Source organism: Agrobacterium genomosp. 13 str. CFBP 6927 (genome assembly GCA_900012615.1).
Taxonomy (GTDB): Bacteria; Pseudomonadota; Alphaproteobacteria; order Rhizobiales; family Rhizobiaceae; genus Agrobacterium.
On the sequence record LT009757.1, the window covers coordinates 2,183,719 to 2,231,699 of the forward strand.

A 47,981-nucleotide genomic window follows, 5' to 3' on the forward strand; every position below is an offset into this window, starting at 1 on the left:
CAACGCTAGCGATATGCGGAGAGCTTGCCCCCTCATCCCGCTGCCGCGGACTTCTCCCCCTTGGGGAGAAGAAGCAAGCAGCACCCGCTCGTCCCAATAGGGCTAGACGCTCACTGGCTCAGCCGCTTTGTCGTCTCCCGCACGATCAGTTCGAAGCCGACATCCACCCTTGCACCCTCGGGAACAATGGCATCCTTCTCCGCCTCCAGTATCGACAGCAACAACTCGCCCGCCCTGCGGCCGATCATCTGGGCATCGACGCGGATCGTTGAAATCGCCGGGTAACATTGGCGGCCGATATCGAAATCGCCGAAACCGAGAATCGAGACCTGATCGGGCACATGAATGCCACGGCGATGACATTCCATCAGCGCGCCGACGGCGGAAATATCCGATACCGCGAAGATGGCCTCGACATCTGGGGCCTTGGCCAGCAGCGAGCCGAGGGTCTTTGCCCCGTGGTCATAGGAGACCGGGGCGCTGCCTTCACGGATGATGAGGTCATCGGCAATGCCGGCTTCGCGAAGTGCGGCACCAAAGCCGAGCAGGCGGCTTTCGCCGCGCCAGTCCTTCACATCGCCATCGGCCCTCGATCCGAGCGCGCCGATTCGCTTGAAGCCAAGCGATATCAGATGTTTGGCGGCGGTTCTTCCCACTTCGTAATTGGAAAAACCGACCGCGTGATCGATCGGGTGTTCCGGTACATCCCAGATTTCCACGATGGGAATACCGGCGCGCATCAAAACTTCGCTCGCCATCTTGGTATGCACCGTGCCAGCGACGACGATGGCATCGGGGCGGCGCTCCATCATGGTGCGGATGACGCGTTCTTCCTCCTGCAGATCGTACATGGTGTAACCGATCAGCAATTGATAGTCGGCGGCGCGCAGCGCATTGGCAAGCCCCTGCGCGCTATCGGCGAAGTTGGAGTTGGTGAGCGTCGGCAGGATGGCGGTGATGAAATTGGTGCGGCGGGAGGAAAGCGAACCGGCGATCCGGTCTGGCACATAGCCCAGCTTCTCGATGGCTTTCATCACCTTCTGACGTGTCTCTTCCGACACAAGGGCAGGATCGGCCAGTACCCGCGAAACGGTCATCTTGGAGACGCCCGCGAGTTTCGAGACATCGCTCATGGTTGCTTTTTTTGACGTGACTAACGCTGCGGCCAAGGGCGTGCGCTCCACCAAAGCATGTCTCCCTAAATTCGAACCGGTTCAGGACAAGACATACACGAAGATATCAAGGGAAAGCACGCCGTATGATTGCAGATCGATGCGGCGTGCACCGGATTTATGCGACGCGGCTATAGACCAGATGGTAAAAACGCCCGTCGCACATGCTCATCATCTCATCCGTCAGCACCCGACCTTCCAGCCTGACCGGCGAAACCAGCGCTTCCTCCACTGCTTCCATCGACGGATAGTCGATTTCCTGCACCATGATGATTGAGGCTGCGTCCGGATCGGTGCGCTCGGTACGCATCACCCGCACCGCCTGCGCATTCGGCATGCGTTTCCAGACCGGCAGCAATTTCTCCTCGACGATGCGGAAAAACTCCTCCTCCCGGCCGGGGTGAATCCTGCCTTCGAAAATTGCCGAGCGTGTGTACATGTTTCCTCCCGAATGATTGCCGACCGAAACAGTTCTGTAGATCGGACTTGCAATGATACCGATAACATGCATTATTGATCCTGCCAAGAACGTGAAACGGTGTCGAACAGAGGAAAATCGATAACCAGCCAAAAACATTGAATTTAATAGGAAATTCATCCGGTTTTGTGCTTTCGCGGTTTCTTGGGAGGAGTTTTTAGTCAATCGCGTTAAAATGTTATCGAGAACATTTTCCGGTTTGCGCAAGGCCGCTGTTCCATTTGGACAGCCACTATAAGGTTGGAGGAGAAACCATGAGCATTTCAAGATTTCTGAAGAACATGACCGTTGCCGTCGGTGTTGCAGCAGCAACGCTCGCCGCCACCACGTCCGCCCATGCCGTCTCGCTCAGCGAGATCACGGCGCGCGGCAAGGTCAAGATCGGTGTTCTGACCGGTGCGCCGCCGATGGGCATGGTGGATGAGAAGGGCAATCCTTCCGGTTACGACGTCGATGTCGCCAATCTCATCGGCTCTTATCTGTCGCTGCCGGTGGAGCTGGTACCGCTGACACCGCCCGCCCGCATTCCCGCACTTCAGACCGGCAAGGTCGATTTCCTTGTTGCGACGCTCGCGCCGACCGGTGAACGCGCCAAGACCGTGATGTTCACGCAGCCTTACAGCGCCTTCAACATGGACATCATCTCCGGCAAGGACCAGAAGTTCGAAAATCTCGACAGCCTCAAGGGCAAGCGCGTTTCGGTCAATCGCGGTTCCTCGCAGGAAACCGCGCTGCGCAAGGCCAATGTTGAAGGTCTCGAAATCGTCGTTTACGAAGACGATTCCACCAGCGCCCAGGCTTTGCTCGCCGGTCAGGTGGATGCCGTGGCACTGCCGTCCACGGTTGGCGAGGCGATCATCAAGCAGCGTCCGGAAGCCGGTCTGCAGGTTGGTTTCACCTTTTTCCAGCAGGGCAACTCCATGGCGACCAAGCTCGAGGACTTCGAGCTGCGCCAGTGGCTGAACACCTCCATCTACCTCATGAAGATGTCCGGCGATCTCGACCGCATCTCGGTCAAGTGGACCGGCCGTCCGCTGCCGCAATTGCCAAGCTTCTGATTGAGCCTTTCAACGCGCCCGCCGGGAAGACTTTCGGCGGGCCGGGAAATGTCAACGGAGTGACGCATGTCCTATACATTCCAATTCGGCGCACTCGCCCAGTATCAGAACGAGATTCTGAACGGCATATGGCTGACGATCAAGCTGTCTGTCCTGTCCATCGTGCTCGGCTGCGCTTTCGGCATTCTTTTGGCCTCGCTGCGGTCCATCAATGGCGGCATCGTCCGCATCATCGTGGACGGTTATGTGGAAGTCATCCGCAATACGCCGTTTCTCGTGCAGCTTTTCATCGTCTATTTCGGCCTGCCGGGCCTCGGCTTCAGGGTAGGGGCGGATACGGCGGCGCTGATCGGCATGACGATCAACCTCGCGGCCTATTCAACGGAAATCATCCGTGCCGGCATCGAGGCGGTGCACAAGTCGCAGATCGAGGCGGGGGAGGCGCTCGGCTTTACCAAGTATCAGATCTATCGCCACGTCATCATCGTGCCTGCCATCGCCAAGGTCTATCCCTCGCTGTGCAGCCAGTTCGTGCTGATGATGCTGGCATCGAGCATATGTTCGGCCATTTCCACCCATGAGCTTGCGGCGGCCGCAGCCTTCGTGGAATCGCAGACCTATCGCTCCTTCGAGGTCTATATCGTCGTCACGCTCATCTATCTTGCGCTGGCGCTCAGCCTGCGGCTCATCCTTGCCCTTGTCGGCATGTGGCTGTTCGGCCGCCGCGTTGCCCGCAAGACGATGACCGCCATGCCGGAGGTGCAGTCATGACTCTTCGAACTTTCGGCTGGAACGAGTTCGGCTTCCTGCTGACCGCCCTGCAATGGACCGTGCTTCTGACGATCATTGCCCTTATCGGCGGCGGCATCGTCGGCTTCTTCGTGGCGCTGGCCCGCACCTCGAATTTCAAGGCGCTGCGCATTGCCGCCGGCACCTATATCCAGGTGATCCAGGGCATTCCGGTGCTGATGATCCTGTTCCTGTCCTATTACGGCCTCAGCCTTGCCGGGCTGGAACTGCCGCCGCTCTTTGCGGCCGGCGCCTCGATGACGATTTATACATCGGGTTATCTCGCGGAAATCTGGCGCGGCTGCATCCAGGCGGTGCCGAAGCAGCAATGGGAAGCGTCGGAATCGCTGGCGCTGACCCGCGCCCAGCAATATCGCTACGTCATCCTGCCGCAGGCGATCCGCATTTCACTACCGCCGACCGTCGGTTTCGCCGTTCAGGTCGTCAAGAATACGTCCATCGCATCGATCATCGGTTTCGTCGAACTGGCGAGAGCGGGACAGCTCATCAACAATGCCACGTTCCAGCCGTTCCGCGTCTTCGTCGCCGTGGCCGTGCTTTATTTCATCGTCTGCTACCCGTTGTCCCAGCTGTCGCGTTGGCTGGAAAGGAGGCTTCATGCCGGAAGTAATCGTTGAAAACGTTCACAAGAGCTTTGGCGCTCTGGAAGTCCTCAAAGGCGTGTCGCTGACGGTTGGCCGTGGTGAAGTCTTCGCCCTCATCGGCCGCTCGGGTTCGGGCAAGAGCACGCTGCTGCGCTGCATGAACGGGCTGGAGAAGATCAATTCGGGCCGTATCGAAATCGCCGGTCATGCGATTGGCGAAGATGCCAAGGCGCTGCGCAAGCTGCGCACCGATGTCGGCATCGTGTTCCAGAGCTACAACCTTTTCCCGCATCTGACGGTCGGCGAAAACATCATGCTCGCGCCGCGCATCGTCAAGGATGTGGCGAAATCGGAAACCAAGGATATTGCCCGCGAAGTTCTGCAACTCGTCGGCCTGTCGGAGAAATTCGATTCCTATCCGGACCAGCTTTCCGGCGGCCAGCAGCAGCGCGTGGCGATTGCCCGCTCGCTCGCCATGCGGCCGAAGGTGATGCTGTTCGACGAGGTGACCTCGGCGCTCGACCCTGAATTGACTGAGGAAGTGCTGACCGTGATGGAAAACCTCGCCAAAGACGGCATGACCATGATCCTCGTGACCCATGAAATGGCCTTTGCGCGCCGCGTGGCGACCGAAACCATCTTCATGCACAGGGGCAAGATCTGGGAGCAGGGCCGTTCGTCCGAACTCTTCGCCAATCCGCAAACGCCGGAACTCCGGCAATTCGTCAAGGCCGATGTGAAGTAGTTCACCGGCGCAAAGGAAACTTCATGACCACTGAAATCGTGCAATTGTGCCCGCTCATCCCGGCACTGGAAGGCGAACTCGCCGAGCGCTTCACCGTGCATCGCCTGTTCGAGGCTGCTGACAAGGCGGCGTTCCTTGCTGATAAGGGTGCTTCAATCCGCGGCGTCGTCACCGGCGGCCATATCGGCCTGCCGGCGGATATCGGCGCCGCACTCCCCAATCTTGAAATTGTCGCCATCAACGGCGTCGGTTTCGACAAGGTGGATCTGACTGATGCCAAGCGACGCGGTTTTCGCGTCTCCAACACGCCTGACGTGCTGACGGCCGATGTTGCCGATCTGGCGCTCGGCCTCGTTCTGGCGCAGGCGCGCAAGCTGCCGCAGGCGGATCAGCATGTGCGCACGGGCCAATGGCTGAAGGGCGATATGGGGCTTTCCACCCGCGTCGCCGGCCGCCGTTACGGCATATTCGGCCTCGGCCGCATCGGCCAGGCAATCGCAAAGCGGCTCGAGGGTTTTGATGCGCGCATTTCCTACACCGCCAGAAACCGCCGCGATGTTGCCTATGATTATTATGACAGCATCGAGGCGCTGGCCGCCAATTGCGATGTGCTGATCATCGCCGCCGCCGCGACCGCCGAAACACGCCATATCGTCAATGCGGATGTGCTGAAGGCGCTCGGTCCCCAGGGTGTGCTCGTTAACGTGGCGCGTGGTTCGCTGGTGGATGAGAAGGCGCTGGTTGAGGCGCTTTCGAACGGCACGATCGGCGGCGCGGCGCTCGATGTCTTCGAAGACGAGCCGCGTGTGCCGGAAGCACTTTTCGCTTTTGATAATGTCACGCTCGCGCCGCATGTCGGCAGCGGCACGCACCAGACGCGGCGCGCCATGGCTGATCTCGTTCTTGCCAATCTTGACGCGCATTTCGCCGGCAAGGACCTGCCGACGCCGGTGGTGTGACGGCAGGGAATTCATGCCTCTGGTCTGACGGCGCGGCTCATGTCGCGCCGTTTTTCTTCCGGCGGTCGTCGGCTTGCGAGCGGGGCCGCAAAAGGCTGACCGTATTCCTCGTAATCTCCTCCCACCGTTCATATTTATATAATATGTATAATCCTACTATTCTGCTTCCTTATAAAGCGATGAGGCGGAGAGGTGCGTTCCAAAGGCCCGAAGACACCCGTGCAGAACCGGATGTCGCGAAAGAAGCGCGACGCGAGCCCTTCCGCTCCTTCTGAAACCGCCAGAATCGCCAATCCCTCCGACCGGCACACGCTTTTGGAAGCCATGATCGATCACGTGCCGGATTTCATCTATGCCAAGGATCTGGAGGGGCGTTTCCTTTTTGCCAACCGTGCGATCGTTACCGAGAATGGCTTCGACACCGTCGAAGAGCTGATCGGGCTGACCGATTCCGATATTCATGGCGATGCGGCGCGGCTTGCCGGCATTCCCGATACCGAGGCGCGGGTGATGCGCACTGGAGAGCCCGATCTCGGTTATGAGGAACGCGCCATGCGCGGCGATATCGACCGCTGGCTGATGATGTCGCGCGTGCCCTTAAAGGACAAGGCTGGCAAGATCATCGGCGTGGTTGGCGCTTCCCGCGATATAACCCAGAAAAAGGCCTCGGAAAGACTGCTTCAGGCGCAGGCGCGTATTCTCGAAATGATCGTTGCTGCGGCACGGATCGAGGATTTTCTTGAGGAATTCGTCAAGGCGATCGAAAATCTCGCCACCGGGCTGGCATGCGCGGTGCGGGTATTCGATGCGGCGGCGGGTGAGCCCTCCGTCTATGCCTCACCGGCGCTCGCGCCTCATGAAGACCTGACGGCACATATTTCCACCGTCGACGATCCCGGTGATCTCGACTGTCCGGCGGATCATATTGCTTTCAGTTTCGATATTCCCGCCAGCGAAGGCATGGCCCACGGTTTTGTGTGGTGCATGCTGGCCGCCCGCAAGCCGGATGCGGCCCTCGTGGAATTTATCGGTGCCGCTGCGCGCATGGCGGGTCTCGCAATCGACCGCAAGCGGGCGGCGGAACATATCGCCTTTCTGGCCGATCACGACATGCTGACCCGGCTGCCCAACCGGCGCTTTCTGGATACGAGACTGCCGGAAATATTGGCCGCGGCCGCAAAGGCAAACCGAAGGGTTGGCATCGGCTTTCTCGATCTCGATAATTTCAAGCAGATCAACGACACGCTCGGCCACAGTATTGGCGATGCTCTCTTGTCCAGAACCGCCGAGCGTATCGCGCGCAGCCTCAAGCGTAACGATCTTGTGCTGCGGGTGGGCGGCGATGAATTCGTCATCATTCTGGAAAAGCAGAAGGACGATTTCGAAAGCCGGCTACAGCGCATCCGGGCGACGGTGTCGCAACCGCTGCGCATCGGCAATTACGATATCAAGGTCACATGCAGCATCGGCATGGCGTTCTTCCCGGAGCATGGGGAAACCACGGCGGAAATCGTCGCGGCAGCTGATCTTGCCATGTATGAGGCCAAACATAATGGTCGCGATGGCATCGCCACCTTCACGCCGCGCATGGCGGATGATCTGCGCAAAAAATTCACCCGCATAGAGGAATTGCGCAAGGCGGTGGAGAGGGATGAGTTCGTCCTGCATTTCCAGCCGCAGGTCCATCTTCAAACCGGCCGCATCAGCGGTGTGGAGGCGCTGGTGCGCTGGCAGCATCCATCAGAAGGTTTGCTGGGACCTGCGGAATTCATCGGTCTTGCCGAAGAAACCGGCCTCATCGTGGAGTTGGGGGAAACCATTCTGAGAAAGGCCTGCCGGCAGGCGCAGGCATGGGCGGCTGCGGGCCTCTCGCCCGTGAAGATGGCGGTCAATATTTCGCCCAGGCAGTTCCAGAGCGGGCTTGTCGAGCAGATCAGATCGGCGCTGACGGAAACCGGCCTTGCACCATCCCTCCTGGAAATTGAAATCACCGAGACGCTCATCATTCAGGATGTGGAAACATCCGTCAGGATCATGCGCGCCATCAAGCAGATGGGTGTCAGCCTCGCGCTGGATGATTTCGGCATCGGTTATTCCTGCCTCGGCATGCTCAAGACCTTCCCCTTGTCCTGCATGAAGATTGACCGCTCGTTCCTCACCCACCTGCCGGAAAAAACCAAGGACAGCGCCATCGTCTCCATCATGATCCAGCTTGCCGGGTCTCTCGATATCGATGTCATTGCCGAAGGTGTGGAAACGGCTGAACAGGCAGCATTTCTGCGCACCGCCGGCTGTCCCTATGGGCAGGGTTATTATTTCAGTCGGCCGGTGCAGGCGGACGTGATCGGTGACATGCTGGGAAACATGACGAGGTTTCTCACCGGATTGTCCAGCGACCCGATATAGACTCTGCAAGGCGATCTTTGTCCTGACAGTGTTGAACTGATCCGGTGATGCTCATGCTGGTATCTGCCGCCTTGCGCCGTCTCCATTACGGCAAACTCCAACCGTCTGCGCACGGTTCTTTGCGAAGGCGATGTGCTTTCAGTCTTCCATTTTATATTGTCGTATTGTCATAAATTTTTTATATAATTCCACATTGTATAAGTAATAAATAATGTTATTTAGAATTAAATCAGAAAAACATTATAGTTTAAAATACTTATTTGTTGTAATTTTACTACGTAATTGGATTGCTTACTTTTATTGTATTTGGATTTTGCCGATTTGAATTGCGAGTCTTCGGTTGTTTCTGTCATTTGCTGAATCAGCGCAGGGAAGCGGGCGGCAGGGAAAGACCAGCCCTCAAATTTGCGCATTCGTTGAAAAATTTTTGACTGGAGATTAAAAAATGAACATCAAGAGCCTTCTTATCGGCTCCGCTGCCGCTCTCGCAGCAGTATCCGGCGCACAGGCCGCTGACGCTATCGTCGCTGCCGAGCCCGAGCCCATGGAATATGTTCGCGTCTGCGACGCTTTCGGTACCGGCTTCTTCTACATCCCCGGCACCGAAACCTGCCTGAAGTTCGGCGGTTACATCCGTTTCCAGACCAACTTCGGCCGCGACGCTTCCGGCACGTCTGACTGGGATTCATTCACCCGCGCCCAGTTCGAAGTTGACACCCGCACCGACACCGAGCTCGGTGCTCTGCGTGGTTTCATCGGCTTCCGTGGTAACGCTGACTCCGGCGTTGGCGGCTCGACCGTCGGTACGAGCGGCAACTTGGGCTCTGGCGTTTTCGTTGACCAGGCTTTCATCGAAATCGCCGGCCTGAAGGTCGGTAAGTTCTACAGCTGGTGGGACGATAGCCTTTCTGGCGAAACGGACGAAGTGGCTTCCAACGCTCTGTTCAACTCCATTCGTTACACCTACGACGCTGGTTCCTTCTGGGCAGGCGCTTCGGTTGACGAACTCGAAGGCATCAGCGTTCCAGGCTTTAACAAAGCTGACAATAATATCGGTGTTGCTCTCGGCGCTGGTGCAAAGTTCGACAGCGTAACCCTGCAGCTCATCGGCGGCTACGACACGGACCGCGAAAACGGCTCCGTCCGCCTGATCGCAACGGCTGGCATTGGTCCCGGCACTCTTGGCCTGTCCGGTGTTTGGGCCTCCGGCGCAAACGCTTATTACAACGTTTCCGAGTGGGCAGTTGCTGCGGAATACGCCATCAAGGCTACCGACAAGCTTAAGATCACCCCCGGTTTCCAGTACTACGGCAGCTACGGCCTCGTTTCCTGGGATGAGTTCTCCAACAACGACGCCTGGAAGGCTGGTCTGACTGTTGATTACAAGATCACGGACGGCCTCACCACGAAGCTCACCGCCAACTACCTCGACGTCGACAACAAGCCTGAGGCTTGGAGCGGCTTCGTTCGCCTGCAGCGTTCGTTCTAATACTGCACATAAGAAAAAAGCATAAACCTGGTTAGATGACTCAGATCCACCCCGTTTTCGAACGGGTGAGTGCTAGCTCCAGTCAAAGTTCCTGACATGAAGTCAGGTTTGCTCCCCGGACCCCTCCAGGCCGGGGAGTTTTTGTTGTCATGAGGGATTGCGCGCGGTTTTGTCGACAATGTCATTGCGGCCATCTGCAAGCGTGGATGCATTGCAGCGCTTGATGGCCTATTTTGCCAGATTACCGACCGAATGCCGGATCGGGCGGCAGGGGCGGGTGGACCGGTTCTTCGAAGGTCCGTAACAGCTTTCCCCAACCCGGATCATGCATATGCGCTTCCAGACCGGCGCGGGCGGCGAGGGCCAGTGCTTCTTCCTGCCCGAAGGAGATGGCCGCATCGACATCCGTCGTCAGAACGCGGCCGTTTTCCATCAGCATTCTTCCATCCACGAAGACGGTGTCGACGTCGCTTCCCAGCACCTGATGCACCAGCCGGTGCACAGGCATCCACATCGGCATCAGATGCGGTTTGCGCATGTCGATGATGGCGATATCGGCCTTTTTGCCGATTTCCAGCGAACCGATTTCATCCTCCATGCCGATGGCGTGGGCGGCGTCGATGGTGATCATTTCGAATATCTTGCCGGGTGGCAGCAGGTAACGATCGTGATTGTGCAGCAGGTGCTGCGTGAATTGCGCCATGCGGGCGGTCTGCAGCATGTCGAAGTGGCGGCTGGGTGCGGCGCCATCGGTGGTGATGGCGACGCGGATGCCCTTGGACATCATTTCCATGATCGGCGTCGCGCGGCCCGGCGGTGCATGGGTCACGCGTGTGCCGGTTTCCGCCAGAATGTCGATCTCGTCATGCGAGATGCCCCAGCAGTGCTGGAGGTGGATATCGGGGCCAAGCAGCGCATTTTCCTTGTCCTGAAAAGCCATGCGGATTTGTCCCGCAAATGCGTCCGAATGCAGCCGGACGCCCATTTTGCGGGCGGTCTCACGTATCCGGCGGGCCTGCAAGCGGTCATTATCCGTCAGCTTCACCGCCTGGTCGGGGCTTGAAGCGTTGGAGGGCTCAACCGAGGGGACGATGGTGAAGGGTGTCAGGAAGACGCTGATGCGTCCATCAGCCGTTCCGTTCAGAGCCTCGATTGTGGCTTCGCTGCCTTCGATCATCTCCTCGAAGCTGATGTTGCGGCGCTCCGGAGAGCCGCTTTCCCATCGGGTCACCGGGTGCGGCCAGGGCAGGCCGGAAGGTCCCACACAGATGATTTCGCGAATCCCGATCTCGTCATAGGCGCGGGCGTGGTTGATGGCAAAGACAGGGTCGTCGGCGCGTGGCATGGAGGTGATGATGCTGGCGCCGGTGGTGACACCGGCACGCAGCCGCTCGATGCCGGAGACAAGGCCGTCCGCATACCAATAGTCGCGCGTGACATAGTGGTAATAGGTCGGCGTCACCACCTTCATCCACATCGCATTGGTGTCGGCGGCAATGCTGCGGATCAAGGCGTGCCCGGCATGGCCATGGGCATCGATGAGGCCGGGAATGATCAGTTTTCCCCGACAATCTATCACCTGCTTGTCGGTGTGGCGTGGCGCCAGTTCCTCCGCCGTGCCGATGTCGACGATCCGGTCGTCCTTTATGGCAAGGCCGCAATCCTCGATGATGCGTCGCTCACGATCCACGGTCACCATCGTGCCGTGCAATAGCAGAAAATTCCCCATTTAGCCTTCCTCCCTTGTGTTCGCAGCTGGTATTCAGGATGCGTCGATTTTGGATACGATAATTGTCAACAATATTATTGACAATAAGGCTGAGCGAAACAATACTCCGCCTTGTCCGGCCGGTAGGTCAGCCGGCACTTCAACGATTTATAAAAAGGGGGGATCAAATGTCCCGAATGAGAAGTTTCGTCCTGGCCGCCCTGGCGGCGGCCGCCATTGCCGTTCCCGCAAGTGCTGAAACCCTGCGTTGGGCCGGCCGCGCCGACCTTTATTCGCTCGATCCATATTCGGTGCCGTCCACCTCCAATCTCGCCTTTCTCAATCATATCTATGAGGGGCTTGTCCGTTACGGACCCGACTTCAAGATCGAGCCGGCTCTTGCGACGGAATGGAAGCTTGTTGATGGAAAGACATGGCGTTTCACCCTGCGCAAGGGTGTGAAATTCCATGATGGCGCCGATTTCACCGCTGACGATGTCGTCGCGTCCTTCACGCGCGCCTCGGATGCCACTTCGCCGCTGCGCGGTAATATTCCGGTTTTTGCGGGCGTGAAGAAAGTCGATGACTATACCGTCGATCTCGACGTCAGCGCACCCACCTCGCTCTTCCTCAACGACATCACCAATATCTTCATCTTCAACGCCAAGTGGCTTAAGGATAACAATAGCGAGAAGCCGACCGATTTCGCCTCCAAGGTCGATGGCTATACGACGATGCACACCAACGGCACCGGGCCCTTCAAGCTTGAAAGCCGCGTGCCCGATAGCAAGACGGTTCTTGTCGCCAATGAAGCCTGGTGGGATCAGAAGAAACACAATCTCGATCGCATCGAATTCGTGCCGATCGCTTCTGCGGCCACCCGTGTCGCGGCTTTGCTTTCCGGCGAAATCGACCTGATCGATTCCGCACCGATCCAGGATTTGCCGCGGCTTGAATCCTCGCCCAATATTACGGTGAAGAAGCGCACCGAGTTGCGCACGCTGTTCATCGGCTTCAACCGCCGCGAAAAGCTGGAGGACGGCAAGCCGAACCCCTTTAATGATCTTCGTGTTCGCCAGGCATTCGAACTGTCGATCGATCGCGATCTCATCAACAAGAAGGTCATGCGCGGCCTTGCAAGGCCGTCCGGCTCGCTCATCGCGCCTGAAATTTCGGGTTATGCCAAGTCGCTTGACACCTTCCAGCCCGCCGATCCGGCACAGGCGCAGAAGCTTCTTGCCGATGCCGGCATGAAGAACCTCGCTTTCACCTATACCTGCATGAATGACGAGAGCATCAACGAGGAAGATATCTGCTCGGGTGTCGCCAACATGCTGAAGCGTGGCGGTTTCCAGCCGACAATCGATATAGCGCCGCGCTCTGTGCAGTCTCCGAAGCGTAATGGCGGCAAGGCGGATGTCTTCAACCTCAGCTGGGCGAACGAACCGACGCTCGATGCCTTCTCCTTCCTGTCGCAGATACTCTCCACCCGAAAGGGCGCAATGGGCGTCTCCAACTATGGCGGCTGGTCGAACCCCGAGATCGACAAGCTGGTGGACCAGGCAGCGCAGGAGCAGGACAATACCAAACGTCTTGCCCTTGAAGAGGCGGCCTTGAAGATCGCCAAGGACGAGGCGATGCTTGTGCCGCTGCACCAGCAGCCGATTGCATGGGCGATGCTTGGCAAGGTGAAGAGCGTCGATTTCCGCGCCGACAACAAGCCGCGCCACTGGCTGACGCAACTCGACAAATAATCCGGAACTCGAAAAGGCATTCGGCATATTGCTGAATGCCTTTTCGGCCCATCCGGGGCAGCTTTCGTATCGGGTCAAAAGCGATGCCGTCTGCATTCGCTGCGCCGGATATATGATCCGCTGCCGGCGTGATTGTCGACAATTCTACAGGCGTAAACGACCTGTGCCCCGTCTCTGGAAAAGAATGGTCGAACCTGGCTGGCATCATGTCCATGGGTTCGCATCCGAGAGGTAACAATGCTGGTTTTCATCATCAAGCGTATGGGAAATGCCATTCTGGTCATGCTTTCCGTCGCGCTTATTGCGTTTCTCATTTTCCGGCTTGCCGGAGATCCCGTCGAGCTGATGGTGGGGGAGCAGACCTCGCAGGAAGATCGCGCCGCTTTGCGTGAGCGGCTCGGCCTCAACGACAGTCTGCCCACGCAATATTTGCGGTTTGTCAAAGACGCGGCCCAGGGCAATTTCGGCGTTTCCTATCGCAACGGCCAGCAGGTGCTGCCGCTGATAGCCGAAAGGTTTCCGGCAACGCTGGAGCTTGTTCTGGTGGCGACGGTCCTTTCGCTCGTCGTTGGCCTGCCGCTTGGAGTGCTGACGGCGATCCGGCGTGGAAAGTGGTATACGGAGGGCCTGCAGTTCCTGTCGATTGTCGGCGTCTCGCTGCCAAGTTTCGTTGTCGGCATTCTGCTTATCCTCGTCTTTTCGGTTTCACTTGGCTGGGCGCCTGCCTTCGGCCGAGGCGACGTCGTGCAGCTTGGCTGGTGGTCCACGGGCCTGCTTACCTCGTCGGGGCGTTCGGCGCTCATTCTGCCTGCCATTGCGCTCTCGCTTTACCAGATCACGCTGGTCATGCGTCTGGTGCGCGCCGAAATGCTGGAGGTGCTGCGGTCCGATTTCGTCAAGTTCGCCCGTGCCCGCGGCATTCCCCGCTGGCGCATCTATTTCCGCCACGCGCTGCGCAACTGTCTGATGCCTGTCGTGACGCTGACGACGATGAATGTCGGTTCGCTCATCGCCTTTGCGCTCATCACCGAGACGGTGTTTCAGTGGCCGGGCATGGGCATGCTGTTCATACAGGCGGTGACATTTCTCGATATCCCCGTCATGGCGGCCTATCTCTGCATCATTTCCTTCATCTTCGTTGTCCTCAACACGTTCGTCGACATTGCCTATGCGGTGATCGATCCGCGTCTGCGCACCGCGCGCTAACCGAAGGGAGCCGGTTTCATGGCCACAGACCTTCCGCAAACGGCAAAACCTGCCCGCCCGTCGCTCATCAAGCGCATACGCAACAGCGATCTCTACTGGTCGTTCAGCCACAGCAGATCGGCCAAGATCAGCGCGCTGATCCTGGCGATCCTCATCCTTGCCGCCATTTTCGCGCCGCTGATCGCACCGCAGAACCCCTATGACGGCGCTTCGCTCGACATGTGGAAAGCCGAATTGCCGCCGGTGTGGCAGGAGGGTGGGGAATGGCCCTATCTGCTCGGCACGGATACGCAGGGACGCGATATGCTCTCCGCCATCCTTTACGGCACGCGCATATCCATCGTCATCGGTGTCGCCTCCGTGGCGCTGTCTCTGGTCATCGGCATGACCGCCGGTCTGGTTGCCGGTTATTTCGGCGGTTTTTCCGATAATCTCCTGATGCGCATCGGCGATATCACGCTCTCCATCCCGACAATTCTGGTGGCCATCCTCGTCTCCACGGTCGTCAGGCAGATGCTGCCGGACAGTCTTCGAGAGGTGGGCGCGTCCGCCGTGCTCATTCTCGCCATCGCGCTTTCCGCCTGGGTGCAATATGCGCGCACCGTGCGTGCGCAGGCGATTGTGGAGACCGGCAAGGATTATGTGCAGGCGGCCAAGCTCATCGGCGTTCCCGCGCGCCGCATCATGGCCAACCATATTCTGCCCAATACGCTGACGCCGATCATGGTTGCCGCCACGCTGAATTTCGGCATGGCGATCCTGACTGAGGCGACCCTGTCGTTCCTCGGCATCGGCATGCCGCCCAGCCAGCCGTCGCTCGGAACGCTGATCCGCATCGGCAACCAGTTCCTGTTTTCCGGCTCCTGGTGGATCGTATTGTTTCCCGTTTTCCAGCTCTGCCTGCTCGTCGTCACCGTCAACCTTCTGGGTGACTGGCTGCGCGATGCGCTCAATCCGAAACTGAGGTGAGTTCCATGCACGATCTTCTGCTCCGCAACATCAGGCCCATGGCCGGTGACACCTGCGACATCATGATAAGGCAGGGAAAGATTGCCGGTTTTGGAAAGTTCGAGGCCGAACCCGGCATGCCGGTCGAGGATGGCAACGGCGCAATCCTCGCGCCCGGCCTGATCGACGCCCACACCCATCTCGACAAGACGACCTGGGGCATGCCCTGGCATGAGAACAACCGTGCCGCAATCCTGCGCGGGCGGATCGATTTCGAACGCGAGAACCGCAGCCAGATCGGCATCGATCCGCACCGCCAGTCCATGCGCCATGCCATCGGTCTTGCCGCAAACGGCGGCACGCATATTCGCAGCCACGTGGATATCGATCCGACCCATGGCCTGAAGCTTGTCGAAGGCATATGGGAAACGCGCGAGAAGCTGAAAGGCATCATCGACATCGAGGTCGTTGCCTTCCCGCAGTCCGGCGTCATGGTCATGCCGGGCACGGTGGAACTGCTGGATGAGGCGCTGAAACAGGGCTGTGAAGTCCTCGGCGGCATCGATCCCTGCGGCATCGATCGCGATCCGAAGGGCCAGCTCGATATCCTCTTTGAACTCGCGGTCAGGCACGGCGTGCCCATCGACATTCATCTGCATGAGGCTGCCGATCTCGGCGCCTTCACCATGGAGCTGATTTTCGAGCGCATCCGCGCCAACGGCATGGAAGGCAAGGTCGCCATCAGCCACGCCTTTGCGCTCGGCATGAATGACTATCTCCGCGTCGGCAAGCTGATCGATGAGATCGCCAGACTCGATGTAGCGATCCTGACGACCGGCGCGCCCTCGGCAAATGTACCGTCGATCATGCGCCTGAAGGAAGCCGGTGTGCGTGTCGGCGGCGGTTGTGACGGCATTCGCGACACCTGGGGTCCCTGGGGCCAGCCGGATATGCTCGACCGCGCCAAGATCATCGGCATGAAGAACGGTCTGCGCTCGGATATCGAGCTTGCCCACGTCCTGCATGTCGTCTCGCAGGGCGGTGCCGATGTCATGGGCCTCAAGGATTACGGTCTCGACGTTGGCTGTGCTGCAGACTTCACGCTGCTGACTGGCGAGACCCTGGCCCATGCCGTTGTCGATATTGCCCCAAGACCGCTGGTCGTAAAGGGCGGGCGTGTCACCGCCAGAGGCGGCAAGGCCGTGGTGGAGGCGCCATGATGACCCCTTCGCTTCAGTCCCTCGCGCTCGGTGAACGCCCTTCCGGTCGCACGCTGCTCACCGCCAGCTGGGTGGTCGGCCACAAGGACGGGTCTCACCGGCTGCTGAAAAACGGCGAGGTCGTGTTCGAGAACGGCGAAATCCTTTTCGTTGGACATAGCTTTCCCGGCGAGGTTGCTCGCCGCGTCGATTTAGGCAATGCCCTGATCAGCCCCGGCCTGATCGACCTTGATGCGCTTTCCGATCTCGATACGACCATTCTGGGTATCGACAATCACCCCGGTTGGGCGAAGGGTCGTGTCTGGCCGCGCTCCTATGTCGAGGCCGGTCCCTACGAGATGTATTCCGGGGAAGAGCTTGCCTTCCAGAAGCGTTTCGCCTTCGGCCAGCTTCTCCTCAACGGCATCACCACGGCGGCACCCATTGCCTCGCTGTTTTACCGTGAATGGGGAGAAACAGTCGCCGAATTCGAGGCTGCGGCCGATGCCGCCGGCGAACTTGGTCTGCGGGTCTATCTCAGCCCCGCCTTCCGTTCCGGCGGCATGGTGCTGGAGGAGCCGGGACGCATGGTGCCGGTCTTCGATGAGGAGCGTGGCCTTCAGGGACTGAAGGAAGCAGCGTCGTTCATCGAGCGGCAGACCGGAAGGCACGGCGATCTCGTGCGTGGTATGCTGGCACCTGATCGTGTCGAAACATCCACGCTCGCGCTGATGCAGAGAACCGATGCCGCCGCCCGTGATCTTGGCTGCAAGTTCCGCCTGCACATGGCGCAGGGCACCATGGAGGTGGACACGGTCCGCAAGCTGCACGGCTCGACCGCGCCGGTATGGCTCGCCAGGGCCGGCCTCTTGAGCGACCGCCTTATCGCGCCGCACGCCACCAATGTGACGCAGGAAGATCTGGCGCTCTACGCGGAAAACGGCGTGTCGATTGTTCACTGTCCGCTGGTGTCGGCTAGAAGCGGCAGCACGTTGTCGTCCTTCTCCGCCTGCCGGCAGCTTGGAATAAACATTGCGATGGGCACCGATACGGCGCCCGCCGACATGCTGATGAACCTGCTGGTCGGTCTCATCACCTGCCGTATCAATGATGGCGCGCCCGACAGGGTCCGCTCAGCCGATCTGTTCGACGCCGCCACACTCGGCGGCGCGCGGGCACTGGGTCGCTCCGATCTCGGGCATCTTTCCAAGGGTGCCCGCGCCGATATCGCCGTCTTCGATCTCGATGACACGGTCATGGCGCCGAGCGTCGATCCGATCACGACTGTTGTCACCGGCGGTTCGGGCAAGATCACGCGTGCGGTCTTCGTCGATGGCCGTCTCTCCATGCGGGAGAGAGAGGTCGCGAATATCGATATGGCGCGCGCCCGCATTCAGGCGCAGGCGCAGTTCGATGGGCTGATTGCAAAATATCCCGAGCGAAGCTGGGCCAATCCGCCCGTTTCGGAAATCTTCCCCCCGAGCTACCCGGTGGAGGTGAACGCCAATGGATGACATGAACCAGTCGGTTATCGATGTCCGCAATCTGAAAGTCGAGTTTCCCGGCCGCCGGGGAACGGTGACGGCACTTTCGGACATCAGCCTTTCCATCCGCCCCGGTGAAATCCTGGGTGTGGTGGGGGAATCCGGTGCCGGAAAATCCATGACCGGCCTTGCGATACAGGGCCTGCTCGAAAAACCGGGCCGTATTGCCGATGGCGAAATCTGGCTCGGCTCGCGCCGCATCGACAAACTCGACGACAGGGCGATGGAAAGCATCCGCGGCCGGGAAATCGGCGCGATCTTTCAGGATCCGCTGACCTCGCTCAATCCGCTGTTCACGGTTGGTGCGCAGCTGGTGGAGACGATCCGGCAGCATCTGCCGCTCTCGAAAAAAGATGCGCAGGCGCGTGCGGTCCAGCTTTTGCGGGATGTCGGCATTCCGTCTCCGGCAGACCGCATCGATCATTATCCGCATCAATTCTCCGGCGGCATGCGCCAACGCGTCGTCATCGCACTCGCACTTGCGGCGTCGCCGAAACTGATCATCGCCGACGAACCGACGACGGCGCTTGACGTGTCGATCCAGGCGCAGATCATTTCGCTGCTGCGCAAGCTCTGCAAGGAAAAGCAGACGGCTGTGATGCTGGTCACGCATGATATGGGCGTCATCGCCGAGGCGGCTGACCGCGTTGCCGTGCTTTATGCCGGCAGGTTGATCGAGGTTGGTCCGGTCGAACAGGTTCTGCATGCGCCGAAGCACCCCTATACGCAGGGCCTGATGGCCTCCATTCCCTCGCTTGGCGCGCGGGTGGAACGGCTCAACCAGATCGACGGCGCCATGCCGCGTCTCGACGCCATCCCGCCCGGCTGCGCCTTCAATCCGCGCTGCGGATTTTCAGGGCCGCGCTGTCTTCGCGAGCGGCCGGAACTGGAAGCGGCGGGCGATGGCGCCAGCGCCTGCTGGATGAATGCAGGAGGTACAGCATGAAAACGTCCGTGGTTAAAACGCCCGCACAAAAAACGCCGGCATTGACGGTCAAGGGTCTCACCAAGACCTTCGATGTCTCTGCGCCGTGGCTCAACCGGGTCATCGAACGGAAGCCCCGGCAATTCGTGCAGGCGGTGAACGACATCGATTTTACGGTGCCGGCTGGCGGCTGTCTCAGCATCGTCGGGGAAAGCGGCTGCGGCAAATCGACGGTTGCCCGGCTGGTGACCGGGTTATTCCGCCCAAGCGCCGGTGATTTCCGCTTCGCCAGGGGCCGCAAGGATACGCCGCTTTCGGCGCAGATGATCTTTCAGGATCCCTATGCCTCGCTTAATCCGCGCTGGCGGGTGAAGAACATCATCGCCGAGCCTATCCGTGAACTGAAACTGCGCGCGACCCGTGCAGAGACCATGGAACGTGTGGAAGAGCTGCTGCGCACCGTCGGCCTTTCGGCTTCGGACGGCGAAAAGTTTCCGCATGAATTTTCAGGCGGCCAGCGCCAGCGCATCTCGATTGCCCGCGCTCTGGCGAGCGAGCCGGAGTTTCTGGTCTGCGACGAGCCGACATCCGCGCTCGACGTTTCGGTGCAGGCGCAGGTGCTGAACCTGATGCGTCGCCTTCAGGACGAGCTGGGGCTGACCTATCTGTTCATCAGCCATGATATGAGCGTCGTTCGCCACATGTCGGATCGTATTGCGGTCATGTATCTCGGCCGCATCGTGGAGGAGGGCGATACGGAAGAGCTGTTCGCCCGCCCGCGCCACCCCTATACCCAGCTTCTGCTGCAGACCATTCCCAATATCGACGCGCCGCGCCGCGACCGGGAACTGGTTGCCGGTGAAGTCCCAAGCCCGCTCAAGCCGCCATCCGGCTGCACGTTTCATCCGCGTTGTCCGCTTGCGACGGCGCGCTGTTCGGCGGAGGTGCCGCAGGTGCGCACGCTTGCCGGCGGCACACGCGTCGCATGCCATCTGGTGGAAGAGCAGGAAGAACGGGTGGTAGCGGCACGGGAACTCGTCTGACCGGAGGGTCAGGCGAGTGCGGCGCGCAGATCGTGGGAAAGGTCGCGGATTTCGCTAAGATCGAGCTCCGCTTCGACATGTTCCAGGTGATGGGTCATCAGATGTATGGCTTTTGCCGGATCGTTGTTGGCAATCGCGTCGACGATTTCCGCATGCTCGTCCGGTCCACAATTGAAGCGGTCGGTATTGCGGTAAACGGCGGTGATGAGGGAGGAACGCGAAATGAGGTCGCGCATGGTGGTGAACAGGAAATCGGAACCCAGCGTTTCCGCAAGCAGCAGGTGGAAGCCGCCGGAAAGCTTGATGATATCCGTGGTGATGTTGTGAGCATTGGCGACGCGCTCCTTGGCCACATGGTCGCGAAGCCGCTTCAGATCGGCCTTGGTGGCGGATCTGCACAGGCGTTCGACGACACATTGCTCCACGGTGCGGCGCACGAAGAACACGTCTCGCGCCTCTTCGACCGATGGTTTCGAAACGAAGGCGCCGCGATTGGGGACGATGGTGACGAGACCGTCGCGTTCCAGCACCGAAAGCGCCTGACGGATACGCGCACGGCTGACATTAAAAATCGTCGCCAGCTGCTCCTCTTTCAGCTGCACGCCGGGGCGCAGCCGTCGCTCAGCGATGGACAGCCAGACTTTCTCGACAATTTGCTGCGTGGACTGGCCGTTCTGCTCGGTCATTTGTTTCGCTCTCCATTAGGGTTAGAGAAGCGTGATGCCGCCGAAAAAGTCAACTGTTTCAACAGGGTTTTGGTTGCATAATTGTCAACAATATGAAACAATATTGTATACTATAAATAGGGCCACTGTCATGGAATTCGACTTCACCACGCTTGAGCCGCAGAGCCGTTATCGGCTGCTGACGAATTTTATCGGTCCCCGGCCGATAGCGCTTGTCACGACGCGTTCGGCAGCGGGCCACAACAACGCGGCGCCGATGAGCTTTTTCAATGTTTTCTCCCACGATCCGCCCATCGTCGTTCTGGGTATCCAGCCGCGTCTGAATGGCGAGGAGAAGGATACGATGGCCAATATTCGCCGCACCGGCGAGTTTGTCGTCAACATGGTCGATATGACCATCTCCGAACATATGCTCGTCTGCGGTCTCGGTTTTGACAGCGAGGTCGACGAACTTTCCATGGCGAAGCTGACGCCTGCACCCTGCAGCAAGATCGATGCGAGCTTTGCGGCGGAATCGCCCTGCGCCTTCGAATGCCGCGTCGAGCGTGTGATCGATTACCCGCGTCGCGCGCTGGTGCTGGGGGAGGTCGTGCATATGCATGTCCATAGGGACTGCCTCGACAGGGAGGGGCATTATGTCGATCCGGACAGATACCAGCCGATCGCGCGCCTCCATGCCGACAATTACATCACCTCGGATCGCCAGTTTGTCCTGAAGGCGCCACCGATTACCGACTTCATCAAGCCAGATGGCAAATGAGCGTCCTGAAAGGCGAGCCCGAATGCATATTCGTCTGATCAACCCGAACTCAACCGCCTCGATGACGGCGCAGGCGCTGGACAGCGCCATGCGTGTCAAACAGGCGCACACGACGATCTCAGCGACAAATCCCCTCGATACGCCCGTCAGCATTGAAGGCGGGGCCGATGAGGCGCTGGCCGTTCCCGGCATGCTGGAGGAAATCCGCAAGGGCGAGCGTCTGGGCGTAGATGCCTATGTCATTGCCTGCTTTGACGATCCCGGCCTGCATGCTGCCCGCGAAGTGGCGCGCGGACCCGTCATCGGCATCTGCCAGGCCGGCATTCAGGTGGCCATGACCATCAGCCGCCGTTTTTCCATCATCACGACCCTGCCGCGCTCCATCCCCATTATCGAGGATCTCGTCGACAATTATGGCGCGCAGCGTCACTGCCGCCGGGTTCGCGCAATCAATCTGCCGGTGCTCGGTCTCGAGGAGGATCCGCATGCCGCAGAAGCGATGCTGATCCGCGAAATCGAAGCGGCCAAAAAAGAGGATGCGGCCGAGGCCATCATCCTTGGATGCGCCGGCATGTCGGCGCTGTGCGACAGGCTGCGCGAGGCAACGGGCGTTCCGGTGATCGATGGTGTCACGGCCGCCGTCAAGCTGGCGGAGGCATTGGTGGGTGCTGGATACAGCACCTCCAAGGTCAATGCCTATGATTATCCGCGCATCAAGGAGACCAAGCTCGTCGCCTGAGTGAACTGCGGTTTCGGGAGGGCCCGAAACCGCGCATCGGAGAGGTTAGCGAACGTGCTTCAGCTGCAGGCGGGAGACGCCGGCTGCAACGTTCACGCCCGTACCGACTTCGGCGCTGATGGGCTGAAGTGCGAAGTTCTTGGCGTTACCGCCGATGAGCGCGTTGGCTCCGACACCCACGCCAACGGAAGCTCCGGCGGAAGCGCCGACATAATCACCGCTCAGCGCACCGTCACCGATACGGCTGGCGGCGGTGTTGAGCACGATCCAGCTCATGTAGGTCTTACCCGTCACGCCGATATCGAGGCCGAGCTTGCCGATATTGCCGGTATAGCGCTCGGTCTTGCCGGAGCGCTGACGGAACTGGCAGTCCACGCTTTTGCTGGAGCCGACAACAAGGCCAACGCCGCCGGCGATTTCGCAGGACAGGGTGCCCACGCGTTCCTTCTGTGCGGTCTCTGTCGCGCGTTTGGAGTTATGTTTTGTTTCGGCGGAAGCGATTGGCGCGAGCGCAAGCGTTGCAATCGCGGTTGCAAGAACGAATTTCTTCATGGTGTATCACTCCTGTTGTTGGTCACGAGATGAATGCGTGGGGAAGACGCACTCAGGTAAGTTCGCGTTTGCTGACGGATCGCCAGATCGGCGATGATCGGCCGCGACGCGAAACATTCTGCGATGATGACCGCTCGTTCGAAGGCGGAAAGAGTTTCAACCTCACCCGTAAGGACGATGCGCCCGTCCGAAGATGTGACGGAGATGCAGCTGTTTTCCTGCCCATCTGCATAAGTAATCAGAGCCTGCAGCGCGGCGCACAGGCTGACTTCCTGCGGATTGAAACCCGTCGCCGTGTATGCGTCGCCTGAGAGCATCACCGTGAAACCTCCTGCCTTGAACATTTGGTATCACTTGAATGTTTTGGTGACGGCGTCTTTTGCCTTGCCAAGTTTCTCCTGTGCCTGGCCGGCAATCTTTTCAGCCTTTCCTTCCGCCTGAAGTTTCTCGTTGCCGGTTATCTTGCCGGTGGCTTCCTTGATGGTGCCCTTTGCCTGGCGGGCAATTCCGTCGATCCGGTTCTTATCCATAACGAACTCCTTCCATCGTTAGATGTTGCCGCTGTTGATAACGGCATGATGGAAAGGTAGTCCGGCGCAGGCGCCTTTAGCAGGGCATTAGCTACTAGTTGGACTGGTACAAAATGACCTATTTTCACTCGATCAGGCTTATTTTCCCTTGCGCCCGGCAAAGCCGCGCTCACGCGCCCAGATGACGGCGGCGGTGCGGCGGTTCACGCCGATCTTGCCGTAAAGCGATGCAATATGGTTTCGGATCGTGTGTTTGGAAAGGTGAAGCCTTTCGCTCATCTCCTTGTCGCTGCAACCGTCACAGATCAGCGACAGGATTTCTTCCTCGCGATCCGTCAGGTCCTTGAGCGAGGCGGACGGCGTTGCCCTGCTTGCGTTCTGCCGCAGTCCCGCCAGCCTCTCGACAACAGTGCGGCTGAACCAGGAGGTATCGGTCATCACGCTTTCGATCGCTTCGATCAGTTCGTTCTCCGACCGTCTCCTTTCGGTCACATCCTGTATCGCCCAGATGACGCATTGCTGGTCGTTGATTTCGGCGCGCTCGGCGGAAACGACGCATTCGGCGGCACCACCATCGCTCAGCTTCATGCGCATGTTTTCGTTGCGAATCGGGATATTGTCCCGCAGCCGCTTTTCCATATCCCGGCGCGCCGAAACGTCCTCCCAAATCCGCAATTCGCTTGCCGTCTTGCCCACCACCTCTGCCTCCTTGCGCCCGCATAATTGCAGGAAGGCGTCATTGACTTCGGTCAGCACGAAGTCATCCAGCCTCGAGACGGCGGCCGGTGTAGGTGAGAGGCGAAATGATTTGAAGAACCGCTCCTCGCTTTGGCGCAGCGCGTTCTGGGCTTTGCGGCGTCCATCAAGATCGGCGAAAGTGAAGAGCATGCAGGGCTCTTCAGCAACTGCAATCGTCTCGCCCGCAACGATGACCAGCCGGTCGCCTCCATGCATTGGAATGAGCGCCTCGCGCTGGCGGATGACCCTGCCTTCATGCAGTCTCTTCAGTGCGTCTTCACCGGTATCGCAAGCGGAAAAAAGCCCGAGTTCCTCGACGCTGATGCCGATGATTTCCTCGCGGGTAAAGCCCGTCATTTCAAGGAAACCCTGATTGACGCGGATGAATCGCTCATCCTCCAGACGGCAGATCAGGCCGGGGGCGGGATTGGCATTAAAAGCGCTCTCAAATCGTGCCTCCGCTTCGAAGCGCGGCGTCTCGTCGCGAATGATCAGAACCAGAACATCCGGCTTGGCGCCGGCATCTTCCAGAATAAGTCCGCGAACCGTGTGCACCCAGCTTTCCGCCTCATCACCGCTTGGCAATACTTCCACCGTCACCTCGTCGAAAGTCTCGCCGGCCAAGAGCCGCTCCAGCGGATATTGTCCTTCACCGAGCAGATGATTGTTGCGATAGCGGAGCGTGAATCTGCGCCTGTAATCGACAGCGTTCTCGCCCAGGTCCGACAGGGCCTCAATGCGGTGCATCTCAAGCGCCGCCCTGTTCGCCCAGGCGATCGTCCCGTCATTCTCGAGCAGGATAAGCCCGTCGCTCAGCCCGGCTATCAGGTTTTGCAGCACCAGCCGGTTGACCTTGGGAATGTTTACGCTGTCGTCCATGTCGCCCCCGGCATTCTGTTGGTTTGCGCACGTTATAACGCGCGGTGTCGGCAAGTGTTGCGTTGGGTGGTAGTGGAAGGGAAATGTGTACGGGTCAGCAATGCGGCAGAGCCATGCTTTTCCTGCCCTCAAAAAACGCTTCGTGCCCATATTTTGAGCGGCCATTTTTACCGCTCAAAAATGCGCTTGACGTGCGCGAAAATTTCTCACCAAATGAACCAATGTAAGATTGGTTCAACAAATGGTGCGACGTGGCGGCAGGCCCTAACGACAATTCCAACTACGCTCTTGCGAAGCTGCGGTCGTATATTCAGACGCAGGACCTTGCAAAAGACGGGCGTTTGCCGACGGAACGGGCCTTTGCGGAGACTTTTAACGTTGGGCGACGGGCTGTTCGCCGTGCTCTTGAGGTTCTTGAGGCCGAAGGCCTGATCTGGCGGCGGCAGGGGGCCGGAACCTTTGTTGGTGAAAAGCCGGATGATTGGTCCGCTCAGGTCACCGAATTGGTCGCGGGCACGGATATCATGGAAATCATGGAGGTGCGTCTGCGCATCGAGCCGCAGCTGGCGCAGCTTGCGGCCATGCGGGCCAAGCCTGCCGAGGTGGAACGCATGCGCGCCCTTGTCCAGAAGACCGGCCAGAGCACGGATGCCGACGCCAAGGAATTATGGGACGGCTCGCTCCACCGCCAGATTGCCCAGAGCGCCGGCAACAAGCTCTTCCTGTCGATTTTTGACGTCGTCAACCGCATTCGTCAGGACGATGCCTGGCAGTCGATACGCGAGCTTGCCCGCCGCACCGGCACGAATGGCAGGGCCTCATTCGAACAGCACATGGCCATCGTGGATGCCATAGCCGACCGTGATCCGGCCAGAGCCGGAGAAGCGATGCGCCAGCACCTTCTCATGCATCAGGAAAGACTGATCCGCGCCACGTCGCTCGGATTTCAGGAGGACAAGGCTGGAGAAGACAGGGCGGCCCACAGCCACGACGAAGCCGGCAACCCGCTTGCCCCGGCCTCATAGGCCATGGGTCAGGAGCCTTCGGCCTCTTGGGGCCGGCCAAATAACAAGACAAAGACAAAAACAAAGAAAACCAGACCAGAGGATGGAAAATGAAGAAAACATATATTTTTACCGCGGCCCTGATGGCCAGCGCGTTCCTGACCGCGCCCGTCATGGCCTCCGAATTGCGCATCGGTCTCAACGATGACGCGGATGTGCTTGATCCCGCGCAATCGCGCACCTTCGTCGGCCGCATCGTTTACACCGCCATGTGCGACAAGCTGGTCGACATCTCCCAGGACATGAAGATCGTTCCCCAGCTCGCCACCGAATGGGCCTGGTCCGAGGGCGGCAAGGTGCTGACGATGAAAATCCGCGACGGCGTCAAGTTCCACGACGGCGAGACGCTGGATGCGGCCGCCGTCGTCGCCACCATCGAGCGGAACATGACCCTGCCGGAATCCCGCCGCAAGAGTGAGCTTTCCTCGGTCGAGAAGGTTGAGGCTACCGGCCCGCTGGAGGTCAAGTTCACGCTGAAGACGCCTGACGTTACGCTGCTCGCCCAGCTTTCGGACCGCGCCGGCATGATTGTTGCGCCGAAGGCAGCCAAGGAACTAGGTGCGAATTTCGGCTCGAAACCGGTCTGCGCCGGTCCATTCAAATTCGTCGAGCGCATCCAGCAGGATCGTATCGTGTTGGAAAAATTCGCCGACTATTGGGACAAGGACAAGATCCTTGTCGACAAGATCGTCTATCTGCCGATACCCGATACGACAGTTAAGCTTGCTAACCTTCGCGCAGGCGACCTTGACATAGCCGAGCGCATTTCGGCTTCCGATGCGGAATCCGTCAGGAACGACGCCAATCTTACCTATGCGGATGTGATCGGGCCGGGCTATATGGCCATGTATGTCAACGTCAACAATGGTGCGCGGGCGGACAATCCGCTCGGCAAGGACAAGCGCCTGCGTCAGGCATTCTCCTATGCGATCGACCGCGAGGCGATCGGCCAGATCGTTTTCGAGGGCACCTCCAAGGCCGGTAATCAGGCCTATCCTCCGACAAGCCCCTGGTTCAACCAGAACTTGGCCGTGCCGCCCCGCGATATCGACAAGGCCAAGCAGCTAATGAAGGAGGCGGGTTACGAGAAGCTGGATGTCGAGCTTCAGCACGCCAACAACACCACGCAGACGCAGATGATGCAGGTGATCCAGTCCATGGTCGCGGAAGCCGGCTTCAACGTGACGCTGAAGGCGACCGAATTTGCGACGCTTCTGTCCGAACAGACGGCCGGCAATTACCAGCTCAGCCGTTCCGACTGGTCGGGACGTATCGATCCCGATGGCAACCTGCACCAGTTCGTCACCTGCAAGGGCGGCATCAATGATGTGAAATATTGCAATCCCGAGGTCGACAAGCTGTTGAACGAGGCCCGCGCCTCGACCGAAGACGCCGTCCGCAAGGAAAAATACGATGCCGCTGGCGTCATCCTGAATGACGACATGCCGATCATCTATCTCGGCCATCAGCCCTATGCCTATGCCATCTCCAAGAAGGTGAAAGGCTGGGCGCCATCGCCGGATGGCATGATCCGCCTTCTCGGCGTCAGCAAGGACTGACAGCTTCGAACAGGTCGCACGGCTTGCCGTGCGGCCCCCATGACCGGACCCAAACGGGGGCAATGCCATGCCTGTTTATATCGGCAAGCGACTGCTGGTCGCGATCCCGACACTTCTGATCATCTCCATCTTCGTTTTCTCGCTACAGAAACTCCTGCCGGGCGATCCGGTCCTTGCCATGGCGGGTGAGGAACGCGATCCCGCGACAATCGAATTCCTGCGCGAGAAATATCGTCTGAACGATCCGGTGCCGTTGCAATATCTCAACTGGCTGGGCGGCGTGGTGACGGGCGATTTCGGTATTTCGCTGCGAACCAACCAGCCCGTGCTGGAACTGATCGGCCAGAAGCTGCCGGTCACCATTCAGCTGGCTGTCATGGCGATGTTTTTTGCCATGGTCATCGGCATTCCCATTGGCATTCTGGCCGCCGTCAAGAAGAACACGTGGATCGATTATACGGCCAATATCGTGGCGCTTTCTGGCCTGTCGATCCCGAATTTCTGGCTCGGCATCATGCTGATCCTGCTGGTGTCAGTCAAACTCGGCTGGCTGCCGGCATCCGGTTATGAATCGATCTTCGTCGATCCCGTCCGCTCCATCGAAACCATGATCATGCCCGCCTTCGTGCTGGGCAATGCGCTTGCGGCGACGCTGATGCGGCATACGCGCTCGGCTATGGTGGCGGTCTTGAGTTCCGATTATATCCGCACCGCCCGCGCCAAGGGGCTCTCGCCGCGCGAGATCATCCTGTCGCACAGTTTCCGCAATGCGCTTCTGCCCGTCATCACGCTGCTGGCGCTGCTCTTCGGCGAATTGCTGGCCGGGGCGGTTCTGACCGAGCAGATATTCACCATTCCCGGCTTCGGCAAGATGACCGTCGATGCCGTGTTCACCCGCGACTATGCCGTCGTGCAGGGCATCGTGCTCTGCACCGCCGTCGGCTTCATTCTCATGAACCTTCTGGCCGACATCGCCTATGTCCTGCTCAACCCCCGCCTCAGGGCGACGATCTGAGGCTGATATCATGACCGTTCTCGATCAAAACCTCTCCGTACCGGTAACGCGGCAGGAGAGCCGCGCCTGGAAGAAGATGAAGCGCAACAAATCCGCGCTTGTCGGCATGGTTATCGTGCTGTTTTTCGCCGTCCTTGCCATAGCCGCACCGATCCTGCCGATTGCCGATCCGGTTGCGACCAGCTGGTCGGCCATCCGTAAGGCGCCTTCGGCGGCCCACTGGCTCGGCACCGACGATCTCGGTCGCGATATTCTTTCGCGCATGATCTATGGCGCACGCGCCTCGCTGATGGCGGGCGTCGTCTCCGTCATGATCGCGGTGGTCATCGGCGTGCCCTTCGGCCTAATTGCCGGTTACTTCGGCGGCTGGGTGGATATGGTCATATCCCGTATCACCGAAGCGCTGCTGGCCATGCCCTTCCTCATCATGGCGATTGCGCTCGCAGCCTTCCTCGGGCCGAGCCTCACCAATGCCATGATCGCGATTGGCCTTTCCGCCATGCCGATTTTCGTGCGGTTGACCCGTGGGCAGGTGCTGGCGGTCAAGATGGAGGATTATGTCGAGGGCGCAAGGTCGATCGGCCTCAACCACGTCGACATCATGACGCGTTACATCCTGCCGAATGTCTTTGCCCCCATTATCGTGCAGGCGACGCTGACGGTCGCCACCGCCATCATTGCGGAGGCGAGCCTTTCCTTCCTAGGACTTGGCCAGCAGGCGCCCGCACCCTCATGGGGTTCGATGCTGAACACGGCAAAGAATTTCCTGAGCCAGGCGCCATGGATGACGATGTGGCCCGGCATCGCCATCTTCCTCGTCGTCATCGGTTTCAATCTTCTGGGCGATGGCCTGCGTGATGCGCTCGATCCGCGCGAAGCATGATTTTTATAAGGAATTGACTGAATGACCGAATTCACCACACGCCCCGAGATCCTCGGCACATTCGGCGTCGTTACCTCGACGCACTGGATCGCATCGGCCGTGGGCATGGCGATCCTCGAAAAGGGAGGGAACGCCTTCGACGCCGCCGTCGCCACCGGTTTCGTTCTGCAGATCGTCGAACCGCATCTCTGCGGCCCCGGCGGCGACATGCCCGCCGTGTTCTATTCGAAGAAGACGGACAAGGTCGAAGTCATCTGCGCGCAGGGTCCGGCTCCGAGCGGGGCGACGATTGACCATTATACCTCGGAAGGGCTGAAGCTGATCCCCGGTGACGGGCTGCTCGCCACCGTCATTCCCGGCGCCTTCGACGGCTGGATGCTGATGCTGCGCGACTATGGCACGATGAGCGTGCGCGAGGTGCTGGAACCCGCCATCTATTATGCCGACCATGGGCACCCGACGCTGCCGCGCGTCTCCGCCACCATCAAGGGACTGGCGGAGTTCTTCGAGAAGGAATGGCCGACATCCCATGAGACCTGGCTGCCGGGTGGTGCCGCACCCGAGCCGCACGCCAATTTCAGGAACCCGGTTCTCGCCGCAACCTATCAGCGGATCGTCTCCGAGGCGGAAGCGCGCTCCGGCCGCGAAAACCAGATCGAGGCGGCACGTGATGCCTTTTACCGGGGTTTCGTTGCGGAAGCCATCGACAGTTACGTCAGGACCGCGGAGGTGATGGATGCCAGCGGCGCGAAACACAAGGGCGTGCTGACGGCGCAGGATATGGCGGACTGGTGCGCGACCGTGGAAGCGCCGCAGACGTTCGACTATCACGACTGGACGATTGCCAAGACGCCGGCCTGGGGGCAGGGTCCGGTTCTGCTGCAGTCGCTCGCCCTACTGAAGGGTTTCGACATTGCGGCGATGGACCCGTCCGGTCCCGATTTCATCCATACCGTCGTCGAAGCCATGAAGCTCGCCTTCGCCGACCGGGAGGTCTATTACGGCGATCCGGAATTCGGCCAGATTCCGACGGAATATCTTCTTTCCGAGGGCTATAATGCCGGGCGTCGCAAATTGATCGGCAGCGAGGCATCGCTCGAGCTGCGCCCCGGCACGGTGCCGGGCTATGAAAAACAGGTGGATGCCACCATGGCGATGCTGGCCGAGATGAGCGGCACCGGGGCCGTCTACGAGCCGACCATGTCGCATCTGACGGAAAAGCGCGGTGATACGGTGCATATCGATGTCATCGACCGCTGGGGCAACATGGTTTCCACCACACCGTCGGGCGGCTGGCTGCAATCCTCGCCCATCGTTCCCGGCCTCGGCTTCGCGCTCAATTCCCGCGCCCAGATGTTCTGGCTGAAGGAGGGCCTGCCGACCTCGCTCGCGCCGGGCAAACGCCCGCGCACCACGCTGACGCCATCGCTTGCGCTGCATCAGGGGCGTCCATCCATGGTCTTCGGCACGCCGGGCGGCGACCAGCAGGACCAATGGCAGCTGCCTTTCTTCCTGCGTTATGCCCATCACGGCAAGAACCTGCAGGCGGCCATCGACATGCCTTTGTTCCACACCTCGCATTTTCCCGGTTCGTTTTATCCGCGTACCAGCTCGCCGGGCGAGATCATGGTGGAAGCTACGGTGGGAGATGCAACGCTTGAGGCGCTTCGCCGCCGTGGCCACCGCGTCACGGTTGCCGATGCCTGGTCGGTCGGGCGGCTTACCGCTGCGCGCCGCGATGCCGACGGTCTGCTGCGCGCCGCCGCGACACCGCGATTGATGCAGGCCTATGCCGTGGGGAGATGACATCATGACACCAGCACCTGTCCTGTCCGTTCGCAACCTGACCACGTCCTTTCTTGTCGATGGCGCGTGGAAAAGCGTTGTGCGCAATGTCTCCTTCGATGTCGCGCCGGGTGAAACCGTCGCCATTGTCGGTGAGTCCGGTTCCGGTAAATCCGTCACGTCCCTGTCGCTGATGCGCCTCCTTGCCCCGGCTTCCAGCCGTATCGAAGGTGAGGTTCTGCTGAACGGGCGCAATCTTCTTGCACTCTCCGAAAGGGAGATGCGGGGCGTGCGTGGCAATGATGTTTCGATGATCTTTCAGGAGCCGATGACGTCGCTCAATCCGATCTTCACGATCGGTCGCCAGATCTCCGAAGTCCTCATCAGGCACAAGGGCCTTTCGAAGCAGCAGGCAAGGGCAGAGACGATCCGACTGCTGGAAAAGGTCCGTATTCCCAATGCCGGCAGTCGTTTCGACGAATATCCGCACCAGTTTTCCGGTGGCATGCGCCAGCGCGTGATGATCGCCATGGCGCTCGCCTCCCGGCCGAAACTGCTGATCGCCGACGAACCGACAACCGCGCTCGACGTCACCATTCAGGGCCAGATCCTCGACCTGATCAAGCTGCTTCAAGAAGAGGAGGGCATGTCCGTCCTCTTCATCACCCATGATATGGGCGTGGTGGCGGAGATCGCCGACCGCACCATCGTCATGTTCCGGGGCGACGAGGTTGAGACCGGGCCGACGGAGGATATATTTGAGCGCGGCAAGCACCCCTATACGCGTGCTTTGCTTTCGGCGGTGCCGAGGCTCGGCTCGATGAAGGACCGGCAATGGCCGACGCGCTTTCCGGTTCTCGACATCAAGACCGGCCTGTCGACAGAACCGGTGCAGGTGGCGGAAACGGTTGCGAGCGGACAGACGCCGGTTCTGGCGGTCAAGAACCTCGTGACGCGTTTTCCCATCCGCTCCGGGCTGCTGGCGCGCCAGACGGGCGCGGTTCATGCGGTCGAAAACGTTTCTTTCGATCTCTTTCAGGGCGAGACTTTGTCGCTCGTCGGTGAATCGGGCTGCGGGAAATCCACCACCGGGCGCTCTATCATGCGTCTTGTGGAACCGTCGTCCGGCGACGTGTCGCTCGACGGTTATGATGTGATGCGGCTCGATACGGTGGGGCTGCGCAATATGCGCAAGTCCGTCCAGATGATCTTTCAGGACCCTTTCTCGTCGCTCAATCCGCGCATGACGGTGGGGACCGCGATTTCCGAGCCCTTCATCAAGCACAAATTGGGCACTACGAAACAGGCAAAGGAAAAGACGGCCGATCTTCTGGAGAAGGTTGGTCTCACCGCCGATATGACGAGCCGCTACCCGCATGAATTCTCAGGCGGCCAGCGCCAGCGCATCGCAATCGCCCGTGCGCTCGCGCTTGATCCGAAGGTCATCGTCGCCGATGAAAGCGTGTCGGCGCTCGATGTCTCGATCAAGGCGCAGGTCTGCAACCTGTTGCTAGACCTTCAGCAGAGCCTCAATCTGGCTTTCCTGTTCATCTCCCACGATATGGCGGTTGTTGAGCGCGTCAGCCACCGCGTCGCGGTGATGTATCTCGGCGAGATCGTCGAAATCGGTCCGCGTGCGGCCGTCTTCGACAATCCGCAACATGCCTATACGAAGAAACTCATGGCGGCGGTGCCGGTGCCCGATCCGGCGCGGCGCGGGATAAGACGCGGCATATCCAATGACGAACTGAAAAGCCCGATCCGGCCGATGGGTTATGAGGTGCCACAGCGAAGCTACAGGACGGTTTCGCCGGGCCATTTTGTTCAGGTGGCGTGAGGCGGCTCTTCTGTTTGTGAACCGTGCTTAACGCCCATTGTTAAAAGTGGTTCCGGCGCCGGCGGGAAATAAAATGTTCGCTTCCGCGTCTGTCATATTCTAATTTGCCCGACAAATAAGCTGCCTACCGGGAATATTATTACTGTGACCAATTTTTCGCCGTTCGCTCAGCGAAGCCTTCTCATGCTCGCTGTTGGTGTCGCCATCCTGACCGGAATGGTCGCCATGTCGTTATGGCTGGTGCAGGTGAATAACCGGTACTCTCAGGAAACAGCCGAACTGCGCCGCGTGCGCGCGGCCATCCTCGATGTGCTGACCTCGATGCAGGACATCGAAACCGGTCAGAGAGGTTATCTGCTCACCAATAATGTCGAGTATCTGGGGCCATATGAGGAGGCTTTGGGCCGCCTGCCGGAACGGCGCTCCAGGCTTCTCGATCTATTGAAGGATCGCGATCAATATCGGCAGCCTCTGTCAGATATGGCAGTCGCGATTGACAACAAGCTGGCCGAAACCCGCGAAACCATCGATCTGCAAAAGGCGGGGCGCATCACCGAGGCGGTCGAGATCGTCCGTGAGAATGACGGCAAACGTTTCATGAATGAAATCAGAACGGTGCTGTCGAAGCTGCAATCGGACACGGATGATCGGTTGCGCGTCATCGTCGGCGATCAACTCGAGGCCGCCAACAGGCTGCAATTGGTGACGATCGGCGGTGCCTTCGCCATTATGATCGTCGTCGGCGGTTCGATCCTGCTGGTCTTTACCTATATCCGCGCCCTGAACCGCTCCCGGGAGGATGTGGACGAGCTCAATCGCCATCTTGAGGAACGTGTGGAAGAAAGAACGCGCGACCTTCGCCGCGCCAATCAGGAAATCCAGCGCTTCGCCTATATCGTCACGCATGATCTGCGGGCGCCGCTCGTTAATATCATGGGGTTTCTCGCCGAATTCGATACGTCGCTGAAGCCGGTCTCGGCCTATGTTCTCGCCGATGGCAAGACGCCGCCGGAAGACGTCATCCGCGAAGCGCGGCTGGCCGTCGAGGAGGATATTCCCGAGGCAATCGGCTTCATCCGCTCCTCGACACGTAAAATGGACCAGCTGATCAATGCGATCCTGAAGATATCCAGGGATGGCCAGCGGAAGCTGCAACCGGAAAAGGTCGATATAGAAACATTGCTGTCGTCGCTTTCCGAGACGGTTCGTCACCAGGTCACTGCCAATGGCGGCGAGATCAATGTCGATAGCTCAAAATTGACCGTCTATACGGATCGTATCTCCCTCGACCAGATCCTCGGCAATCTCTTCGACAATGCGGTGAAATACCAGATGCCGGGACGCCCGCTCAGATTGACCGCACACGCCTATCCGGCCGGACGCGGCGCCATTTCAATCGCGGTCAGCGACAATGGCCGCGGCATTGGCGAGCAGGATCTGGAGCGCATATTCGAGCTCTTCCGCCGCGCCGGCAATCAGGATCAGCCCGGGGAAGGAATTGGCCTTGCTCATGTTCGTTCGCTAATCAGAAATTTAGGAGGTGACATTAGGGTGGAGTCCGAGCTTGGCAAAGGAAGCACATTCACGCTGCTCCTGCCGAGCGACCTCAGAAAAGTGACGAAAGAAGGCGAACAATGAAGGCAACCGGTCAAGAGGTGACGATCGTGATGATCGAGGATGACGAGGGTCATGCTCGTCTGATCGAAAAAAACGTGCGTCGTGCGGGTGTGAACAATGAGATCGTGCCCTTTACGCTGGGTGCAAAGGCGCTTGATTTCATCCTTGGCGAAAGCCGGGATGGCCTTGTCAGCAAGGATCGTTATCTTCTCGTCCTGCTCGATCTCAATCTTCCCGATATGTCGGGTATCCGCATTCTCGAGCAGATCAAAAGCAACGAACATACACGCCGTTTGCCGGTCGTCGTGCTGACGACGACGGATGACGAAACCGAAATCCAGAAATGTTATGACCTTGGCGCAAATGTCTATATAACGAAGCCGGTCGACTACGAAGGTTTCGCCAACGCGATCAAGAACCTCGGCCTGTTTTTCTCTGTGATTCAGATACCTTGAAGGCATGATGGATTTGCGCGTTTTGTATGTTGATGATGATCCAGCGCTGGCGCGGCTTTCCAGCCGTGTCCTTGGTCGTCATGGAATGGAGGTGGTGCATGCCGCCTCCGTCGCCTCGGGGCTCGAGCTGTTTCAAAACGAGCAATTCGATGTGGTCGTCCTCGATCACTATTTTCAGATGTCGACGGGAATGGAATTTCTGGCGGCGATCCAGTCGTTACCGGGGCGCGTTCCCGTGCTTTACGTTACGGGATCGAACGAAGCCCAGATTGCGATCGATGCCCTCAAGGCGGGGGCTGCCGACTTCGTCATAAAGAATGTCGGCGACGACTTTTTCCCGCTATTGCGCACCGCCATCAATCAGGCCCTGGAAAACCATCGCCTGCGCCAGACCAAGGAGGAATCCGACCGTTTGCTGGTAAAGGCGAAGGAACACGCGGAAATGATGGTCAAGGAAATGAACCATCGGGTCGCCAACAGCCTTTCGCTGGTCTCTGCGATGATCAGGCTGCAGATCAACACCGTGAAATCGCCGGAAGCCGAGGTCGCCCTGCTGGAAACCCAGAGCAGGATTTCCGCGATCGCCGGCGTTCATCGCAGCCTCTACAATACCGATAATGTCGGCCTGGTGTCGCTCAATTCCTACCTGACGTCGATCATCAGCGACCTGTTTCAGGCCGTTCCCGGTTCGTCCTCCGTCACGGTGGAAACGTCGCTTTGCGACGTCAGTCTTAAAGCGGATCACGCGGTGGCGCTCGGCGTCATCATCACCGAGCTTCTGACCAATGCGCTGAAATATGCCTATCCCGATCAGTCCGGCACAGTTCGCGTCCGGCTTTCGGAAGAGGACCAGCAATTTGCTCTTGTTGTTGAAGACGACGGTATCGGCTCGAAGCCCGAGGCAACGCCCCGCGGAACGGGCCTCGGTACAAAGCTGATCATGGCGATGGCCCAGAATATTGGCGCGCGTGTCGAACAGACGCATACGCACCCGGAGCTGGGCAAGGGCACGCGATACGTGATGACGTGGAATGAAAAGCAGTAAGCAGGGCGTGCATGTCTGCTCCTGAATGATTTGTTCTGCTCGGGGCCGTTCCACACCTTCAGCCACAATCGTTGCGACGGCTGATTTCTCTGTTTTCGTGTTCAGGGCGTTCAGCTATTCGCTGCGAAAACTCGCCCAAAATGGCCATAATTGCGGCTCTGTTGCCACGAAAACACCTCGTTTCATTCACCTGCAGTTCACGGGCAATGGCGCTAAATCACCCCATCCCACAAGGAGGGAAATGAGATGCGCAAGATGATTTTTAGCGCTGGAATAATTCTTAGCGCTTTGTTCGGCAGCGGCGCGAACGCCATGCCCATCGGTCAACCGTCCGCACCCGCGACATCGAATGTTCAAACCGTCGACTATGCCTGTGGACGCGGTTTTCATCTGTCGCCGCGTGGATATTGCCGGCCAAACGGACCGCCACGCTATGAGCGCGGCTGGGACCGGCGTGATCGCTGGGAGGGCCGCCGCGAGTGGCGCGAGCGTCAGGCACGCAGAGAATGGCGTGAGCGGCGAGACTGGCGGGAACACCGCGAATGGCGAGACCGCCGCGACTATTATCGCTGGTAATCGGATCAGGCCCTCTCTTAACCGGGAGGGCCTTTCCTTTATGTCCCTTCCCGTAATGGACTGACCCAATCGCCGTCTTTGCATGATGACCCTTTGTCCTCGGTCGAATTGATTCGGCCTGAGGAAACCTGCGCCGCAGTTGCGGGTTAACCCATGTGGCTGTCATTCAAAGGAGGAAAACATGAACATCACCAGACGTACAATTCTCGCGGGCGGCGCTGTGGCCGCTGCCGCAACGATTTTCCCCAGGCCGCACGTGGCGCGTGCCGCCCTGCCATTGAAACAGCCGTCCCTTCCGTTTGCGGAGGCAGATCTGGCGCCGGTCATTTCGGCAAAAACGGTCGGCCTGCATTACGGAAAACATCACAAGGGCTATTACGACAAGCTGAATACGCTTGCAGCCAATACTCGCTATGCCGACATGGAGCTTGTCGATATCCTCAGGGAGGCGGCCAAGTCCAAAGAGGCGGCGGATGTCAAGATTTTCAACAATGCCGCGCAGGCCTGGAACCACGTCGCCTATTGGGATCAGTTCGTTCCGGGTGGGCCGAACCGGCCGACGGGTGAGCTTGCGACCCGTGTGAACGAGACCTTTGGCGATTATGAAGGATTTATCAAACGCGCAGTGGATGTTTCCGACACCGTGTTCGGGACAGGCTGGGTCTGGTTGACTCGCGACGACGCCGATAAACTCGCACTCATTGGTTACGAGGACGGCAATAACCCGGTCGCCGTCGGTCGACCGGCCTATCTCGGCATCGATATATGGGAGCATGCCTATTACCTCGATTATGAGAACCGCAAACCCGAGCATATCCGCGCCGTGCTCGACAGGCTGGTCAACTGGCGGGTCGTTGAAGAACGCATGAGCGCTTAAGACGTCACGTCCTCTTGTTTCCCGCAGCAAGGCCAACGGGTTGCCCTCAGGTTCATTTGAGCTACTATGCCCGGCATGGCGGGGAGGCCATGTTTACAGGAGGGTTCATGAATTACCGGTCTTCGAAACGGCGCATGTTGTTGAAATTTGCCGCCACGGCGGTTTCTTTTGGCATGCTGGGAATGACGGCAAGCGCACAGGGCTTTCCCGATCGAACCATTACGCTGGTCGTTCCTTTCGCGGCAGGCGGCTCCACCGATGTGGTGGCGCGGGTCATCGCGCAGAAGATGGGCGATGAGCTTGGCCATCAGATCGTCGTTGAAAATGTCGCCGGCGCCGGCGGCAATCTCGGGGCCGACCGCGTCGCCCGGGCCGAGCCCGACGGCTATACCATCCTGATGGGCACGGTTGCCACGCATGCGCTCAACCCGCTCATTCTCAAGACGAAACCTTACGATCCGCAAAAGGATTTCGCGCCGGTCTCGCTGCTGGTGGTGGTGCCGAATGTGCTGGTGGTCAATCCCAAGCTGAACGTCAACAGCGTCGCGGAACTGATCGCGCTTCTGAAGGCCGAACCGGATAAATATGCCTATGCCTCTTCCGGCAACGGCACGCCGCTGCATCTTTCCGGCGAATTGTTCAAGAGCATGGCTGGTGTCAGCATGCAGCATGTTCCCTATAAGGGGGCAGGCCCGGCGCTCAACGATCTGCTCGGCAACCAGATTTCGATCATGTTCGACAATCTGCCGTCGTCATCCGGCCACATCAAGTCCGGCACATTGAAGGCGCTTGGTGTCACCACCGCCGAGCGGGCCTCATCCTTCCCGGATCTGCCGACCATTGCCGAGACCGTGCCGGGTTATGAAACCTACACATGGAACGCACTCTTTGCGCCTGCCGGCACGCCGGCCGAGGTGGTCGATACGCTGAATGCCGCCGCCAAAAAGGCGCTTGCCGATCCGGCTGTCGCCGCGCGCATGGCGGAGTTCAGCGCCAGGATCGTCGCTTCGTCGCCCGAGGAGCTGAAAAACCACGTCGCGGCCGAAATCGCCAAGTGGGAACCCGTCGTCAAGAATGCCAATGTGCAGATGGACTGATCGGGAGCGATCGGCAGGGTCCTGTTCTCTTGTCGCGTAGCCCACCCGGGATGCGCGACATAAGCTATTGATTGCAGAAAAACGTGGCCGAAGCCGTCATTGGCATCGGCCACGGTTGTATTTAGCGCCAAGGCCGATGTGTCGTTTCCGCATCACTTGCCATAAGGTTGCAAAATCCCGCTTGGCAAAAACGAGCGGCTCCGCTACAAAAAACATCACCGCGTCAGATCGAACAAAGGGAGGCGTTGCATGACACCAGCATTCACCGAAATCCTCCCGCAGGGAATGACCCGACACTAGGTCATATCCATTCGCGGCCCGCCCCGCGCAAGCGCCATGCGGTTCTGTTTCCCTTCATAGCCCGATTGATCTGACGGGATCATATCGTTTCCCGCCCGGGCTGTGCCATCCAACTTCCGTTTTTGAGGACCGGTTGCCGACCCTTTGGCGCCGTGCTGGTTTAAATGTCTCGCAAGAAGCTCGATTTCCGCGCCGATGCCTATCGCCATGTGCTCGGCTTTGTTTTTCATCATTGGAGCCACCGAAAGGCGCTGGTGGGTTTCATCATCGTGCTGGTCGTCGCCAGCACGCTGGCCGAAGTCATGGTGCCGGTTTTCTCCGGCCAGATCGTTGATGCCATCGCCGGCGGCAACGGGGCTGACAAGGCTTTGCGCGCCTTCGTCATCGTGGTGGCGCTGGGCCTTACCAGCGTGGCGCTGCGCTGGTTCATCTTCAACGGCATCATCAGGCTCACCCTGAAAATCATGGCTGATGTCACCAATAATGGCTTCCACAGGGTGCAGCGTTTCTCCACGGACTGGCATGCCAACAGCTTTGCCGGTTCCACGGTCCGCAAGATCACCCGCGGCATGTGGGCGCTGGATTCCCTCAATGACCTGCTGCTCATCGCGCTGCTGCCGTCCATCACCATGCTGCTGGGCGCCACCATCGTGCTGGGCAGCTACTGGCCGGTCATGGGCCTCATCGTGGGTGCCGGTTCGCTGATCTATATCGGCGTCACCGTGTTGCTCTCCATGGGCTTCGTCTCTCCGGCGGCAAGGCTTGCCAATGCCTGGGATACCAAGCTCGGCGGCGCGCTGGCGGATGCCGTCAGCTGCAATTCGGTGGTCAAAGCCTTCGGTGCCGAAAACCGTGAGGAAACCCGGCTGGGCCATGTACTGGCCAAATGGGACAACCGCACGCGCCGGACCTGGCGCCGAGGCACGCTGAGCGGCACCATTCAGGGCTTCATGATGGTCTCCATGCAGGCGGGCATTCTGGGCACGGGCCTTGTCATGTGGCAAAAGGGACTGGCCACGCCGGGCGATATCACCTTCGTGCTGGCCATGTTCTTTGTGTTGCAGGGATATCTGCGCAATGTCGGTCAGGATATCCGCAACCTGCAACGCGCCGTCAACGACATGGAGGAGCTGGTGCTGCTCGACAAGATGGCGCTTGGCGTCGAAGACAGGCCGGAGGCCAGGCGCATCAATATCGGCAAGGGCGAGATCGTCTTCGATAACGTCACTTTTCAATATGGCGCTCATCCCACCCCGCTTTATGAGGACTTCTCGGTCACCATCAAGCCGGGTGAGCGTGTGGGGCTGGTCGGCCATTCCGGCTCGGGCAAGACAACCTTCGTCAAGCTCATCCAGCGGCTTTACGACATCAAGTCGGGCGCGATCCGCATCGACGGCCAGAATATCGCCGGCGTCACGCAATCGAGCCTGCGTGGCCAGATCGCCATCGTGCAGCAGGAGCCCATCCTGTTCCACCGCACGCTGGCGGAAAACATCGCCTATGGCCGGCCAAACGCCTCGCGGCGCGAAATCGAGCAGGCGGCGAAACAGGCGAGCGCCCATGAGTTCATCATGTCCCTGCCCAAGGGTTATGAAACCATGGTGGGCGAACGCGGCGTCAAGCTCTCGGGCGGGGAACGCCAGCGCGTCGCCATTGCCCGCGCATTCCTTGCGGATGCGCCGGTGCTGATCCTGGACGAGGCAACCTCAAGCCTCGACAGTGAAAGCGAAGTGCAGATCCAGCAGGCCATGGAACGCCTGATGGAAGGCCGCACCACGCTCGTCATCGCCCACCGCCTCTCCACGGTCAGGGCGCTGGACCGGCTGCTGGTCTTCGACAAGGGCAATATTGTCGAAGAGGGCGACCACCAGGCGCTGATCCGGCTGAATGACGGCATCTATCGCCGGCTGTTCGAGCGGCAGGCGCTGGAGCTGACGAAGGGGCTGGTGGCTTAAGAAACGCTATGCCGGAAGGGTTGAGGATCGCTTGCCTGTGGTATCGATCTTGCCGGCATGGGGCTGCTCTTCTCGGCGGTGACATTGCGCTTGGCTCGTCTGTGTTCCAGATCAGCCAGCCTGTGTCACGCGACGCGTCCCAGGGATGGGGAAGGTCAAACGGTGAGGTGGATCGGCGCCTGTTCGACGATCGGACCTCGCAACGGCTTGGCCTTCCTCGCTTTTTGCGGTAACCAGACGGAATGATAAAAGCATCGAGTATCACCTGCATCTAGCTCCCGCCGCAGCGCGAGGAGCATCGGGCGAGAAGCCGGCCGGCTTCGCGCTCGGCGTCTGCTTGCCTGAAGGCAAGCGAAAGCGAACACATGCAGTGAGATTACCTCAATGGAAAATTATTTCGAAAGCCCGTTCCGGGGCATCACGCTTGACAAGCAGGTAAAGAACCCGAACCTCGTGGTCGGGAAATACAGCTATTATTCAGGCTATTATCATGGCCACAGCTTCGAGGATTGCGCTCGTTATCTGCTATCTGATGACGGTGCGGATAAGCTGATAATCGGCAGCTTCTGCTCGATTGGTTCGGGTGCCGCCTTCATCATGGCGGGCAATCAGGGTCATCGCAATGAGTGGATCAGCACCTTCCCGTTCTTCTTCATGCCCGAAGTGCCGGAATTTGAGAATGCTGAGAACGGCTATCTGCCGGCTGGCGATACCGTCATCGGCAATGATGTCTGGATAGGTTCGGAAGCGATCATCATGCCCGGCATCAAGATCGGTGATGGCGCTGTCATCGGAACACGAGCGCTGGTGACGAAGGATGTCGAACCTTACGCCATCGTCGGCGGCAACCCCGCCAGAACCATCCGCAAGCGGTTTGATGACGATAGTGTCGGTCTTCTGTTGGAGATGAAATGGTGGGAGTGGCCGGCAGAAAAGCTCAAAGCCGCAATGCCGCTAATGACCAGTAGCAATGTCGCAGAGCTTCATCGCTTCTGGCAATCGGACATTCTGTAAAGCTGAAGCTGCTGGCCCGTCTGATCAGGGCGGGCCAGCATCCCGTGCCCGTGGATTTTAATTATCCACCCCCCAAAGTTCCGGGTTCCGTTTGAAGTATTCCGCCAGCATTTCGGTAAGCACCCGCACTTTGCGGGTGGGATGTTGGCTCGGCGGGCGCACGACATATGTGGCCCCCGGAGGGACCGGATAACGTGTCATGATCGGAACCAGTTCGCCGGAGGCCACATAGGCATGCGTGATGCAATCGGGCAGCCAGGCTATGCCGAGACCTGCTGCCGCCGCCGCGGCAAGCGCCGTGGCGCTGTCGGCCTTGAACCTGCCCTGTGGCTGCACCGTGACGATCCTGTCGCCATCCATGAACTGCCAGGGTTCCGTTCCCTGCATGAGGGCCTGATGGTTAGCGATTTGCTCTACCGTCTCAGGGGAACCATGGGCTTCGATATAAGCCGGGCTGGCGACAAGCTTTCCGTTGATCGGCCCGACGCGCTTCGCGATCAGATTTGAGTCCTGGAGGTAGGCGCTCCTAATCGCGCAATCAAAACCTTCTGCGATGAGATCGACGAAACGATCGCTGTAAGAGGTATGGATGTGAAGCTGCGGGTGCTGGCGCGCCATTTCTGCAAGCACGGGGGCGAAATGGCTCGGGCCGAAAGTCAGCGGCATTGAAACCCTCAAACGGCCGCGCAATTCACCAGTGGGGAGGATCGTTTCCCTGGCCGTATCTATCTCGGCGCTTGCCCGGGCCGCGTGTTCCCTGAAGGTGATACCCGCCTCCGTAAGTGCGGCGCCACGGGTCGTTCGCGCAAGCAGCTGAACGCCAAGGTCCGCTTCAACCCGCAGCAACCGCCGACTGACGATTGATTTGGAGACGCCGAGCCGGCGCGCAGCGGCCGAGACGCCCCCGGCATCGGCCACGGCGACGAATGTCCGGAGATCTTCGATGTCCATTCTGGCGTTCCTCATTTCGCGACGCAGCTCGCCAGATTATGGCACTATCGCACCATTAAAAGGAACAGCAAATTGCTTCCAGGCAACGTCGCCCGCTGACGCATGTCTCTCTTGAACCCATCGCCGCGCATGGCGGCAGAGAAAGGAAGTCTTGATGACCCTTCGTAACGGCCTCGATTCTCTTCTTCGTCCCGAAGATTCGGTCCTCGTTCTGATCGACCATCAGCCCTACCAACTAGCAAATCTCAACAGCCACGATCCGCAAGCTGTGGTCAACAACACGACCGCGCTGGCGAAGCTGGCCAAAGCTTTCAATGTTCCGACCATTCTCACCAGCGTGATCGCGGCACGCGGTGGACTTCTATTCAAGCAGATCACCGACGTATTTCCGGGCCAGGAAGTTATCGATCGCACCTGGGTGAACACCTGGCAGGACGAAAATGTGGTGAATGTCGTCAAGGCTACCGGCCGCAAGCAACTGATCATCGCCGGCCTTTGGACCGAAGTTTGCGTCGCAATGCCCGTGATCCAGGCCGCAGGCGAGGGCTGGGACGTAACGGTCATCACCGACGCGTCGGGCGGGATTTCGAAGGAGTCTCACGAAGTTGCCGTCCAGCGGATGATCTCTGCCGGCGCGAACGTCATGACCGTTATGGCGCTGGCTGGCGAATGGCAACGCGATTGGGCGCGCACCGAGCATGTCGAGGAGCTAACCGAGATTCTCATCCAGCACTTCGCCGGCAGCGGCATCGCCTATCTTTGGGAACAGCAGCTTCTCAACACGCCGGTCGCTGGTTGATCCCAGCTGGCATTGTGAAATTTCGGTGAGGGGCGGAACGATCGTTTGCCGGCCTTCACCACATGGCCGTCGGCTCCATCTGCACAGGTCTTGATGCTAGCTCCTGTCCAGACCGGCAATTACTCTTCAAAGCCGCTCTGCGCTTCCGAGATCGTCTTGCAGGTCCCGCCATCCTTCTCGCCAACCATGCGCTTATCACGAATGACTGAACGTTTGGCGATGTCGATCTCCCACGCCACCGAGCCTTCATTCAGGCTCGCTTTACCACCGGCAAAGGTGCCTTTCTCCATTCTCTGGCTTCCAGAAGCCGGGACATAAACTCCAAATGTCCCGGCGGCTTCGTCGAGAACGAAATTGAACACCTGTGGTGTTCCCTTTGAACTTGCGAACTCGCAGCTAAGGTATGTTGGCGCGGCAAGGGCGCCTGAAACCGAAAAAAGCAGGGCCGCAACGGTAAATCCGGTTCCTGTGATGACTTTCAATTCCTGATCCTCATTCGTGTTTTCTCGCTAGACTAGAAATCGCGCCCTTCCGGCCACCGATCTTTAATGTTGCCTCACCACGCCCCACACCCAGAACCTCATGCGCGCCGCTGTGGCAATGATGGTAGTCAAACACACCATTGCGCCAGGCGCCGCTCCAACCGTTTCGGGAAAACATTACTTCGAATGAGGTGGAGTCGAGCCGCGAGTTCGTTTGCCAATAGATGATAACAGGGAAGGTCTGGTTGTTGGGAATCTGATCGCTTGGATTGAAGATGATTTTTTCGACGTTCATATTACTGCCCCTCGCGCATCTGGCCGTTGTAGCTGTAGTTTCAGACCCGCGTGACGAGTCTAGCCAACTATTTTCGCCGCATCACGGGCGCTGACTTCGCGAAAACTGTCCTTCTTAGTTTTGTGCGGCTATAGCGCGATGACCATCAACGCAGAAAGCTGTAGAAGTTTAGTTCTCGTAGTCAATAAGGTGAGAAACAAAAGCGATGGTTGCTAGACTTCTAGATGAGATCGCCACTAATCCCCCAAAGGAAATCATAGCTCTGATAAAGCTTATCGGGTTAGCCGCACAGGACGCTCCTTATCGCGAATTTCTTAATAGTAACTCGACCACTTTGGCAGACTTCGATACACGTAAATCACTGCTTGAGATGGGATATTTCGACACGCAAGACTTCCTCCATTTTGTGCATGCTTGTGGGGACGGCGAGGGAACAAGCACTTCAGCCTTGATGCCTTTATTTCGGCGTCTGATTGAGTGGGGACTTGTCGTAGATCAGTCCATGTTCGGCGGCCGTGCTTTGATAAGTCACACTTGGAACAAGGCTAGAATCGCGTTGTTCGTGACACTGCGAATTGTCGACAATATTCTCCTCGGACCCAGCTATGTCGCGCGTAAGTATCGTGGAAGTGTCCCAGCTTTATACGTTCGTCGAGGGGGCGATGAATTTACAGGCACCGGATTTATTGCAACCAATAGGGGCGATGGTGGAAAATGCGTTATCGTTACTGCAAAACATAACGTCGATCCCAATGATAACATCATATTCGTTGGGCTGAATCAGCCTGATGGAAGCATTTTAAAACCGATCAATGGGGAATGGATTTTGCATCCGAAACTTGATTTGGCACTTCTGGAGGTTGAATGCGATGACACTGTCGCACCAATTTTCCCAATAGGCAGTCCATCGGTACTCACGCGAACCATTACTCTCGGCTATCCGGGTATAGCTACAACGGACTCGTCTTACCTTTTGGCCCATGGCGGCGAATTAAACGCCGTCGTCAATACTTACCACGGCGAGGATCGGTTAATCATTTCAAACTTGGTCGCACCAGGAAACAGCGGTGGACCTGTCTTGGACGAAGCGGGGCTGTGTTTGGGAGTTGTAGTCAATTCATTTGAGACCCAACACGAAGGTGGAACAGAAAAGGCGAGCTCTGCCATACCAGCCAGACACGTTTTGGATTTTATCGGTCCCTATTGCCATTGAGTAGCCTTACCGTAACCTTTTGAGGCCGAAAGCGGCCTGATCAGCGCATCAGGCGGCGTCTGCGCTGTCTCTCTTCGGGCCGCCGGCGATTCCTACGGTCTATCTCGAGATGATGCGTGTGCATTTCTTCGTTTTCTTCGGTAGTAGGAGGACGATCGGGGCTGTAGAAGTCGTAGGAAATGCCACGGTAGCGGCGGCCCATCATCGACGCCCACTCGGCCTGGAACCTGTCGAGGGCAGCGCCGTCCCTGCGATCCCGCTTCTCGTTCTTGTAATCTCGGTCCCAAGGCTTGTGCCCATACTCGCTGAACGCGTCGGACCTGCCACCCTCATAGCCAATCATAATCTCCCCACCCATGTGGATATGCCGTGGGTCAGGCATGAACAGATAGCCGTCGCCAAGTTTCCGCCAGTGCGGGTTCTTTAGTTGCCTTTCGGGATACAGCCACTCCTTCTCTGCTGCGGCCACGTATCGGTATGCGCGCTGCTTGGTGACCCAGTTGATCTCGAGAACTTCCTGCTCGGAAAGCATTCGATCCGTCTGGATGGCAAGGAAGTTGAAGATGGTGTGCCGAAAGAACTCTGGATTCGGTCGGAACGCTAAAGCATTTTGGTACGGATTTCTCACCCATGATAGGTTGGTCAGGATGAGAACCCGATCCAGGGAGAGCGGGAAGTAGGTATGCGTCGCGTGGCACCGGATGTCGGGATCGTTGTGGTTCTGGCACCATTGCGACATGGGAAAGCACTCGCGGTTATACACCGTAACCGGGTGGTCGGATATGATGAACTTCGTGGGCGAGTCGGTCGCGTCCGCGATCTGCCATACGGATTCTGTCCATATCGCGCAGTATATGTTCTGCATGCGTTGGAGCTGCATCAACATAAGGTTTCGGTTCCCGGGCTGGGCCATGGCCTGCAGCGTGGCCATCCCCTTAGGTGTCCGAAGTTTCTGGACGCTCATGTAGGGAATAAACGTCTCCAGCATGCCGCCGTTGACGGACGGGTGTTTGAAGCCGCCGAAGTACTCAGTCGCCTTCTTGCCTTCGGAGTCCACGTTGCCGAAGAAGAACTGCTCGATCTCGGTGTTTACGATGCCGCCCCACTCGGTCGTATAGAGATCGTCTTGCGCGAAGCAGCGTTCAGGGCCCCAATGAAGAAGGCCACGGCGAGTGTACGTCACCCCGCCGCTGGTCCGTTTTTCCGGTTTTAGGTCAAGGTACCAGTATTTGTGCTGTCCCGGGAGCATGAATCGACGCTGATACCACTCGGGAACATAGTGGTTGTGGCGATATTGCTGATTCGGTTTGCCGTTCGACATGTGCGAATTATAACTGGGCGGGTGCTCTCGATCACCTATCAGTGATATTTTTCCCCAACAAGTAAAGCCCTAGCAGATATCAGGCGGATTCGTGGACTAAACGAATCCACCATTTAATATCCCAGATCCTAGCGGGGCGATGATGCCGAACTCAAAAGTTGTTTTGATTGTGCTGTCGTGGTTATGGCCTGTATATTTCGAGGTTAGTAATGTATTTTTTTTAATGCTTTAACGACTTTTCTCCCTACCCCTGTTTTTTTGTTTTATGGGAAGGACTTTTTTGTGTCCCCGTTCATCCCCACTCTTTTTGCCTGACCTATAATGCCCCTGTTCCGCGATGAACCGGGAAATGTTCCTGTTTTGATGCGGAGCCGGCGCCGATTGTGAGAGAAGACGTCGCTCTCATATTTCGGGGCCTGAAAGGGAAAGCCCTCTGGCAATGACCGGAGGTGAGATGGAATCTGGTTGGTGGTGAACCTTTCTATTTCTCCGAAATCCATTGGCTGAAGGGCAGTCTCTCTAACAGGCATAAACCGCTGAAGCGGGGCACTGATAAGTGTCATTCATTCCCATAGGCGGCAATTTTCAGTGCCCCGTTGAAATGCCCATCGAGCTGAAAGGCTGATGGAAAGAAGAGATGAAGTTCATAACACGGTCGCAAACGCGTCGCGTGATAGGAAAGGTGTGTTTGATGGGTCTTTACGAGATATACGTTCTTGCCGCTCGGGCGGATACTGCCTTGATGAGGAGAAAGCTGGCGCGATCTCTTTATGCCAGGACAAAGCTTCGAAATCGGCAGCTTAAGAAGCAATATTTACACAACCAAAAGGAGAATATGGATTCGTTGACGGATATGAGTAGGGTAGGCCAGATGCGATATGGGCGGCTTCCGTAAATATATATTTATATAATAACCAGCGCGCAAACAT

Annotated in this window: 44 protein-coding genes; 32 read left to right on the plus strand and 12 right to left on the minus strand. The window is 58.6% G+C overall.

Annotated features, from left to right (window positions below; all coding sequences use genetic code 11):
- Window positions 1–110: 110 nt before the first annotated feature.
- Entirely contained in the window at window positions 111–1,133 is a 1,023-nt protein-coding gene (locus AGR13A_RS24180) for a LacI family DNA-binding transcriptional regulator (protein ID WP_080840115.1), read from the minus strand.
- 157 nt (window positions 1,134–1,290) lie between these two features.
- Window positions 1,291–1,611, minus strand: a complete 321-nt coding sequence (locus AGR13A_RS24185) for a hypothetical protein (protein ID WP_003505663.1) — start codon at window positions 1,609–1,611, stop codon at window positions 1,291–1,293.
- A 293-nt stretch (window positions 1,612–1,904) separates the two neighbouring features.
- Here AGR13A_RS24185 and AGR13A_RS24190 point away from each other — a divergent pair, with 293 nt between their 5' ends.
- The 7 genes from AGR13A_RS24190 (at window position 1,905) to AGR13A_RS24225 (ending at window position 9,701) form a co-directional block, all read left to right on the plus strand.
- Window positions 1,905–2,708, plus strand: coding sequence for a transporter substrate-binding domain-containing protein (locus AGR13A_RS24190; RefSeq protein WP_046801225.1), 804 nt, complete (start codon window positions 1,905–1,907; stop codon window positions 2,706–2,708).
- 66 nt (window positions 2,709–2,774) lie between these two features.
- Window positions 2,775–3,479, plus strand: coding sequence for an amino acid ABC transporter permease (locus AGR13A_RS24195; protein WP_003505665.1), 705 nt, complete (start codon window positions 2,775–2,777; stop codon window positions 3,477–3,479).
- Window positions 3,476–4,135 carry an amino acid ABC transporter permease gene (locus tag AGR13A_RS24200; protein ID WP_003521700.1) on the plus strand — a complete coding sequence of 220 codons (660 nt, stop codon included), beginning with the start codon at window positions 3,476–3,478 and terminating at the stop codon, window positions 4,133–4,135. The genes AGR13A_RS24195 and AGR13A_RS24200 overlap by 4 nt, the downstream gene beginning before the upstream one ends.
- Entirely contained in the window at window positions 4,116–4,847 is a 732-nt protein-coding gene (locus AGR13A_RS24205) for an amino acid ABC transporter ATP-binding protein (protein WP_139786126.1), read from the plus strand. The genes AGR13A_RS24200 and AGR13A_RS24205 overlap by 20 nt, the downstream gene beginning before the upstream one ends.
- A 23-nt stretch (window positions 4,848–4,870) precedes the next feature.
- Entirely contained in the window at window positions 4,871–5,806 is a 936-nt protein-coding gene (locus AGR13A_RS24210) for a 2-hydroxyacid dehydrogenase (RefSeq protein WP_080840119.1), read from the plus strand.
- A 231-nt stretch (window positions 5,807–6,037) separates the two neighbouring features.
- Window positions 6,038–8,212, plus strand: coding sequence for a putative bifunctional diguanylate cyclase/phosphodiesterase (locus AGR13A_RS24215; RefSeq protein ID WP_080840121.1), 2,175 nt, complete (start codon window positions 6,038–6,040; stop codon window positions 8,210–8,212).
- A gap of 445 nt (window positions 8,213–8,657) precedes the next feature.
- The gene (locus AGR13A_RS24225; RefSeq protein ID WP_080840125.1) at window positions 8,658–9,701 is read left to right on the plus strand and encodes a porin; all 1,044 of its coding nucleotides are present in this window, start codon (window positions 8,658–8,660) and stop codon (window positions 9,699–9,701) included.
- Window positions 9,702–9,942: 241 nt separating this feature from the next.
- On the opposite strand, the gene AGR13A_RS24230 is transcribed toward AGR13A_RS24225, so the two are convergent.
- Window positions 9,943–11,430: an amidohydrolase family protein gene (locus AGR13A_RS24230; protein ID WP_080840127.1), complete on the minus strand. Its 1,488-nt coding sequence runs from the start codon at window positions 11,428–11,430 to the stop codon at window positions 9,943–9,945.
- Window positions 11,431–11,597: 167 nt separating this feature from the next.
- Between AGR13A_RS24230 and AGR13A_RS24235 the strand changes: the two genes are divergently transcribed.
- The 7 genes from AGR13A_RS24235 to AGR13A_RS24265 all read left to right on the plus strand — a co-directional run bounded on the left by AGR13A_RS24235 (window position 11,598) and on the right by AGR13A_RS24265 (window position 20,028).
- On the plus strand, window positions 11,598–13,163 hold the full coding sequence (locus tag AGR13A_RS24235; RefSeq protein WP_080840129.1) for an ABC transporter substrate-binding protein: 1,566 nt from the start codon (window positions 11,598–11,600) through the stop codon (window positions 13,161–13,163).
- A 237-nt stretch (window positions 13,164–13,400) separates the two neighbouring features.
- A complete protein-coding gene (locus AGR13A_RS24240; protein WP_080840131.1) occupies window positions 13,401–14,369 on the plus strand; it encodes an ABC transporter permease in 969 nt (322 codons plus the stop codon).
- An 18-nt stretch (window positions 14,370–14,387) separates the two neighbouring features.
- Entirely contained in the window at window positions 14,388–15,338 is a 951-nt protein-coding gene (locus tag AGR13A_RS24245) for an ABC transporter permease (protein WP_035224938.1), read from the plus strand.
- A gap of 5 nt (window positions 15,339–15,343) precedes the next feature.
- Window positions 15,344–16,537: an amidohydrolase family protein gene (locus AGR13A_RS24250; RefSeq protein WP_080840133.1), complete on the plus strand. Its 1,194-nt coding sequence runs from the start codon at window positions 15,344–15,346 to the stop codon at window positions 16,535–16,537.
- Window positions 16,537–18,030, plus strand: a complete 1,494-nt coding sequence (locus AGR13A_RS24255; RefSeq protein ID WP_080840471.1) for an amidohydrolase family protein — start codon at window positions 16,537–16,539, stop codon at window positions 18,028–18,030. The genes AGR13A_RS24250 and AGR13A_RS24255 overlap by 1 nt, the downstream gene beginning before the upstream one ends.
- Window positions 18,023–19,006, plus strand: a complete 984-nt coding sequence (locus AGR13A_RS24260) for an ABC transporter ATP-binding protein (RefSeq protein WP_035224943.1) — start codon at window positions 18,023–18,025, stop codon at window positions 19,004–19,006. The genes AGR13A_RS24255 and AGR13A_RS24260 overlap by 8 nt, the downstream gene beginning before the upstream one ends.
- Complete coding sequence (locus tag AGR13A_RS24265) at window positions 19,003–20,028, plus strand: ABC transporter ATP-binding protein (protein WP_080840135.1); 1,026 nt, start codon at window positions 19,003–19,005, stop codon at window positions 20,026–20,028. The genes AGR13A_RS24260 and AGR13A_RS24265 overlap by 4 nt, the downstream gene beginning before the upstream one ends.
- Window positions 20,029–20,036: 8 nt before the next feature.
- On the opposite strand, the gene AGR13A_RS24270 is transcribed toward AGR13A_RS24265, so the two are convergent.
- A complete protein-coding gene (locus AGR13A_RS24270; protein WP_003499554.1) occupies window positions 20,037–20,714 on the minus strand; it encodes a GntR family transcriptional regulator in 678 nt (225 codons plus the stop codon).
- 130 nt (window positions 20,715–20,844) lie between these two features.
- Between AGR13A_RS24270 and AGR13A_RS24275 the strand changes: the two genes are divergently transcribed.
- Both AGR13A_RS24275 and AGR13A_RS24280 read left to right on the plus strand, forming a co-directional pair.
- On the plus strand, window positions 20,845–21,474 hold the full coding sequence (locus AGR13A_RS24275; protein WP_080840137.1) for a flavin reductase family protein: 630 nt from the start codon (window positions 20,845–20,847) through the stop codon (window positions 21,472–21,474).
- A 22-nt stretch (window positions 21,475–21,496) separates the two neighbouring features.
- Window positions 21,497–22,213, plus strand: a complete 717-nt coding sequence (locus tag AGR13A_RS24280) for an aspartate/glutamate racemase family protein (RefSeq protein ID WP_080840139.1) — start codon at window positions 21,497–21,499, stop codon at window positions 22,211–22,213.
- A 45-nt stretch (window positions 22,214–22,258) separates the two neighbouring features.
- Here AGR13A_RS24280 and AGR13A_RS24285 read toward each other — a convergent pair whose 3' ends face one another.
- The 4 genes from AGR13A_RS24285 to AGR13A_RS24300 all read right to left on the minus strand — a co-directional run bounded on the left by AGR13A_RS24285 (window position 22,259) and on the right by AGR13A_RS24300 (window position 24,912).
- Window positions 22,259–22,765: a DUF992 domain-containing protein gene (locus AGR13A_RS24285; protein ID WP_080840141.1), complete on the minus strand. Its 507-nt coding sequence runs from the start codon at window positions 22,763–22,765 to the stop codon at window positions 22,259–22,261.
- Window positions 22,762–23,109, minus strand: coding sequence for a BON domain-containing protein (locus tag AGR13A_RS24290; protein ID WP_080840143.1), 348 nt, complete (start codon window positions 23,107–23,109; stop codon window positions 22,762–22,764). The genes AGR13A_RS24285 and AGR13A_RS24290 overlap by 4 nt, the downstream gene beginning before the upstream one ends.
- Before the next feature lie 6 nt (window positions 23,110–23,115).
- On the minus strand, window positions 23,116–23,295 hold the full coding sequence (locus AGR13A_RS24295; RefSeq protein WP_080840145.1) for a CsbD family protein: 180 nt from the start codon (window positions 23,293–23,295) through the stop codon (window positions 23,116–23,118).
- Between the two features lie 138 nt (window positions 23,296–23,433).
- Entirely contained in the window at window positions 23,434–24,912 is a 1,479-nt protein-coding gene (locus tag AGR13A_RS24300) for a helix-turn-helix transcriptional regulator (protein WP_080840147.1), read from the minus strand.
- A gap of 251 nt (window positions 24,913–25,163) precedes the next feature.
- Here AGR13A_RS24300 and AGR13A_RS24305 point away from each other — a divergent pair, with 251 nt between their 5' ends.
- The 14 genes from AGR13A_RS24305 (at window position 25,164) to catB (ending at window position 41,991) form a co-directional block, all read left to right on the plus strand.
- Window positions 25,164–25,937 carry a FadR/GntR family transcriptional regulator gene (locus AGR13A_RS24305; protein WP_080840150.1) on the plus strand — a complete coding sequence of 258 codons (774 nt, stop codon included), beginning with the start codon at window positions 25,164–25,166 and terminating at the stop codon, window positions 25,935–25,937.
- A gap of 89 nt (window positions 25,938–26,026) precedes the next feature.
- Window positions 26,027–27,535: an ABC transporter substrate-binding protein gene (locus AGR13A_RS24310; RefSeq protein WP_080840152.1), complete on the plus strand. Its 1,509-nt coding sequence runs from the start codon at window positions 26,027–26,029 to the stop codon at window positions 27,533–27,535.
- Window positions 27,536–27,602: 67 nt separating this feature from the next.
- On the plus strand, window positions 27,603–28,550 hold the full coding sequence (locus AGR13A_RS24315; protein ID WP_006311351.1) for an ABC transporter permease: 948 nt from the start codon (window positions 27,603–27,605) through the stop codon (window positions 28,548–28,550).
- 10 nt (window positions 28,551–28,560) lie between these two features.
- Window positions 28,561–29,433 (plus strand): ABC transporter permease, encoded by an 873-nt coding sequence (locus tag AGR13A_RS24320; protein WP_167377628.1) that lies wholly within the window; start codon window positions 28,561–28,563, stop codon window positions 29,431–29,433.
- Between the two features lie 21 nt (window positions 29,434–29,454).
- Window positions 29,455–31,239 carry a gamma-glutamyltransferase family protein gene (locus AGR13A_RS24325; RefSeq protein ID WP_080840154.1) on the plus strand — a complete coding sequence of 595 codons (1,785 nt, stop codon included), beginning with the start codon at window positions 29,455–29,457 and terminating at the stop codon, window positions 31,237–31,239.
- Window positions 31,240–31,243: 4 nt separating this feature from the next.
- The gene (locus AGR13A_RS24330) at window positions 31,244–33,055 is read left to right on the plus strand and encodes an ABC transporter ATP-binding protein (protein WP_080840156.1); all 1,812 of its coding nucleotides are present in this window, start codon (window positions 31,244–31,246) and stop codon (window positions 33,053–33,055) included.
- A 183-nt stretch (window positions 33,056–33,238) separates the two neighbouring features.
- A complete protein-coding gene (locus AGR13A_RS24335) occupies window positions 33,239–34,693 on the plus strand; it encodes a sensor histidine kinase (protein WP_080840475.1) in 1,455 nt (484 codons plus the stop codon).
- A complete protein-coding gene (locus tag AGR13A_RS24340) occupies window positions 34,690–35,127 on the plus strand; it encodes a response regulator (protein ID WP_035224965.1) in 438 nt (145 codons plus the stop codon). The genes AGR13A_RS24335 and AGR13A_RS24340 overlap by 4 nt, the downstream gene beginning before the upstream one ends.
- 4 nt (window positions 35,128–35,131) lie before the next feature.
- Window positions 35,132–36,172 carry a sensor histidine kinase gene (locus tag AGR13A_RS24345; RefSeq protein WP_080840158.1) on the plus strand — a complete coding sequence of 347 codons (1,041 nt, stop codon included), beginning with the start codon at window positions 35,132–35,134 and terminating at the stop codon, window positions 36,170–36,172.
- Between the two features lie 246 nt (window positions 36,173–36,418).
- Entirely contained in the window at window positions 36,419–36,748 is a 330-nt protein-coding gene (locus AGR13A_RS24350) for a GCG_CRPN prefix-to-repeats domain-containing protein (protein ID WP_080840161.1), read from the plus strand.
- Between the two features lie 181 nt (window positions 36,749–36,929).
- The gene (locus AGR13A_RS24355) at window positions 36,930–37,625 is read left to right on the plus strand and encodes a superoxide dismutase (RefSeq protein ID WP_080840163.1); all 696 of its coding nucleotides are present in this window, start codon (window positions 36,930–36,932) and stop codon (window positions 37,623–37,625) included.
- A gap of 134 nt (window positions 37,626–37,759) precedes the next feature.
- The gene (locus AGR13A_RS24360) at window positions 37,760–38,722 is read left to right on the plus strand and encodes a Bug family tripartite tricarboxylate transporter substrate binding protein (protein WP_308400358.1); all 963 of its coding nucleotides are present in this window, start codon (window positions 37,760–37,762) and stop codon (window positions 38,720–38,722) included.
- Between the two features lie 464 nt (window positions 38,723–39,186).
- Window positions 39,187–40,977 (plus strand): ABC transporter ATP-binding protein, encoded by a 1,791-nt coding sequence (locus AGR13A_RS24365; protein ID WP_080840167.1) that lies wholly within the window; start codon window positions 39,187–39,189, stop codon window positions 40,975–40,977.
- Window positions 40,978–41,361: 384 nt separating this feature from the next.
- A complete protein-coding gene (gene catB, locus AGR13A_RS24370) occupies window positions 41,362–41,991 on the plus strand; it encodes a type B chloramphenicol O-acetyltransferase (RefSeq protein WP_080840169.1) in 630 nt (209 codons plus the stop codon).
- Between the two features lie 57 nt (window positions 41,992–42,048).
- Here catB and AGR13A_RS24375 read toward each other — a convergent pair whose 3' ends face one another.
- A complete protein-coding gene (locus AGR13A_RS24375; protein WP_080840171.1) occupies window positions 42,049–42,942 on the minus strand; it encodes a LysR family transcriptional regulator in 894 nt (297 codons plus the stop codon).
- Window positions 42,943–43,096: 154 nt separating this feature from the next.
- Between AGR13A_RS24375 and AGR13A_RS24380 the strand changes: the two genes are divergently transcribed.
- Window positions 43,097–43,741: a hydrolase gene (locus tag AGR13A_RS24380; RefSeq protein ID WP_080840173.1), complete on the plus strand. Its 645-nt coding sequence runs from the start codon at window positions 43,097–43,099 to the stop codon at window positions 43,739–43,741.
- Window positions 43,742–43,860: 119 nt separating this feature from the next.
- Here the strand turns inward: AGR13A_RS24380 and AGR13A_RS24820 are convergent, their stop codons facing one another.
- Window positions 43,861–44,223, minus strand: coding sequence for a hypothetical protein (locus AGR13A_RS24820; RefSeq protein WP_139786127.1), 363 nt, complete (start codon window positions 44,221–44,223; stop codon window positions 43,861–43,863).
- Window positions 44,224–44,233: 10 nt separating this feature from the next.
- Window positions 44,234–44,518 (minus strand): hypothetical protein, encoded by a 285-nt coding sequence (locus AGR13A_RS24385; protein WP_308400346.1) that lies wholly within the window; start codon window positions 44,516–44,518, stop codon window positions 44,234–44,236.
- A gap of 205 nt (window positions 44,519–44,723) precedes the next feature.
- Between AGR13A_RS24385 and AGR13A_RS24390 the strand changes: the two genes are divergently transcribed.
- Window positions 44,724–45,731, plus strand: coding sequence for a S1 family peptidase (locus AGR13A_RS24390; protein WP_080840176.1), 1,008 nt, complete (start codon window positions 44,724–44,726; stop codon window positions 45,729–45,731).
- Window positions 45,732–45,771: 40 nt separating this feature from the next.
- Here the strand turns inward: AGR13A_RS24390 and AGR13A_RS24395 are convergent, their stop codons facing one another.
- On the minus strand, window positions 45,772–47,052 hold the full coding sequence (locus AGR13A_RS24395; protein WP_080840178.1) for a DUF4238 domain-containing protein: 1,281 nt from the start codon (window positions 47,050–47,052) through the stop codon (window positions 45,772–45,774).
- Between the last annotated feature and the right edge of the window lie 929 nt (window positions 47,053–47,981).

Coding starts and splice junctions, on each gene's coding strand:
- AGR13A_RS24180 (WP_080840115.1), bottom strand. CDS start 1,133: ATGAGCGATGTCTCGAAACTCGCGGGCGTCTCCAAGATGACCGTTTCG.
- AGR13A_RS24185 (WP_003505663.1), bottom strand. CDS start 1,611: ATGTACACACGCTCGGCAATTTTCGAAGGCAGGATTCACCCCGGCCGG.
- AGR13A_RS24190 (WP_046801225.1), top strand. CDS start 1,905: ATGAGCATTTCAAGATTTCTGAAGAACATGACCGTTGCCGTCGGTGTT.
- AGR13A_RS24195 (WP_003505665.1), top strand. CDS start 2,775: ATGTCCTATACATTCCAATTCGGCGCACTCGCCCAGTATCAGAACGAG.
- AGR13A_RS24200 (WP_003521700.1), top strand. CDS start 3,476: ATGACTCTTCGAACTTTCGGCTGGAACGAGTTCGGCTTCCTGCTGACC.
- AGR13A_RS24205 (WP_139786126.1), top strand. CDS start 4,116: ATGCCGGAAGTAATCGTTGAAAACGTTCACAAGAGCTTTGGCGCTCTG.
- AGR13A_RS24210 (WP_080840119.1), top strand. CDS start 4,871: ATGACCACTGAAATCGTGCAATTGTGCCCGCTCATCCCGGCACTGGAA.
- AGR13A_RS24215 (WP_080840121.1), top strand. CDS start 6,038: ATGTCGCGAAAGAAGCGCGACGCGAGCCCTTCCGCTCCTTCTGAAACC.
- AGR13A_RS24225 (WP_080840125.1), top strand. CDS start 8,658: ATGAACATCAAGAGCCTTCTTATCGGCTCCGCTGCCGCTCTCGCAGCA.
- AGR13A_RS24230 (WP_080840127.1), bottom strand. CDS start 11,430: ATGGGGAATTTTCTGCTATTGCACGGCACGATGGTGACCGTGGATCGT.
- AGR13A_RS24235 (WP_080840129.1), top strand. CDS start 11,598: ATGTCCCGAATGAGAAGTTTCGTCCTGGCCGCCCTGGCGGCGGCCGCC.
- AGR13A_RS24240 (WP_080840131.1), top strand. CDS start 13,401: ATGCTGGTTTTCATCATCAAGCGTATGGGAAATGCCATTCTGGTCATG.
- AGR13A_RS24245 (WP_035224938.1), top strand. CDS start 14,388: ATGGCCACAGACCTTCCGCAAACGGCAAAACCTGCCCGCCCGTCGCTC.
- AGR13A_RS24250 (WP_080840133.1), top strand. CDS start 15,344: ATGCACGATCTTCTGCTCCGCAACATCAGGCCCATGGCCGGTGACACC.
- AGR13A_RS24255 (WP_080840471.1), top strand. CDS start 16,537: ATGACCCCTTCGCTTCAGTCCCTCGCGCTCGGTGAACGCCCTTCCGGT.
- AGR13A_RS24260 (WP_035224943.1), top strand. CDS start 18,023: ATGGATGACATGAACCAGTCGGTTATCGATGTCCGCAATCTGAAAGTC.
- AGR13A_RS24265 (WP_080840135.1), top strand. CDS start 19,003: ATGAAAACGTCCGTGGTTAAAACGCCCGCACAAAAAACGCCGGCATTG.
- AGR13A_RS24270 (WP_003499554.1), bottom strand. CDS start 20,714: ATGACCGAGCAGAACGGCCAGTCCACGCAGCAAATTGTCGAGAAAGTC.
- AGR13A_RS24275 (WP_080840137.1), top strand. CDS start 20,845: ATGGAATTCGACTTCACCACGCTTGAGCCGCAGAGCCGTTATCGGCTG.
- AGR13A_RS24280 (WP_080840139.1), top strand. CDS start 21,497: ATGCATATTCGTCTGATCAACCCGAACTCAACCGCCTCGATGACGGCG.
- AGR13A_RS24285 (WP_080840141.1), bottom strand. CDS start 22,765: ATGAAGAAATTCGTTCTTGCAACCGCGATTGCAACGCTTGCGCTCGCG.
- AGR13A_RS24290 (WP_080840143.1), bottom strand. CDS start 23,109: ATGTTCAAGGCAGGAGGTTTCACGGTGATGCTCTCAGGCGACGCATAC.
- AGR13A_RS24295 (WP_080840145.1), bottom strand. CDS start 23,295: ATGGATAAGAACCGGATCGACGGAATTGCCCGCCAGGCAAAGGGCACC.
- AGR13A_RS24300 (WP_080840147.1), bottom strand. CDS start 24,912: ATGGACGACAGCGTAAACATTCCCAAGGTCAACCGGCTGGTGCTGCAA.
- AGR13A_RS24310 (WP_080840152.1), top strand. CDS start 26,027: ATGAAGAAAACATATATTTTTACCGCGGCCCTGATGGCCAGCGCGTTC.
- AGR13A_RS24315 (WP_006311351.1), top strand. CDS start 27,603: ATGCCTGTTTATATCGGCAAGCGACTGCTGGTCGCGATCCCGACACTT.
- AGR13A_RS24320 (WP_167377628.1), top strand. CDS start 28,561: ATGACCGTTCTCGATCAAAACCTCTCCGTACCGGTAACGCGGCAGGAG.
- AGR13A_RS24325 (WP_080840154.1), top strand. CDS start 29,455: ATGACCGAATTCACCACACGCCCCGAGATCCTCGGCACATTCGGCGTC.
- AGR13A_RS24330 (WP_080840156.1), top strand. CDS start 31,244: ATGACACCAGCACCTGTCCTGTCCGTTCGCAACCTGACCACGTCCTTT.
- AGR13A_RS24335 (WP_080840475.1), top strand. CDS start 33,239: ATGCTCGCTGTTGGTGTCGCCATCCTGACCGGAATGGTCGCCATGTCG.
- AGR13A_RS24340 (WP_035224965.1), top strand. CDS start 34,690: ATGAAGGCAACCGGTCAAGAGGTGACGATCGTGATGATCGAGGATGAC.
- AGR13A_RS24345 (WP_080840158.1), top strand. CDS start 35,132: ATGATGGATTTGCGCGTTTTGTATGTTGATGATGATCCAGCGCTGGCG.
- AGR13A_RS24350 (WP_080840161.1), top strand. CDS start 36,419: ATGCGCAAGATGATTTTTAGCGCTGGAATAATTCTTAGCGCTTTGTTC.
- AGR13A_RS24355 (WP_080840163.1), top strand. CDS start 36,930: ATGAACATCACCAGACGTACAATTCTCGCGGGCGGCGCTGTGGCCGCT.
- AGR13A_RS24360 (WP_308400358.1), top strand. CDS start 37,760: ATGTTGTTGAAATTTGCCGCCACGGCGGTTTCTTTTGGCATGCTGGGA.
- AGR13A_RS24365 (WP_080840167.1), top strand. CDS start 39,187: ATGTCTCGCAAGAAGCTCGATTTCCGCGCCGATGCCTATCGCCATGTG.
- catB (WP_080840169.1), top strand. CDS start 41,362: ATGGAAAATTATTTCGAAAGCCCGTTCCGGGGCATCACGCTTGACAAG.
- AGR13A_RS24375 (WP_080840171.1), bottom strand. CDS start 42,942: ATGGACATCGAAGATCTCCGGACATTCGTCGCCGTGGCCGATGCCGGG.
- AGR13A_RS24380 (WP_080840173.1), top strand. CDS start 43,097: ATGACCCTTCGTAACGGCCTCGATTCTCTTCTTCGTCCCGAAGATTCG.
- AGR13A_RS24385 (WP_308400346.1), bottom strand. CDS start 44,518: ATGAACGTCGAAAAAATCATCTTCAATCCAAGCGATCAGATTCCCAAC.
- AGR13A_RS24390 (WP_080840176.1), top strand. CDS start 44,724: ATGGTTGCTAGACTTCTAGATGAGATCGCCACTAATCCCCCAAAGGAA.
- AGR13A_RS24395 (WP_080840178.1), bottom strand. CDS start 47,052: ATGTCGAACGGCAAACCGAATCAGCAATATCGCCACAACCACTATGTT.